Source organism: Zoogloea sp. LCSB751, from assembly GCF_002028455.1.
Lineage (GTDB): Bacteria > Pseudomonadota > Gammaproteobacteria > Burkholderiales > Rhodocyclaceae > Zoogloea.
Genome location: NZ_MWUM01000002.1, coordinates 1 through 57,671, shown reverse-complemented (window position 1 = coordinate 57,671; position 57,671 = coordinate 1). Strand labels below are relative to the sequence as shown.

Below are 57,671 nucleotides of genomic sequence, written 5' to 3'. Positions count from 1 at the left end.
GCCAGGCGCATCAACTGGCCCGCCACCTTGCGCTGCTCAGTCACGTCTTCGAAGACCCAGATACGACCGATGGGCCGGGCCCCCTCCGGGCCGAGCACTACACGTGAAAAATCCGTCACGATCCGACCATCGAGAAAACCGATCTCGTAGGGCTCGCTCGGCTCCCGATTGCTCAACACGTCCGCGATATGCCGCTGATAGCCCGCCGGATCTGCAATCCGTTCCATCACGTGCTGCTGCAGCACCACGTCGCGAACCCCCACGAAGCTCTCCCCCGGCGCCAGGGTCCAGATGTCGTAGAGCGCACGGTTGCAGTACACGACCCGACGGTCCGCATCCATGAACAGGATGCCTACACGGACAACGTCCAGCAGTGCCGACAGACGGGAACGTTCCTCGTTGCTGCGCCGGAGATAATGCTCGGAAAGGGCCTGAGCACGACGTAGTGCGGCCACCGACTCGAGCAGCTTGTACTCGGCCTCCTTGCGGGCCTGGATGTCGTTCAGCGTGGCCCGCAGGCCCAACAGCCGACCGGCATCGTTCCGGATCGGCTGCCAGCGGCCAAGCATCCAGACGGTCGTGCCCCCCTTGGTGACGAGCCGCAATTCAAATTCGGTGGAGGTGCCGCCCGTCAGCGCCTGGACGAGCTGATCGCGGCAATACCTCCGATCCCGGTCATAGACGAGCAAGTCAATGAAATCCCCGGCGAGAACCTCATGGACGCTGTAACCCGTGGCCTTCTCGATCGCCTCATTGATCCAGAACAGGACTCCGTCGGCATCGATCCAGCCCTCAATGCCACGATCGGCCGCCGCTGCCTCCAGGAAATAGCGTGTCCCGCCGTCTAAAGGCGGCACCCGTACGTCCCCATCGCCTCCGGAAGCAGGCCATGCGCCGATCTCCACAACCGGCTTGGCAGACTGCGCAGTTTCCTCGGGTCGCGTCAGGCGCTGACGGCGCAGGAACAGGTAGGCCCCCGCCAGACCGGCCATCGTCGCCAGGCCCGCCGTCAAGGTCACCTCCGGCGACTCCATGCCCGGCGGCAGCGCCGCATGCGCAGGCAAGCCCGTCAGGCCCGGCAGGAGCAACAGCCATTTCCGCGCGGGCCAGCGACCCAGCGCGGAAAAGACGCGAAGCTCGAACCAGGCCATCGGCAGCATCGTCACAAGGCCTTCATGAAAACCTTGGAGCGGCGGCTGACGTCGTACATTTCGAGCTTCTGTCGCGGCAACTCCGCCGGCGGCACCTCACGGAAACCCCGCTCCCGGAACCAATCCGCAGTCCGGGTCGTCAGCACGAACAGACGCTCCACACCGAGTAAGCGCGAACGTACCTCAATGCGACGCAGCAACATTTCGCCCAACCCGGCCCCCCGGTGCTCCGGCACGACAGCCACGCAAGCCATCTCCGCGGCACGTTCGTCCATGAAGGGATACAGGGCCGCGCAGCCCACCAGCACGCCGTCGTACTCGACGACGGTGAAGCGCTCGATTTCCTGCTCCAGCCGTTCGCGGCTGCGCCGCACCAGCGTGCCATCGGCTTCCATCGGCGCAATCACACTACCCAACGCCCCCACGTCCTCGACAGTTGCCTCACGCAAGCGGAACAAGGGATCGCGGGTCAGTACCGTGCCGACCCCCTGGGGCGTGAAGAACTCCAGCAACAGGCCACCGTCCTTGTCCCGGTCGATCAGGTGCGCCCGCCCGACCCCCTGGCGTACCGCCCGGATCGCGCAGGGCAGGTACAGGTCGAGATCCTCGGTCAGCCCCTCGCCGGCGTTGAGCATCGCCTCCGCGTCGTCGGCGGTGATGGCCTCGATGAGCCCCCCCCTTGCATCGAGCAGGCCCGGCGCATCGCACAGGTAGATCAGCTTCTCGGCCTTGAGCGCAACGGCCACCGCTTCAGCGACCGCCTCCATGCTCATGTTGAAGATCTCACCGGCCGGCGACACGCCCAGGGACGACATCAGCACCACGTTCTGCTGATCCAGGTCAGCAGCGATTTCTTCGGCGATCACCTTGCGCACCGCACCGGTGAAGCCGTAATCGACGCCATCGACGACGCCGACCGGCTTGGCTGTGACGAAATTCCCACCGGTCACGCGCATGTAGCTACCGGCCATCGGCGTGTTCGGCAAGCCCTGCGAAAGCTGCGCCTCGACTTCAAGCCGCGTCACGGCCACGGCCGCCTTCACACACTCCAGCGCCGCGGCGTCGGTGACACGCAGCCCCTTGTGATAACGTGAGATCAGACCACGGCGGGTCAACTCGGCCTCGATCTGCGGACGTGCTCCATGCACGAGCACCAGCCGGACCCCCAGGGCCGCCAGCAGATTGCAGTCGTACGCCAGCTTCTCGACCAGGTGGGCACCCGCCACCTCGCCGCCGAAGCCGAGCACGAAAGTCTTGCCGCGGAAGGCATGGATATAGGGCGCCGCCGCACGCACCCAGGCGACAAAACGCTGGGACAACTGCTCGGCACGCTCCGGAACGGTAGCAGGCGAATTCACAGACACTTCCAGACCATCGGGGTTGAGCAACACAACATTTTATTTTGCACTTCTTTCATTTCTGCAATGCGACGTCCAGCTTGTCCACCAGAGTCTGCAGCACTTTTACCCTAGCGTAATATTTATTATCCGCTTCGACCAGAGTCCAACCCGCATTTTCCGTGCTTGTGCGATCGATCATGTCGCACACCGCGGGCTCATAGAGCGGCCACTTCTCACGGTTACGCCAGTCTTCGTCGGTGATCTTGTAGCGCTTGAAAGCCTGTTCCTCGCGGGCCTTGAAACGCCGCAGCTGCTCTTCATCACTGATGGACAGCCAGAACTTGACGACGATCACACCGGCTGACACCAATTGATCCTCGAAATCATTGATCTCCGCATAGGCACGCATCCAGTCCGGCTCGGAGCAAAAGCCCTCGACACGCTCCACCAACACCCGGCCATACCAGGAGCGGTCGAAGATCGCCACCCGCCCGCGCCGCGGCAGATGACGCCAGAAACGCCACAGATAGGGCTGAGCGCGCTCCTCGTCGCTTGGCGCGGCAATCGGCGTGACGTGATACTGGCGCGTGTCCAGCGCCTGGGTGACGCGACGGATCGCTCCGCCCTTGCCCGCCGCATCCATGCCCTCAAAGACCAGCACCAGGCTGCGGCTCGCAAACGCCTCGCTGCGCACGGCCAGGGCCAGCCGCCCCTGCAGTTTCTCAAGCTGCTTGTCGTAGTCCTTCTTATCAAGCGGCTGGTTGAGAACCATCGCATTGAGCAGATTGCGCTCGTCTACCGCCGGAGCCAGCGGCGCCGCGGTCTGGCGGGTGCGAAAACCCCGTGCGACATGCTCACAACGGCGGCGCAGCCCCTCCAGCAAGGTCCGCCCGACCTGCACCGCACGGTATTGCGGATCAGAACCGTCCACGATCACCCATGGCGCGATGCCGGTACTGGTCTGGCGCAGCACGTGCTCGGCCACATCCTTGTAGCGCTCGTATTCCTCATATACCTGCCAATCCGAGTCACGCACCCGCCAGCGGGTGTCCGGATTGGCTTCCAGCGCCTTCAGCCGCTTTTTCTGGGCCTGCTTGGACAGATGGAACCAGAATTTGAGGAGCAACACCCCCTCCGCCGCCAGCATCGCCTCAAAACGGTTGAACTCGGCCAGTTGCTGGTCGAGACGCGCCTTCTTGATGCGCCCGAAGGCCCGATCACCGATGGCCTCGGAATACCAGTTGCCGAACAGCACGCCGATCTTTCCCTTGGGCGGCAAGGCCCGCCAGAAACGCCACAGGAAGGGGCGCTCACGCTCCTCGTCGGTGGGCTTGTCGAAGGTGTGCACCTCGATGTGGCGGGGATCCATCCATTCGTTGAGGAGATTCACCGTCTCACCGCGCCCGGCCCCGTCGATCCCGTTGATCAGGATCACCGCGGCGAAGCCCTTTTGCTCCAGCAATTCAAACTGAACTTCGAGCAGATCGGTGCGCAGCTGAGGCTCAACCGCATCGTAATCGGCCTTCGACAGCCGATGACCCAGTTCAGCGGATTCAAACATCGCTCTCTCCCGGAAAATCGCCCCACAGGGTCTGCAGGGCAGCCAGCGCCGCCAGCCCGGCGGTTTCGGTACGAAATACGCGCGGCCCCAGCGCCAGCGGCGCACAGCCGGCCCGCTCGGCCAGGGCCAGCTCGGTCGGCGACCAACCGCCTTCGGGGCCGATCAGCACATGCAACGGCCCCAAAGGCCGGGGCTTGCGGGCCAGCGCCCCCGCGGCGCCGGGCGCCAGGATCAGCCGGTTACCCTCCACCGCCTGGGCCAGGTATTTGTTGAGAGGAAGGATTTCGGCGATCTGCGGCACCCGGTTGCGGCCGGACTGCTCACAGGCCGACACAGCCACCTGCTGCCAGTGAGCCACCCGTTTGGCGGCCCGCTCGCCGGACAATTTCAGCACCGAGCGCTCGGCCGCCACCGGCTGTACGGCCACCGCGCCGAGCTCGACGGCCTTTTGCACGATCCAGTCCATCTTGTCGCCGCTCGCCAGGGCCTGCACCAGGGTGATCGCCAGCGGCGACTCCCGCTCCACCTCCAGACGCGGGCCGAGGCGAGCCACCGGCTGTTTGCCTAGGGCCTGCAGGGTCGCGGCACATTCGCCACCTCGACCGTCGAAGAGCACGATTTCATCGCCGACCGCCAGCCGCAACACACGCTCGGCGTGATGGGCGACGTCGGCAGGCAGGGGCATGTCGCTCTCGGGAGCGAGCCCGTCAGGGCAGAAGAAGCGCGGATTCATCGTGCTATTATCCGCAAAACCGCGTGTTTAAACGGGATTGAAACAAAATGCCGATCAGTCTCTCCGCGCTCCCGATCATGGCTCAGCCCATCTTCCAGGGCAACCATCCCTCCACCGTCCAGCGGGCCACCCGATGACCAGCGCCCAACGCCTCGAACTTGCCCGCTCCCTGGCCGAACTGGTTCGCCAGATGGCCCGCGAGACCATCCTGCCCCGTTACCTGCGTGCCGTGCGCGAGCACAAGGCCGACGGCAGCGTGCTGACCGAAGCCGATCTGGCCTCCCAGGCCGCGCTCGTCGAACGCTTGCCCCAGCTCATCATGGCTCCCGTTCTCGGCGAGGAGATGACCGCCGAGGAACAAGGTCGCGTGTGGCAAGCCGGCGTGGACGGCCTGTGGGTCATCGACCCCATCGACGGCACCACCAACTTCGCCAACGGCATTCCCTTCTTCGGAGTGGCGGTGGCCTACCTGGTCAATCACAAGACCCAGCTCGGCGTGGTGTACAACCCGGTCACCGACGAAGCCTTCTATGCCGGCCGCGGTGCCGGCGCGTGGCTCAACGATGTGACCCTGCCACTGCGCAGCCCGACCACCCGCCTCAAGGACGCGGTAGCCGGTGTGGACTTCAAGCGCATCAGCCACCACCTCGGCGACGAACTGGCAGTACGTCCCCCGTATTACTCCCAGCGCAACTTCGGCTCCAGCGCCCTCGAATGGTGCTACGTGGCCGCCGGTCGCCTGGACGTCTACCTGCATGGCGGACAGATGTTGTGGGACTACGCGGCCGGCCGCCTGATCCTCGAAGAGGCCGGCGGCTGCTACAGCACCCTCGGCGGCACCCCTCTGACCGCCGGGCCGGCCATCAAGCGCTCGGTGATCGCCGCCGCCAGCCCGGCCCTGTTCGACCAGTGGCGGGTCTGGCTCAACACTCACTCCTGAACCGCCTGCGGGCCTCCCCAAAGGCGGCCCGCTTTTTGCTGCAATACCGCTGGACCAGGCTTCACGCCGGAAGTTGAGCGCTTTTGGCACAGGCCATGCCACCGTGCCCTGTGCCAAAACCATTCACTTTCGAGAGCAACCCATGTCCATGAAGCACCCGATCATCGTGGTGACCGGCTCGTCAGGCGCCGGCACCACCACGGTGAAGCACACCTTCGAAGGCATCTTCTGGCGGGAAAAGGTCAATGCCGCGGTCATCGAGGGCGACAGTTTCCATCGCTATACGCGCGAAGAAATCCGCGATCTGATCATCGACGCGGAAAGCCAGGGGCGACGCGGCATCAGCCACTTCGGCCCGGAAGCCAACCTGCTCGAAGACCTGGAACAACTGTTCCGCACCTATGGCGAATCCGGTGGCGGCAAGCGCCGCTTCTACCTGCACAATGCCGAGGAAGCTGCCCGCCGCGGCCTCAAGCTGGGCAACTTCACTCCGTGGGAGGAACTGCCGCCGGACACCGACTGCCTGTTCTACGAGGGGCTCCACGGCGCGGTGATCACCGACAAGGTCAATACCTGTCGGCACGCCGATCTGCTGATAGGTGTCGTTCCGATCACCAACCTGGAGTGGATACAAAAGATCCACCGGGACACCAAGACCCGCGGCTACTCGCTGGAGGCCGTGCAGGAGACCATCCTGCGCCGCATGCACGACTACGTGCATTACATCGTCCCGCAGTTCTCCCACACCCACATCAACTTCCAGCGCGTACCGATGGTGGATACGTCCAACCCCTTCATTGCCCGCGACATCCCGACCGCCGACGAGTCGATGGTGATCATCCGCTTCCGCGACCCGCGCGGGGTGGACTTCCCCTACCTGCTGCGCATGATCCACGACAGCTTCATGTCCCGCGCCAACACCATCGTGGTGCCGGGCGGCAAGCTCGACCTGGCGATGCAGCTGATCCTCACGCCGCTGATCTGGAAGCTGATGGAACGCCGCCGCCAGTGGGTGTGAGCTGACCGACGGCGGCAGCCGCTCTCAATGCGCAGCCACGGCGATGTTGCGCCCCGACTCCGTCCTCAGATCGTCGCGGAATTCGCCCTCCCAGGCATCGCCGGAAGCCCAGCTCAGGCGCCCATGGCCATGCTTCTTGCCAAGATTCCACGCGCCGTCGTAGCGGTTGCCGTTGGTCCAGGCATAGCGGCCCTGGCCGTGGAAGAGGCCGCGCACGAAATCGCCGGTATAGCGATCACCGGAAGCAAAGACCAGCGTGCCACGCCCCGACGGCTCGCCATCCACCACCGCCCCCTCGTAGCGATTGCCTCCCGGATACTGGATCACGCCCTGCCCTACGGCCCGGTCGTCCGCCCAGTCGCCTTCGTACCACTGACCACCAACCCAGCTGAAACGCCCCCGGCCATGGCGGCGACCATCGACCAGGGTGCCGCTGAAGCGCTCGCCATTGGCCCACTCGACGCTCCCTGTACCGCTCACGACACCGCTCTTCGGATCCATCGTGAAATTGCCCCTGTAGGTGGTATCGCCGGCCACAAAGGTGGCTTGCGCCGGGCCTTCCTTGCGGCTGGTTGCCGCGGCGGGCTCCGTGAGCTTCGCCACCGGCGCCACAGCAGTCGCAGCGACAACACTCGCCGTCACAGCCGGCACAACGGAGGTCTTGACGGCAACCGGCTCGGAAACCGGCACCGGCTTGCGGCTTCCGTACAGGGCCTGCGCATTCGCCGGCAGCGGCGTGCCCCGCTCGCGGGCCAACGCATCCGCATTGCTGCGTGCCAGATTCTGCGGGCTGCCAAGACACTGACCGGCGGCGTCGCGCCAGGCCACCTCGGCCTTCATCGACAACAGGTCCTTCTCGGTCGCGGACAGGCCGCCACTCCCGCCCTTCAGACGCTGGCTCAGATCCGTCGCACCATCCCACAGCGGGCCGCAGAACTCGGCGTTATGGGCATCGGTCTGGGTCTGCTCGACCTTGCGCTGAGCCTGCTGCTGCCGCGTGCCCGGACACTTGTCGACGGCCCCCTCCCAGGCCATCACGGCCTTGCCGTAGAGCATCGCTGCGTCGTCCCAGCGCTTGTCCCGCCACGCCACCTTGGCATAGTCGATGAGCGCGGTAGCGTTCTTCCAGGCCGCGTCACAGGCCGGCCCGGCACTGAGTAGCTCAGCATTGGCGGTGCGCACCTTCACGGTGGCGGCCAGGCTCTTTTCCGCCTTTTCCCGATGGGGCGACTGACACACCGCCACCGCCTCCCGCCACGTCATCTCGGCTTCGGCAAGCAGGCGCTCGACCTCCACCGGATCCCCCTTCTCCGACTTGGCCGCAGCAGCCCGGATATCGAGGTCCAGCGCCTTGTCGAAGCGCGGCAGGCACTCGCCCTGGTGGCTGATGGCCGCCTCGACCAGCTTCAGCTCGGTAGTGGCACGGTCGCCCTGCCGGTTTGCCTGCACGGCAACCGACGGACAGGCTGCCGCGACTTTCAGGAACCCCCCGCTGGCATTACTCAGCAGCGGCTGAGCCTCCTTCCAGCGCCTGGCGGACGACGCCTGACGGCCCTGCTCGAAATGCGCCTCGGCCTCCTGAAGCAGCACCGGACACTCTGCCGCCACGCCGCCCGAGGTGTCGGGCATGCCGGAAGCCTCCGGCAAGGCCTGCTGGGCCCAGGCACACCCGGCCAGTGCCCACAGGCCCACAGCCAGCCCACGACGCTGCAACTTGTTCATCAATTCAATCTCCACCCGATTCCAAAGGCATTCTCAGCATTACATCGATCAAACCGCCGCTCGCCGCCCCACCCGCAGGCAGCACATCGTCGCTGGCCATCTGCAGGGCCAGCTGCCCGCTCTCGTCGGAAGCACTCTGCAAATCGCCGATCTTCAGCGCAAACACATCCAGGGACTCGCCCTTCAACACCGCGGCCAGCATCTCCTCCCGTTGCATCTGGCGGGCCAGGGCCGCATAGCGCTGCAGGCGGTCTTCATCGAACACGAAGGGATTGCTGATCACATTGGCGTCGAGCAGCTTTTGATGCAGCGTCGCGCCAGCCAGCGGGTCACCGCCGAGCTTGCCGATACGGTCGAACACCCAGCGGTCCGCATCGTCGAAAGCCGTCGTCGCCACCCACGACAGGCTGGACACCGACATGCCGACCCGCGCCATGAAGCTGTCCCGCAACACACTGCCGAGCTGGCGCCCCGCTGACTTGGCGATCTCCTCGCCCACTTTCTGCGCGTATTCCTTGCCGGCCTGCTCGGCGATGCTGCGGGCCGCCTCCTGCAGGGCCTGCTTCGCGATGGCTTCGCCCGCCGACTTGGCCGCCGCGGCAGCTGCTGCCTGCGCCGCCTGATCGACCGCCACCTTGGCGGCCTGCGCCGCCGCATTGAGACCGGTGGCCAGCGTGGCGATTTCGAAGAGCGTCGTCACGACCTCCTTGGTGTAGTGATAGGTCTTCATCCGCGCCCCACCCTCCTCGGACAGACCCTGGGTCCACAACACCACCCACAAGGCTTCGTCCGGGCTGATCTGCGGACCGAACACATGGAGCGGATAGATGCTCATCAACCAGTGGTAGTCTTGGTAGGTCGGCGTCACCGGCGGCGCCAGACGCGCATAGCCGCGGCACACCTGCAGAGGCTTGATAGTGACGGTCTTGCCCTGTGCCGTCTTGACCGGAAAGGGCTTGCCGCTGTCGCGCAGCTCGGCCAGCTCGGCCAGCATCTTGTTGGCATCCCGGCGGCTGTAGCCCTTCAGTTCGATCAGCTTGTCACCAACCTGCAAGCCCGAGTCCGGTGCCGCACCGACGATGGTCAGGCGCTCATCCACCTGCAGCGCCCGCACCCAGGCCACGCGGTCGTCCTCCTCCCATTCATAGCTCGTTGCGACGCTGAACGGCAGCTCCCACTGGTGGCTGCAATCTGGATCCTTCAGCGCCGCCGAACGCACGATGGCCGGCCGCAACGCGCGCTCGCCATGACCAAGCAAGCGCAGATTGGCGAGCAGCGTCTCGTTCACCTTGCGGCCATCGTCGACGGTGTACTTGACCGAACTGCATCCGCTCAGGGTCAGCGCCACCCACGACAGGGCAGCCACGGCAAGGAGGCGCAAGGACATCGACGGGACGAATGTAAGTAAATGTTGAGCCCGGATTATGCCGCAGATTTTGCGCGGCCAAGCCTTCCGGCCCATGCGCTCCCCCAATCCGGGCAAGGCTACCCAAGTGCCAGAAAATCAAGGATAATTACGGTCTTTGCGCGCCGCACCCCCGGCCGAAGGTTCTTTCGATGTCTTCTACGCGTAATGTCAAGCTGCCCGTCTTCAACCCCCTGACTGGCGCCATCCGCGCGCTGGCCATGGACGCCGTCCAGAAGGCCAATTCCGGCCACCCGGGCGCCCCGATGGGCATGGCCGAAATCGCCGAGGTGCTGTGGCGTCGCCACCTGCGCCACAACCCGGCGAACCCGAAGTGGGCCGATCGCGACCGCTTCGTGCAGTCCAACGGCCACGGCTCGATGCTGATCTACGCCCTGCTGCACCTGACCGGCTACGACCTGTCCATCGACGACCTCAAGAACTTTCGCCAGCTGCACAGCCGCACCCCGGGCCACCCGGAAGTCGGCTACACCCCCGGCGTCGAAACCACCACCGGCCCCCTTGGCCAGGGCATCACCAACGCAGTCGGCATGGCGCTGGCCGAAAAGATCCTCGCCGCCGACTTCAACCGTCCCGGCCACGAGATCGTCGATCACCACACCTACGTATTCCTCGGCGACGGCTGCCTGATGGAAGGCATCTCCCACGAGGCCTGTTCGCTGGCCGGCACCTGGGGCCTCGGCAAACTGATCGCCTTCTACGACGACAACAACATCTCCATCGACGGCCACGTCGAAGGCTGGTTCACCGACGACACGCCGAAGCGCTTCGAAGCCTACGGCTGGCACGTGGTGCGCGACGTGCAGGGCCACGACCCGGTCGAAATCGAGGCCGCCCTCAAGGCCGCCCAGGCCGAAACCGGCCGCCCCAGCCTGATCTGCTGCAAGACCATCATCGGCGCCGGCGCTCCCAACAAGCAGGACAGCCACGACGTGCACGGCGCCCCGCTGGGCGCCGCCGAGATCGAGGCCGCCCGCGCCTACATCGGCTGGAACCACCCGCCCTTCGAAGTGCCCGCCGACGTCTACGCCGCCTGGGACGCCAAGGAAAAGGGCGCCGCGCTGGAAGGCGAGTGGAACACCCGCTTCGCCGCCTATGCCGACGCCTTCCCCGAACTCGCTTCCGAGTTCACCCGCCGCATGGCCGGCGAGCTGCCTGCCGACTGGGCGGCCCACGTGGACGCGGTGCTGGCCAAGATCGCCGACAAGGGCGAAACCATCGCCACCCGCAAGGCCAGCCAGAACAGCATCGAAGCCTTCGCGCCCAAGCTGCCCGAACTCCTCGGCGGCTCCGCCGACCTGGCCGGCTCCAACCTGACCCTGTGGTCCGGCGCCAAGGGCGTCAGCAAGACCAGCGGCGGCAACTACGTGTACTACGGCGTGCGCGAATTCGGCATGGCCGCCATCGCCAACGGCATCGCCCTGCACGGCGGCCTGGTGCCCTACACCGCCACCTTCCTGATGTTCAGTGAATACGCCCGCAACGCCCTGCGCATGGCGGCGCTGATGAAGGTGCGCCAGATCTTCGTGTTCACCCACGACTCCATCGGCCTTGGCGAAGACGGCCCGACCCACCAGCCGGTCGAGCAGACCGCCACCCTGCGCCTGATTCCCAACATGGACGTGTGGCGCCCCTGTGACACCACCGAGTCGGCGGTGGCCTGGGCATCGGCGATCGAACGCGCCGACGGCCCGAGCGCCCTCGCCTTCTCACGCCAGAACCTGCCCTTCCAGCCGCGCAATGCCGAACAGGTAGCCAACATCCGCCGTGGCGGCTACGTCTTGTCCGATTCGGGCACTGGTTCACAGGCAAACAGTGCGCAAGCCGTTATCATAGCGACCGGTTCGGAAGTGGCGCTGGCCCTGGCCGCCCAGAAGCAGCTCGCCGAAGAAGGCGTCGCCGTTCGGGTGGTTTCCATGCCCAGCACCAATGTCTTCGACCGCCAGGACGCCGCCTACCGTGCTGCCGTGCTGCCCAAGGGCCTGCCGCGGGTCGCCGTCGAAGCGGGTGTCACCGACGGCTGGCGCAAATACGTCGGTCTGGAGGGCGAAGTCATCGGCGTGGACCGCTTCGGCGAATCCGCCCCGGCCGGCGAGCTGTTCAAGTACTTCGGCATCACTGCCGACGCCGTGGTTGCTGCGGTCAGGAAGGTCATCGCCTGACCGGCCGCGCGCCCCAGACAAAACCTGTGGTGCCACAGGGCACCGCAGGTCAGTGAATTTCGGTTTCGTGCATTTACACTAGGGAGAAGAGTCGATGAGCATCAAAGTTGCCATCAATGGTTTCGGTCGTATCGGTCGCTGCACGCTGCGCGCCATTTACGAGCAGGGTCTGCAAAACGAGTTTGACGTGGTCGCCATCAACGCCTCCGGCGATCTGGCCACCAATGCCCACCTGCTCAAGTACGACACCACCCATGGCCGCTTCGCCACCTCCGTGGAAACCGAAGGCGACAACGTCATCATCATCGACGGCAAGAAGATCCCGTTCTACTCCACCAAGGATCCGAAGGGCGTGAACTGGGGCGCCCACGGCGTGGACGTGCTGCTGGAGTGTACCGGCGCCTACACCACCAAGGCCAAGGCCGGCGCGCTCCTCGAGCAGGGCGCCAAGCGCGTGCTGATCTCCGCCCCCGGCGGTGACGATGTGGACACCACCATCGTCATGGGTGTGAACGAAGAGGCCCTGAAGGGCGACATGACCGTCGTCTCCAACGCCTCCTGCACCACCAACTGCCTGGCCCCGGTCGCCAAGATCCTGGCCGACAGCGTCGGCATCAAGCAGGGCCTGATGACCACCATCCACGCCTACACCAACGACCAGGTGACCGTGGACGTCCGCCACAAGGACCTGCGCCGCGCCCGTGCCGCTGCCGCCAACATCATCCCCACCAAAACCGGTGCTGCCAAGGCCGTCGGCCTGGTGCTGCCCCAACTGGTGGGCAAGGTCGACGGCTTCGCGCTGCGCGTCCCGACCATCAACGTGTCCCTGGTTGACCTCACCTTCACCGCCGAGCGCGCCACCACCAAGGAAGAAATCAACGAGCTGCTGACCGCTGCGGCCAACGGCCCGCTGAAGGGCATCCTGGCCGTCAACACCGAGCCGCTGGTGTCCTCCGACTTCAACCACACCACCGTGTCTTCCACCTTCGACGCCACCCAGACCCGCGTCATCAAGGGTGAAGACGGTTCGACCCTGGTCAAGGTGCTGGCTTGGTATGACAACGAGTGGGGCTACTCCTGCCGCATGCTCGACGCGGCCCGTGCCTTCGTCAACGCCAAGTAATTCCGCCGTATCGACGCCCCGCCCTGTGCGGGGCGTTTTCACATCCGACGACACGTAGAACATCATCATGCAAGTCAAGAAACTCACCGATCTCGACGTCAAGGGCAAGAAGGTCTTCATCCGCGCCGACCTCAACGTACCCCAGGACGACGCCGGCAACATCACCGAGGACACCCGCATCCGCGCCTCGATCCCGTCCATCAAGTACGCCCTCGACGGCGGTGCGGCAGTGATGGTCACCTCCCACCTGGGTCGTCCGACCGAGGGCGAACTGAAGGCCGACGACACCCTCGCCCCCGTCGCCGTGCGCCTCGGCCAGCTGCTCGGCAAGCCGGTGCGCCTGATCCAGAACTGGGTGGACGGTGGTTTCGACATCGCCGCCGGCGAGGTCGTGCTGCTCGAGAACTGCCGCTGCAACAAGGGCGAGAAGAAGGACAACGAAGAGCTCGCGCAAAAGATGGCTGCCCTGTGCGACGTCTATGTGAACGACGCCTTCGGCACCGCCCACCGCGCCGAAGCCACCACCCACGGCATCGCCAAGTTCGCCCCCGTGGCCTGCGCCGGCATCCTGATGGGCGCCGAGATCGACGCCCTCGGCAAGGCCCTGCACGCCCCGGCCCGCCCGCTGGTGGCCATCGTCGGTGGCTCCAAGGTGTCCTCCAAGCTGACCATCCTCAAATCCCTGGCCGACAAGGTGGACCAGTTGATCGTCGGTGGTGGCATCGCCAACACCTTCCTGCTGGCTTCCGGCAAGCGCATCGGTGAATCCCTGGCCGAGCCCGAGCTGGTCAAGGAAGCCCAGGCCATCATGGACATCATGAAGGCCCGCGGCGCCGAAGTGCCGCTACCGGAAGACGTCGTCGTCGCCGACGAAGTGTCCGCCATGGCCCGTGCCAACAAGGTCTCCGTCGATGACGTCGGTCCCCACGACCGTATTCTCGACGTTGGCCCGAAGGCCGCCGCCAAGCTGTCCCAGATCATCGCCAATGCGGGCACCGTCGTCTGGAACGGACCGGTCGGCGTCTTCGAACTACCCCAGTTCGCCGGCGGCACCAAGATGCTGGCCTCGGCCATCGCCCACTCCGAAGCCTTCTCCATCGCCGGCGGCGGCGACACCCTGGCAGCCATCGCCAAGTTCCACATCGCCGACGACGTGGGCTACATCTCCACCGGCGGTGGCGCCTTCCTCGAGTTCCTCGAAGGCAGGACCCTGCCGGCCATCGCAGCGCTGGAAGCCCGCTTCAACGACTGAGCGAGCATTCCCCGGCGGACCTGGATGCGGCCCACCCGGGCCGCATTTTCATTTTCTGCTGCAAATGTTTACCGGCCCTCAACGGCACGCTTCAAATTGGGCATTCATTGACGATAATTCATCCAACACCCATTTGCATTGGCACCGGCCTCCCCGAATAGACGAAAGACGCGATTCATGCCCATTCCGGTAAGTGCCCTGCTGGGATCGCCTCGCCGCCTGATGGTGGCCATCGTCATGTTCGTCGCCCTCGATCTGACAGTGCTGCTGATCAACCTGTGGATTGCCGACCAGGTTGCCCGCGATGCAGTGGCCATCAACCTGGCCGGCCGCCAGCGGATGCTTTCGCAGCAGACCACCAAGGCCTTGTTGCTGGCCACCACCGGCAAGGGCAACCCGGATGCCGCACGCCAGGAGTTCAGCGAAGCCTTCGGACTGTTCCGCCGCACACTGGGTGCCTTTGCGGATGGCGGAGAGACCCAGGGTGGCGATGGCACACCCCTGCAGCTGGAGCGGGTTGATGGCGAGGGCGCCCGCGTAGTGGGCGCCGCCCGCCGGCTCATTGCCCCACTGGAGCGCATCGCCTCCCCTGCCCGGCCGCAGATACCCGACGCGGGTGAAATCGCCTTCGCCGCCGACTACATGGTGCGCCACAACCGTGAGATCCTGGACCTGATGAACACCCTCACCTCCGTGCTCGAACAGGAGTCGGTACATCGAACCCAGCAATTGCGCGCCATTCAGACCGGAGCCTTCGTACTCGCCCTCGCCAATTTCCTGCTGATCGTCTTCGGCATGCTCGGTAAATACCGCAGCGTGGAAGCCGACAGCCGCCGCTGGCGGGAGATGGCACGCCACGATCCGTTGACCGGCATCGCCAACCGCAAGGCCTTTGTCGAAGCCGCGGAAGGGATCCTGTCCCGCGCCAACATCGATGCCCAGCCCGGAACGCTGCTGATGCTCGACCTGGACGGCTTCAAGCCGATCAATGACAGCTTCGGCCATCTCGCTGGCGACCAGATCCTGATCAGCCTGGCCGACAGTTTCGAAACCACGGCCCGTGCCACCGACATCGTGGCGCGCGTCGGCGGCGATGAATTCGTCATGTTGTGCCCCACGCTGCATGGGGACAGGGATATCGCACTGTTCTGCGAGCGCATCATCGCCACCGTGGTGGCACTGCCCGGCGGCGACTTCCCCGGCTGCCGGCTCGGCATCAGCATCGGCGTGGCCTGCTACCCCGACAATGGTTACGATCTCAACCATCTGCTGGCTCTTGCCGACCAGGCCATGTACACGGCCAAGGGCGCAGGGGGCAACCGCTGGCACAGCGCCTGAGGGCCACCCGCCCGGATCTTCTCATCCCGCTGTCGCAAACACGACACACTTCTTGGTCGCAAGCTGTTGTTTTTAATAAAGAGCCATCTTGGCACCCAGTTTGCTTGCTCTCTCCGGTACGGAGAGAGCAATGAAACATCAACTGGATTGGTCATCCTATGAGACCGCCGGACAAGGCGATGCCTATGCCGGGATTCCGACCCACGGAGGCGATTTTGCCAAGGCGGTCGCCGTCTGCATCAGCGACCGCCTGTGCCAGCGCAAACCCAAGGGCGTCATGTGCCCCAGCTTCCGCGCCACCGACGATCCGGGCCATTCCCCCGGCGGACGCGTACTGCTGCTGAAGGCCGCCCTCAACGGCGAACTGGGCGAGGCCCCCTTTGCCGACCCGCGCCTGGCCGCTGCGATGGAGCTGTGCGTCGGCTGCAAGGGCTGCAAGCGCGAATGTGCCAACCAGGTAGACATGGCCGCCATCAAGATCGAATACCAGGCCCAGCGCAACCTGGCCCTCGGCACCCCGCGCCGGGACCGGCTATTCGCCGCCCTGCCCCGGCTGCTGGCCCATCGCGGAGTGGTGCGCCAACTGGTACGGCTGCGCAACCGTCTGCCATTTCTGGCGCGTCTCGGCGAGCGCTGGCTGGGCATCTCGGCCCAGCGCGTGCTGCCGGAACCCAGCCCGGAGGCCTACCGTCCGCCAGCCACCGCCGGCTCAGGCGAACGGGAAGTGATCCTCTTCGTGGACACCTTTGCCCGTCACTTCGACCCGGCCATCGCCCACGCCGCCCATGCGGTGCTCAGTGCCGCCGGCTATCGTGTCACCAGCCTGGAACCTCTCTCAGACGCTACCGAGCCCACCCGGCCCCTGTGCTGCGGCCGCACCTACCTGTCCCTCGGTCAGGTGGACGCCGCCCGTGCCGAAGCACGGCGCATGCACGCCGCCCTGCGTCCGGCATTGGAGGCGGGCGTTCCCATCGTCGGGCTGGAGCCATCCTGCATCCTGTCCCTGCGCGACGATCACCTCAAACTGGGCCTGGGGGCCGACGCAGAAAAGCTCGCCAAGCAGGTCTACCTGTTCGAGGAGTTCATCGCCCGCGAGCACGACCGCAAGAACCTGCAACTCACGCTGAAGCCGCTACCGGACGGCAAGACCCTGGTACATGGCCACTGCCACCAGAAGGCGGTCGGCGCGATGAAGTCCCTGCGCAAAGTGCTCCGCCTGATTCCCGACTTCGAGTTCGAATTCATCGAAGCCAGCTGCTGCGGCATGGCCGGTAGTTTCGGCCTCGATGCCGAGCACCGGGACATCTCACTGCAGATGGCGGAACTCGACCTCCTGCCTGCGCTGCGTAACGCCCCCGAGGCCACGGTGCTCGCCAACGGCTTCTCCTGCCGGCACCAGATCCGCGAAGGCGCCGAACGACAGGCGCAGCACGTGGCTGTCCTGCTCGAACGCGCTCTGGCCTGAGAAGATGTTGCTCACCGCGATGCGGGCACTCCCGCTGCTGCGGATCGGCCGCCTCTTCGACGAGGCCGAGGCCGGCCAGCTGTTCCACCGCCTGCTCGCCGAGACGCCCTGGAACGACGGCTACTACCTGGCCGCCGGCCGCCGCTTCGCGCTGCCCCGCCTGCAGGCCTGGCACGCCGATCCCGGCATCGACTATCGCTATGCAGACAACCTGCACAACTCCCACACCTGGACGCCCACACTGCAAGCCTTGCGCGAACGGGTCCAGCACCTTTCCGGCCTGCGCTTCAACGCCGTCCTGCTCAATCTCTATCGCGACGGCCGGGACACCGTGGGCTGGCATGCCGACGACGAACCCGACCTGGGCCCCGCGCCAGCCATCGCCTCCCTGAGCCTGGGCGCCACCCGCAGCTTCTCCGTCCGCCCTCGCCCCCGTGGCGAGGCTGTGCACGTTCCGCTCCCAGCCGGCACGCTGCTGGTCATGGACCCGCCCTTTCAGCAGACCTGGGAGCACGCGGTCCTGGCCGACCCGCTCGTCATCAGCCCGCGCCTCAACCTGACCTTTCGTCAGGTTGGCGCCGCAACATGACATTCGCGCACCAATCGCAAAAGCACGTCAACCTACAACGGTGCAGAAATGTCTCCAGCAGGCGCAAACCCGACAAACAAACAGGGTTATTGCGCACCGTGCTCTGGAAACAATATTTTTAGATTCATGTACTTAACAATGAATCACAGTTCCCCCCATGACATGGAACGAAGATTGCTGATCCTCTGCCATAACGATCATCCGGAGCAACAGCATGTTGGACACGGTCATAGTTGGCGGCGGGTTATGCGGATTGGCGATCGCCAATGGCCTCGCCGCACGCGGCGAAGACGTCGCCCTGTTCGAAGCTCGCACGCGTCTCGGCGGCCGCATCCTGTCCAGTGACGCTGCCACTCCCGGTCTCCCCACCGATCTGGGGCCGACCTGGTTCTGGCCGGATACCCAGCCCCGCATCGCCCGGCTGATCGCCGACCTTGGGCTGAGCCCGTTTCCCCAGGCTGACGGTGAAACCCTGCTGCACCTCAAGGATCCCGGCGCCGGACCGACCACCCTGTCCGCCGGTCCGGTTCATGGCGGCGCCCGGCGGGTGTCGGGCGGCTTCGGCACGCTGATCACCGCCCTTGCCAAGCGCCTGCCCCGACACAGCCTGCATTTCGGCCACGTGCTGATGGCCGTGCGCAACTGCGACGATCATGTGGAACTGCATTTCCTGCGCGGCTATGAACCCGTCACGGTCAGCGCACGCCACGTGGTGCTGGCCGTTCCGCCGCGCCTGCTCGAGGAGCGGGTGGATTTTTCCCCGCCCCTCGCCGCGCCGCTGCGTCAGGTCCTGCGCGACACCCCCACCTGGATGGCGGGCAGCGCGAAGGCGGTGTGCGGTTTCGAGCGCCCCTTCTGGCGCGACGCCGGCCATACCGGCAACGCCTTCGTCACCCACCCTCAGGCCGCACTGGCCGAGGTGTTCGACGCCAGCGACGAGCTGGCCGGACGTGCCGCCCTCGGTGGCTTCGTCGCGCTGCCGCCAGCCCTGCGGGAATCCTTCCGCAGCGGTCTGCCGATGCTCGTGCGCAGCCAGCTCGTCCAGCTGTTCGGCGCCGCCGCCGAGCGCAGCACGCCGTTCATCCAGGACTGGTCATCGGAGGCCTACACCTGCAGCCTCCTCGACCAGACCCCGCCAGACGGTCATCCGGAGTACGGGAACCGGGCCCTGCGCCTGTCCCACTGGAACGACAAGCTCTACTTCGGCGGCTCGGAAACGGCCAGCTACGGTGGCGGCTACATGGAAGGCGCCCTCGAGGCAGCCGGCCGCATCCTCAAGGAACTGGCCCTCGACCGGGCCCTGATGAACTGAAACGCCATGAGCATCGGAACCAACGATCTGTGCGTTGCCCGCTTTGCGGCCTGGGTTGCCAAGCAGCGCAAACAGAGCTTCGAGCGCTACCGGATCACGCTGCATCGCAACCTGTCGGCCCAGCGGCGCCAGCACCTGACCCAGCAGGCCATTCTCGACACGGCGGCAGTGCTCTTCCGCGAGGCGCTGGAAATGCTCTACGAGCTGCCCTTCGACAGCCGTGGAGTCCGCGTGGAGCGAGGCTGGTCGGAACTCACGCTACGCATCCTGGAACCCTTCCAGGGCTTCTGCGAGGCCCTGCTGGACGACGCGCTGCGCTTCAACCGCAGCTCCTGCGCAATCTCCAACTTTGCCGAAGAACACCTGCCCAGCGTGGACTACCAGCTGGAAATGCGCCGGGAACTGGCTGCTGCATGGAAGGATTTCGCGCTGACCGCCAACGACCTGCTGGTCGACACCGGCAGTCACGCAATGGCAAGCGTGGCCGCCTGAACGGCGAGCACCACGCCCGCCACACAGCGTAGCGCTCGGAATCCCGGCCGTCAGAGCCCCAGCTCGCTCCACATCGCATCGACGCGCGCCTTGACCGCCGCGTCCATGACGATCGGCGTCCCCCATTCCCGCTGGGTCTCGCCCGGCCATTTGTTGGTCGCATCCAGGCCCATCTTCGAGCCCAGCCCGGCGACCGGACTGGCGAAATCCAGGTAGTCGATCGGGGTGTTGTCCACCAGCGTGGTGTCCCGCGTCGCATCCATGCGGGTGGTCAGCGCCCAGATCACTTCCTTCCAGTCGCGGATGTTCACATCGTCGTCCACCACGATGATGAACTTGGTGTACATGAACTGACGCAGGAAGCTCCAGATGCCGAACATCACCCGCTTGGCGTGCCCCGGGTACTGCTTCTTGATGCTGACCACCGCCAGCCGGTACGAACAGCCCTCCGGTGGCAGGTAGAAATCGACGATCTCGGTGAACTGCTTCTGCAGCAGCGGCACGAAGACTTCGTTGAGGGCCAGGCCCAGCATCGCCGGCTCGTCGGGCGGCTTGCCGGTATAGGTGCTGTGGTAGATCGGGTCGCGCCGGCTGGTGATGCGCTCGATGGTGAACACCGGGAACTCGGCCTGCTCGTTGTAGTAGCCGGTGTGGTCGCCGTAAGGCCCTTCGAGAGCCGTCTCGCCCGGATGGATCACGCCCTCCAGCACGATCTCGGCGGAGGCCGGCACCTGCAGGTCGGAACCCAGGCATTTCACCAGCTCGGTCTTGGCGCCACGCAGCAGGCCGGCGAACTGGTACTCCGACAGGCTGTCCGGCACCGGCGTCACTGCACCGAGGATGGTCGCCGGATCGCAGCCCAGCACCACTGCCACCGGGAAGGGCTGGCCCGGATTGGCCAGCTGGTGGTCGCGGAAATCCAGCGCGCCGCCGCGGTGGGCCAGCCAGCGCATGATCACCTTGTTGGATCCGAGCACCTGCTGACGATAGATGCCCAGGTTCTGACGGGTCTTGTTGGGGCCGCGGGTGACCACCAGGCCCCAGGTGATCAGCGGCGCCACGTCGCCCGGCCAGCAATGCTGGATCGGCAGCTCGGCGAGGTCCACGTCCTTGCCTTCCTTCACCACCTCCTGGCAGGGTGCCGACGACACCGTCTTCGGCGACATGTTGAGCACCTGGCGGAACACCGGCAGCTTATCCCAGGCGTCCTTCAGGCCTTTAGGCGGCTCCGGCTCCTTCAGGAAGGCCAGCAGCTTGCCGACCTCGCGCAGCGCCCCCTGCCAGTCCTCCCCGCTCACGCCCATGCCCAGCGCCACCCGCTGCGGCGTGCCGAACAGGTTGGCCAGCACCGGCACGCGTTGCCCCTTGGGATTCTCGAAGAGGATCGCCGGCCCGCCGGCGCGCAGCACCCGGTCGCAGATTTCGGTCATTTCCAGGTGCGGATCGACTTCCGCCTTGATCCGCTTGAGCTCGCCGAGGCGTTCCAGTTGGCTGATGAAATCCCGCAGGTCTGTATATCGCATGGAAGGAATGACTGGAAGGGTTGAAATGCGAACGGCCGCTGCTGCGGCCGTTCCTCGCCCGGATGCCGGGTAGTTCAGTCCAGCAAGGCGTTCACCGCCTTGATGTCCTCGTCGCCGAGGGTGCCCGCCGCGGCCTTCAGGCGCAGCTGAGCGAGCAACGTATCGTAGCGGGCCTTGGCCAGCCGCTGCTGGGTGTCGTAAAGCTGGCTCTGGGCATTCAGCACGTCGATGTTGATGCGCACGCCGACGTCGTAGCCGAGCTTGTTGGCGTCGAGGGCCGAGGTAGACGACACCAGTGCCGCCTCATAGGCCTTCACCTGGGCCAAGCCGCTGGTTACGCCGAGGTAGGCCTGACGGGCGCCCTGCGCGGAACTGCGGCGTGCGTTGTCGAGATCGGCGCCGGCCTTGTCGCGCAAAGCCATCGTCTCGCGGACGCGGGAACTGGTCGCCCCGCCCTGGAACAGCGGCACCGCCACCTGCACGCCGATCACCGTCGAATCGATGTCGTAGCGGACCGGCGCAGTCGGCATGAAGGCGGCCGTCGACGACACGGTATTGCCGCGGCTGGCCACCAGGTCCACCGTCGGCAGATGCCCGGCGCGGTTGCGCTCCACCTCACGCCCGGCCAGTTCCACCCCCAGTTGAGCGGCCTGCACGGACAGGTTGCCCCCTTCCGATGCCACCACCCAGGACTGGATGTCACCGGGCTCAGGGCGGCTCAGCGTGACGCCCTTGCGCAGGCTCTTGAGGCCATCGGTGTCCTTGCCGGTCAACACCGACAGCGCGTGGCGCTTGACGGCGAGGTCGCTGTCGGCGGCGATCATCTGCGCCGACGACAGGTCGGCCCGGGACTGGGCCTCATGCACGTCGGTGATGGTGACAGTGCCCACCTCGAAACTCTTCCTGGCCAGTTCGAGCTGCTGGCTGTTGGCCTGATGCAGGGCAGTGGCCGCCGCCAGCACGTCCTGGGCGGTCAGCACATCGAAATAGGCCTGGGCGACGCGCAAGGCGAGATCCTGGCGCACCTGCCGGAACTGCACCTCGGCCAGCGCCACCTGCACCTCACCTTGCTTGAACTGCACCCAGTTCTGCCAGCGGAACAGCGGCTGAGTCAGCTGCACCTGCCAGCCGTGGCTGTTGAAGCCGATGGAAGACCCGGCCGGACGGCGTGGGTCCATGTCGTTCCAGGTCGTGTTGCCGGACAGGCCGATGGATGGCAACAGACCGGCACGGCCCTGCGGCAGCTTTTCCTGCCCGGCGGCCAGCGAGGCCCGGGCCGCGGCCAGCGACGCATCGTAGGCCAGCGCATCGCGATAGACCTGTTCCAGATCCGCTGCCGACGCACCCACCGCCAGCAGCCCCGCCACCATTGCCACCACCAGACGCTTCATGCCGTGCTCCGTCCCTGTTCGACCGCTCAGTACTGGGGCATGCTCGGGTCGACCTGGGCCGCCCACTGGGCAACCCCGCCGGCCAGATTGATCAGGTTGGTGAAGCCCTGGCGTTCCAGGAACATCGCCACCTGCATGCTGCGGCCGCCGTGATGGCAGATCACCACGATCTCCGCATCCGGCTCCAGCTCCTGCATGCGCGCCGGCACACTGGCCATCGGCATCAGCACCGAGCCCGGAATGGCACAGTACTGGAATTCGGAAGGCTCCCGAACGTCGAGCAGGAAAGGCGCCGGCCGGCTTTCGTCCTGCAGCCATTCGGCCAGCTGCGGAGGGGTGATGTGATTCATCAGGGTTGTACTCAGAAGGTGAAGTGGCTCTTCTGCGGCGCATTGCGCAGCGCCGGAACAAGGTTTTCGAACAGCGACTCGGTGCGGAACTGGCTTTCGGACACACGGGTCACCAGGGTAGCGGTCATCAGCGGCGCTTCGCCGACGAAGGCGAACAGGCGGCCGCCAACCTTGACCTGCTCCAGCAGGGAGTCGGCGATCTGCGGTACGCCGCCGGACAGCACGATCAGGTCGTAGGGCGCGCTGCTGGCCCAGCCGCGCACGGCATCGCCTTCCTCGACGATGACGTTCTCGACGCCGTAGCGCTTAAGGTTGTCGTGAGCCATGTTGACCAGCGCCGGCTCGATGTCGACGGTGCGCACCCAGTCGGCCTTGGCGGCGAGCAGCGCAGCGAAGTAGCCGGAACCGGCACCAACTTCGAGCACCTTGTCGGAACGCTTGACCTGGATGGCCTGCAGGATCTTGCCTTCGATCACCGGGACCAGCATGCTGCCGCCATGACCGAGGGGGATCTCGGCTTCCGACAGGGCCAGAGACTTGTACGCTTCCGGCACGAACTCTTCACGGCGAACGCTCATCAGCAGGTCGAGGACGCCGAAGTCCAGAACCTCCCAGGGGCGGACCTGCTGCTCAACCATGTTGAATCGTGCTTGTTCGAAATTCATTGTGTGACTCCCGGATAAATATTAGCACAAGCTAATATTGATGATCTGCATGCCTGAATTGGTTGCGAAAAAACTTTCGGATTTTAGCTCACTTGTGCACTGCGCAGATCATCCGTAGCACGTCCGCCCGCCGGCGGCACGGGCTTCACCCGGTACCACGCGGCGTACAGGGCCGGCACAAACAGCAGAGTCAACAGCGTGGCGACGATCAGCCCCCCCATGATCGCCACCGCCATCGGCCCGAAAAAGGCGCTGCGGGTCAGCGGGATCATGGCCAGCACCGCCGCCGCCGCGGTCAACGCAATGGGCCGCAGGCGGCGCACCGCCGATTCGACGATGGCGTTCCATGCTGGCAACCCCTTGTGCATGTCCTGCTCGATCTGGTCCACCAAGATCACCGAATTGCGCATGATCATGCCGAACAGGGCGATCGTGCCGAGCATCGCGACGAAGCCGAAGGGCTGGTTGAACAGCAGCAGGAACAACACCACGCCGATCAGCCCCAGCGGCGCGGTCAGCACCACCATCGCCGTCCGCGAGAAGCTGTTGAGCTGCACCATCAGGACCGTGAACACCACCGCGAAGAACAGCGGGAAACCGGCATTGACCGAACTCTGCCCCTTGGCGCTCTCCTCCACCGCGCCCCCGGTCTCGATCCGGTAGCCGGCCGGCAGCCGCGCCTTGATCGGTTCGAGCAGCGGCTCCACCTGGGCGGTGACGGTCGGCGCCTGAATGCGGCTGTCGTAGATCTGGCCGCGCACGGTGATGCTCGGCTCCCGGTTGCGACGCCACACCAGGCCCTGTTCAAAGGCATAGCTGACCGTCGCCACCTGGCCCAGCGGCACGGACTTGCCACTGCGGGTCGGGATCGCCAGTTCGGCGACGAGGGACAGCTTGTTGCGCTCGAAGGCATCGCCGCGCAGCACCACGTCGATCGATTCGATGCCTTCGCGGTAACTGGTCGCCGCCAGACCGCGCAGGGACGTATTCAGGAAATTGGCCACATCCTGCGTAGACAGCCCCAGCAGGCGCGCCTTGTGCTGATCCACCTCGACCTTCAACACCTTGGACTGCTCGTCCCAGTCGAGCTGCACGTCGGACAGGCTGGCGTTGCCGCGCATCACCCCGGCGACCTCGGCGGCGTAGTGCCGCACCGTCGCAATGTCCGGACCATCGACGCGGAACTGCACCGGGAAGCCCACCGGCGGGCCGTTTTCGAGCCGCGTGATGTTGGCGCGCAGGTTGGCGAAATCGTGCTTGAAGAGCTCGATCATGCGCTCCCGCAGCGCCTCCCGGGCCGGGATGCTGTCGGTCAGGATCACGAACTGGGCAAAATTGGCGGCCGGCAGCTGCTGGTCCAGCGGCAGGTAGAAGCGCGGGCTGCCAGTACCCACATAGGCCACGTAGTTCTGGATGCCGTCCTCCTTGTCGAGGATGCGCTCCAGCCGCTCCGCCTCGGCCTGGGTCGCACGCAGGCTGGCGCCTTCCGGCAGGCGCAGGTCGATGAGCAGTTCCAGCCGCGTGGAGTTGGGGAAGAACTGCTGCTGCACGAGGCCGAAACCGACGATCGCCACAATGAAGATCCCCAGCGTGGTGCCAATCACCACCCAGCGTTTGGCCACGCACCAATCCACCACGGCACGGAAACGGTTGTAAAAAGGCGTACGGAACACCGCATCCTCGTCCCCTTCCACGTGCGGGTCGCCAAGGCCGATGCGGTCCTTGAAACGCTCGAGGCGCGGGAAGCGGCGCGCGAACCAGCTGGTGTTCTTCGGCGCCCGCGGATCGGGCAGCAGCACGTAGCCCAGGTAGGGCACCACCACCACTGCCGCCAGCCATGAAGCGAGCAGCGCGATCGCATTCACCTGGAAGATCGAGCGGGTGTATTCGCCGGTGGAGGACTGAGCGGTGGCGATCGGCAGGAAACCGGCTACGGTCACCAGCGTGCCGGACAGCATCGGGCCGGCCGTGCTGGTATAGGCGAAGGCCGCAGCCTTGGAGCGCTCCCAGCCCTGCTCCATCTTCACCAGCATCATCTCGACGGCGATGATCGCGTCGTCCACCAACAGGCCCAGCGCGAGGATCAGCGCGCCCAGGGAGATCTTGTGCAGACCCACGTCGAACAGGCGCATGCCGAAGAAGGTCACGCCGAGCACCAGCGGGATCGACAGCGCCACCACCAGGCCCGTACGCAGACCCAACGAGAAGAAGCACACCACCAGCACGATGATCACCGCCTCGGCCAGGGAATGTACGAACTCGCTGACCGAGCGCTGCACCGCCTCCGGCTGGCTGGCCACCTCTTTCAGCTCAAGGCCGACCGGCAACTGGGACTGAATGCGCGCCACGGTGGTTTTCAGGTCGTCGCCCAGCGCAATGATGTCTCCGCCCTTGGCCATCGACACGCCCAGGCCCAGCGCGTCCTGGCCGCGGAAGCGGAAGCGCGGCGCCGGCGGCTCGACGAAGCCCCGCGCGACGGTGGCGATGTCGCCGATACGGAATTCCCGCCCGCCGGCCTGGATGCGCGTCTCGCGGATCGCCTCGACGGTGTCGTAGGCGCCGCTCGGGCGCAGGTAAATGCGCTCGACCCTGGTCTCGAAGTAACCGCCGGGGGCGACCGCGTTCTGGCGCGCCAGCGCGTCGGTCACCGTCTGCACATCCAGCCCGAGGGTGGCGAGCTTGGTATTGGACAGCTCCACGTAGATGCGCTGCTCCTGCTCGCCGATCAGGTCCACCTTGGCCACGTTGGGCACCCGCAGCAGCTCGGCGCGGATCTTGTCGCTCTCGGCCTTCAGGCGGGCGTAGTCGAAGCCGTCGCCGGTCAGTGCGTAGATGTTGCCGAACACGTCACCGAACTCATCGTTGAAATAAGGCCCGCGGATGCCCGCCGGCAGCGTGCCCTTGATGTCGCCGATCTTCTTGCGCACCTGGTAGAAGATGTCCGGCACGTCCTTGGACGGCGTCGAATCCTTGGCGACGAACAGCACCACCGACTCGCCCGGCCGCGAATAGCTGCGCATGTAGTCCACGTTGGGGACTTCCTGCAGCTTCTTCTCGATGCGGTCGGTCAGTTGCTCCTCGGTTTCGCGAGCCGATGCGCCGGGCCACTCGGTGCGCACCACCATCACCTTGAAGGTGAAGGGCGGATCTTCCGACTGGCCGAGCTTTTGATAGGACAGCACGCCGATCAATGCCAGCGCGACGATCAGGTAACGGACCAGCGGCTGGTGGCGCAGGGCCCATTCGGACAGGTTGAAATGCTTCACGCGCCGGCCCCTCCGGCCTTGACGCTCACCGGAGCCGGTGCCGGTGCCGGTGCCGGTGCCGGCTGATTGGGCGCCACCGGTTGCAGCAACTGGCCGGCGACGATCTTGTGCACACCGGCGGCGGCGATGATCTCGCCGGGCTTCACCCCGTCGGCAATCAGCACCCCGTCCTCCCGGTACTGGCGCACCGTCACCGGGCGCAGCACGGGCTTGACCAGCGGCCCTTCGGCCTGCATCACCCACACGGCGCTGCGTCCGTCATGCTCGAAGACCGCCGTCGCCGGCACCAGCAGCGCGCCGGCCGCCGCACTGGCATCCGGCAGCACCACGTTGGCGGTCATACCCAGCTGCACCGCTGGGGTCGGATCGACGATGCTCACCCGCACCGCGTAAGTGCGGGTAGCCGGGTCGGCGCTCGGCGCGATTTCGCGGACCTTGCCGCGCAGTGCCGCATCGGGCTGGGCCCACAGGCGGATCTCCACATCCTTTGCGGCGCGCAGCGCCGACAAACGGCTTTCCGGCACCGCGATCAGCACCTCGCGCTCGCCGTCGCGGGCCAGCTTCATGACGACGGCGGAATCCTTCACGACCTGCCCGACTTCGGCGCTGACCGCGGTGATCACGCCAGCCTGATCGGCCACCAGCGTCGTGTAAGCACTCTGATTGCCCGCCACGGTGGCCTGCGCGCGGGCCTGAGCAACCCGCGCCTCGGCCGACTTGAAGGTGGACTCCTTGGCGTCCAGCACGCTGCGGCTGACGAAGTTCTTGCCGACCAGATCCCGGTAGCGCTCGACCTCGGCCTTGGCGAAAGCGTATTCGTTCTGCGCCGCCGCCAGCTGGGCACGGGCCGCCTCGGCATTGAGGCCGGCATCGCTCGGGTCCAGCCGGGCCAGCACCTGGCCGGGCTTCACCGCCGTCCCCACGTCCACGCGGCGCTCGACGATCTTGCCGGTGATGCGGAAGGCCAGGTCCGACTCGTAGCGCGCCCGCACTTCGCCGGCATACAGCGCACCGACAGCGACCGGCGCCAGGGCCAGCTTGTGGACGACCACCGGACGCGGCGCCTCGGCCACCGGCGCAGGCTTCGAACAGGCGGCCAGCAGCGCCGCGGCAAGGACACTCAGGGCCAGACTACGCATCATCGGGGGGACTCCTCGCGAGGCGCGACCAGCAGGCCGCGGAAGATCATGTCGAAATAAGTGTCGAAATACGTTTCGGAAACCAGGCCCGGAGCCGGACAACCGGCCACGCAGCCGGCCATCGAGTTCTTCCAGACGGACAGCATCAGCAACGGGAAGAACACCAGCTGGCGCAGGGTCGGCACATCCAGCGGGCGGAACACGCCACGCTCGATGCCGATGTCGATGGCCCGCCCGAGCAGCGCCATCCAGCGCACGATGACGGCCTCGTGGTGGTAGCTGGCCACTTCCGGAAAGTTGCGGGCCTCGGCGATGATCAGTTTGGAAATACCGCCCAGATCGGTCATGCCGACCTTCTCCCACCAGCCGAGGAGGATTTCCCTGAGCAGGCGCTCAGGGTCGTCCTTGAGGGTCTCCAGCTTGGCCTCCATCTCGTCGAACAAGGGCACGACCCCTTCCTCGATGACCGCCTTGAACAGCGCTTCCTTGCTGTCGAAATACAGATACAGCGTGCCCTTGGACACCCCCGCGCGGGCCGCCACTTCATCCAGACGCGTCGCCGCGAAGCCCTTTTCGATGAACAGGGACAGTGCGGCAGCGGCGAGTTCGGAGGGGCGGGCTTCCTTGCGGCGTTGACGGCGGATGGGGTCGTTGGGACTCATGGCATCGAATTACTGACTAACCGGTCAGTAATTTAGCCAAAGAGCCCTGCGGAGTAAAGGACAAATGAAAGAAGCTGGACGCGCGCATCAAGCCAGCGGCTTGCGGCCCCTGTCCGAACTATTCCTCGTCGTCGCTCCGGAGCTTCTTGAGCTTGTACCAGAGGGTTCGCTCGCTGATCCCCAGCTGCGCCGCCGCGCGGGTCTTGTTGCCATCGCAACGGCTCAGGGCCGCTTCGATCATGCGCCGTTCGAGAGCCTCGACGACCTCATGCATAGGGCCTTCGGGCAAGGACACGTCAGAGGCACCGACGGCCGGCACGGGCGGCTGCGTATCGAAGACGAAATGCACCTGCCGCAGAGTGCCGCCGCCGGCCAGCACCAGCGCCCGCTCGACCATGTTCTCCAGCTCCCGCACGTTGCCGGGCCAGGCGTAGGTGGCCAGATGCTCGTAAAGCCCCGGCTCCGCCAGCGGCGTGGCACCACTACGCCCGTGCTTGGCGGCAAAGTGGGTGACCAGGCCGGGAATGTCCTCTTTGCGCTCGCGCAGCGGCGGCAGCGCGATGGCGAACACATTGAGGCGATAGAACAGGTCCTCCCGCAACTGCCCGTCGGCAATCGCCTGCCGCGGGTCCCGGTTGGTGGCGGCAATCATGCGCAGGTCGAGGGTGATCGTCCGGTTGGAGCCTAGGCGCTCCAGCGTGCCCTCCTGCAGCACCCGCAACAGCTTGGCCTGCAGGGCCATCGGCATCTCGGTGAGTTCGTCGAGGAACAGGGTGCCGCCGTCGGCCAGTTCGAACTTGCCGACCCGCTCCTTCACCGCGCCGGTGAAGGCCCCCTTCTCGTGGCCGAACAGCTCGCTCTCCAGCATCTCAGCGGGAATCGCCGCGCAATTGATCGGTACGAAGAGCCGCTCGGCCCGCGGCGATGCAGCATGGATCGCCCGCGCGGCGAGTTCCTTGCCGGTGCCGGTCTCGCCGGTGATCATCACCGTCGCCTTGCTCGGCGCCACCTGGCGGATGTGCTGGTAGACGGCTTGCATCGGCGCGCTGGTGCCAACGAAGCCCTCCCAGCCGCGGTTCAGCTCCTCCCGCAAGAAGGCGTTCTGGCGGCTCATGCGGGCCGAGCCGAGGACCCGCTCGATGGCCAGCTCCAGCGCCTCCAGGTCGAAGGGCCGCAGCAGGTAGTCGCTGGCGCCGCGCTTCATCGCATCCACCGCAGACTCCACCGTGCCGTGGGCAGTGATGACGATCACCGGCACCGCCAGCCCCTCCTCGCGCAGGCGCGACAGCAGCGTGATGCCGTCCATGTGCGGCATGCGCATGTCGGTGATGATCAAGTCGAGGGGGTTCTGGCGGGCCAGCTCCAGCGCTTCCAGGCCGTCACCGGCGGAGAAGACCGTGTGCCCCATCTGGCGCAGCATGATCTCCAGCACGCGGCGCATGTGGGGTTCGTCGTCGGCGACGAGGATGTAACTCGGGTTCATGAGCTGTGCGGCCCCGCATGACGGGGCAGGCGAAGGGTGAACAAGGCACCGCCAAGGGGGCTCCGCCCCGCCACGATGGTGCCGCCATGGGCCTGGACGATCTGCTGCACGATGGCGAGGCCGAGGCCCACGCCGCCTTCCCGGCGAAAGAAGAACGCCTCGAAGATCCTCTCACGCTCTTCAGGCACAATACCTGGCCCGTCGTCGCCGATGCCGATCTCCAGCGCATCGCCGAGATCCACGCTGAAAGCCTTGACGGTGCCACCTTCCGGCAGGATCTGCAGCGCGTTGAGGATCAGGTTGAGAAAAACCTGACTCATCTGCTCCGCGTCCAGCTCGGCAACCGGATCCGTCGCATCGAGGACTTCGGCGAAGACCACCTGTTTCTTGGACGCCTGGCCCGCAAGCAGCGCGAAACAGCGGCGGATCAGGCCGTGAACATCGGTCGGCACGAACACCGGCACCCGCGGCCGGGCGCTGTCGAGCATCGTCGAGACCAGCCGGTTGAGCCTCTCGGTCTCGCTGTCGATGAAGCCGGTCATCTCCCGCCCTTCCGGCGACAGGCCCGGCTCCCGCCGCAGCATCTGCGCCGACGAACGGATGATGCCGAGCGGCGTGCGCACCTCGTGGGCGATCACCGAAGCCATCTCGCCGACCATCGCCAGCTTGGAGGCCCGCACCAGGTTGCGCTGGGATTCGTCGATGTGGCCGACCATTTCCACGAAGGCCGTCGACAGTTCGCCGACTTCTCCGGCTCCACCGGGCGGAGCACCGGCCATACGGCCATCGCGCCGGTAACGGCGGGTGAATTCGGTCAGCGCAACGATGGGCCGGGCGATCGCGCCGCTAACCCACGCCGCCAGCAACAGCGTCGCGCCCACCAGCGCACCGAGCAGCAGCAACGCGATCGCCACCATGCGGTGGATCGGCGCCAACGCCTCGTCGAGGGGCTGGATCACCAATGTGCGCCAGCCCAGGCCTTCGAAACCGCCAAAGGCCGCAGCCCGGCCAACGCCGACCGCCACCGTCGCACCATAGGCCGGCGTCGCATCGAGCACGTAAGCACCGGCCGCCGTCGGGATGCGGGCCCATCCGCTCGCCAGCCCGGAGTCTGCCGACAGGCCGTCGCGCAGGCGGCGGGATGCCGCAATCAGGCGACCGCTGCCGTCGATGATGGCCAGCGTACGACCGTCGCCGGCGGCCCGGTCGAGCATCGCATCCACCTGTTGCCAGTCGAACTCCAGGCGCAGTTCGCCAAGGGGCGCATCGTCGAAACGGGACAGGATAGGCGCGCCGATCGACAGGCTGGCCGCCGGTCCCACAGCCCCCAGCGCCGGCAGGCTGAGCGCCAGCGGCGTGCCGGACAGGCTCACTTTCCGGTCAGATCGATCATGCTTGATCACCTGGCCTAAAGCGGCTGGCCGACTACTGGCGACGATCCGCCCGGCTGTGTCCAACGCCGACAGATCCCAATACACCCCGCCGTAGCCTTCCTGCAGGCGGGCGAGGAACACGGACAGGCGGCGATCCACGTCCTGCACCTGCAGATCCTGCATGACCTCCAGGCGACTCCAGATCGCGGCGTTCTGCAGACGCTCGAACAGCACCTTGTCCAGGTCGGCGGCAATCGCCCCCGCCTGGCTGGCCAGGCTTTGCTCGATCTCGGCCTGCAAGGCCTGGCGCGCCTTGACAAACGCCAGGCCGGCCAGAAGTATGGCGGGCGCCAGGGCCACCACGACGAAGGCCTTGAGCAGGGTGCTGCGGATCGTTACCGGTCTGGGCACGTTATCGACGGAGAACCGCATCGGGACATGGACTGCCGAGTATACGAAAAAGCGCGGGCCTGCCTGTACGCCCTGCTGCCGACCCTGCTTCTGCTGAACACCCAGGCCCGGGCCGACGACGGCGATGAAGCCCCGACGCCGATCCGCCTCGGCAACTACGAACTGGGGCGCGGCCTGCCCCTCGGCGACAGCGGCTTCACCGTTGGCGGCTACGCCACCGCGCGCTACGACGACGTTCGCGGCCGCGATCCACGCGTGACGGCCGACCACCTGAGCCTGATGCTGTGGTGGGAAGGCGGCGGGCGGCTCAAGTTCTTCTCGGAGACCGACTTCGAGGAAAGCCTGGCGACCAAGCGCACCGGCCCGGACGAAGAGCGCTTCCTGGCCCTGGAGCGTTTCTACTTCGACTACACCGTCAACGACACCGCCACCGTACGCGTCGGCAAGTTCCTGACCCCGATCGGGCGCTGGAACCCGATCCACGCCGACCCGCTGGTGTGGACCACGTCCCGCCCGATGGTGACCCACGCGGTCTTCCCCGGCTACGCCACCGGCGTGATGCTGCAGGGCACGACCGAAATCGGCGAGCGGGAGATGGACTACTCCGTTTACGTTTCGTCCGGCACCGAACTGCGCCGCAAGCCCGCCGAAGACCCCTTCACCGAAGCCCGCGGCGTGCACTTCAACCTGCCGGTCAGCAGCAAACTGCAGGTCGGCCTGTCCCTCGTCGATTTCGAGCAGGACCAGACCCGGGGCGAGCGCAAGCGCCTGGCCGGCATGGATTTCCTGTGGACCCACAATCGCTGGGAGATCTCCGGCGAAGGCATCTACCGCGGCTCCAGCGCCGGCGCACCGCATACCGAGAAAGGCGGCTTCGTACAGGTGGTGGCGCCACTGCGAGGCCGCCTCTACGCCGTCGGCCGCTTCGAGCAAATGCGCCTGGACGGCACCGACCACCCGGCCCGCAACTGGGTCGCCGGCCTCAACTACCGCTACGACCGGGCCCTGTCCCTGAAGGCCGAGGTCGTCGGTGGCAGCCACTTGCCCGACGGCACGCCGGAAGGCCTGCTGGCCTCCATCAGCGTGCTGTTCTGAGCCCACTGATGTCCTTCGTCCCCATCCTGCGCCGCGGCATCGCAGCATGCCTCGCACCGCTACTTCTCGGTGCCGCCGGCCTGGCCGACGCCGCCGAGTTGTCCGGTATCGCAGTGATCGTCACGCCCGGCTACCCGATCCGCGACGTGGACAAGCACGAGCTGGCACTGATCTTCAAGCGCAAGAAACGCCTGTGGCCGGACGGCCGCCGGATTGCACCAGTCAATCTGCCGGCCGGCCAGAACATCCGGCGAGCCTTCTCCGTCGCCGTGCTCGGCCATACGCCGGAGGAAATGGACGACTACTGGCGGGACCAGTACTTCCATGGCGAACTGCCGCCCTTCGTCGCCAGTTCCGAGGAGGCCGTGATCCGCCTCATCGCCACCACGCCGGGCGCCATCGGCTACGTGCCGGTCTGCCTCGCCGACAAGCGGGTGAATGTGGTGCTGACGATAGACGACGGCCTGCCCTGCCCGCGCTGACGCCTGCAATCCCTGTCTACCTTTTTTGCAGTACTGCAAGTTCTTGCAGTCCTTCCGCAAGGCCCTGACGCCCCCGCAGAAAGCCTATTTTCCTCATCACATCAATTACTTGCCCCCCTTGACGGCACATGGCACCCCTCTTGCACTAGCGACTGCAAAGCCGGCGAAGCCCGTCGGCCCCATCGCCATCGAAGGGAGTCGCCGTGTCGGCACTGCAAATTCCGTTCAGAACCCCGCTTGTCGGCCCGCAACCGGCCGGCACCCAACTATTCCCGCCCTTCGCGCAGGCCGCCAGCGGCCAGCCGGCCCTCACTCAGGACGACGCACAGCGCCTGATCGAACACCGTGGCGACGGCCGGCAGGCCGCCGAAGCGATGATCAGCAGCCGTTTCGCCGCCGCCTACGAAGCGCGTATCGGCCATTTCATGCCGCGCCTGCTCAGCCTGCAGACGCCGTCGGGCCTGCCGGTCGGCGTCTGCGGCCTGCGGGAAGCCGCCGCGCAACCGCTGTTCCTCGAACGCTACCTGGCCCAGCCGATCGAGCAAGCCATTGCCGCAGCCACCGGACAGACCGTGGAGCGCCACAGCATCGTCGAGGTCGGCCAACTGGCCGGACGCGGTGCCGGCACTTTCCGCACCCTGATCCTGCGCGTCACGGAACGCCTGCATGAAGAAGGCCACCGCTGGGTGGTGTTCACCGGCACCACGGCCTTGCGCAACGCCTTCGCCCGCCTCGGCCTGACACCGCGGGAACTCGCCCCGGCCGACCCGGCCTGCCTGTCCGCCGCCGAAAAGGTCGACTGGGGCAGCTATTACCAACACGGCCCGCGGGTGATGTTCGGCGACATCCACGAGGGCTTTGCGGCCATCACCTCACACCGGCACCAGGGCGGCAAAGCATGAGCGGCCCCGGCTCCATCATCGGCGCCCTCACCCACCACGCGGCAACGAGGCCCGAGGCCCCCGCGCTGGAAGGCGCCCAACACAGGCTCGATTACGCCGCGCTCGCCGAAGCCGTGGCGACGCTGGCCGAGATCCTGCAAGCACTGCGCCCACGCGTCGTCGGACTGCTCGCCGACAACGGCCCCGACTGGGCGGTGGCGGACCTGGCCTGCCTTGCCGCCGGCATTCCGCTCGTCCCGCTACCAACCTTCTTCACGCCAGCCCAGCATGCCCACGCAGCCAGCCAGGCGGGCATCGACCTGCTGCTGAGCGACCGTCCGGAAGCCCTGAGCACGCTCGCCCGCCGGGGCGCCCCCCGTCTGTTGTACGGCAGCCTGTACATGCGCCGGCTCGACTCGGCGCCGGTGAGCCTGCCACCCGGTACGCTCAAGATCACCTTCACATCCGGCACCACCGGCACGCCGAAGGGCGTCTGCCTGGGGCGCGAGGCCATCGAAAACGTGGCCGCCAGCCTGCAGCAAGCCAGCGCGGCCCGACCGGACGACCGCCACGTGGCCCTGCTGCCCCTGGCGACGCTGCTGGAGAACATCGGCGGCCTGTATGTCCCGCTGCTGGCTGGCGCAACGACCCGTTTGCTCCCCGGCGAACAGGTCGGCCTGAACGGCAGCGCCGGCGTCGATCCAGCCCGCCTGCTGGCGGCCCTCGGCGCCGCCCGTGCCACCTCGACCATTCTCGTGCCGCAACTGCTGCTGGCCCTCGTCGCGACAATCCGCGCCGGCGCAGCGCACCCGTCCGCGCTGCGCTATGCCGCCGTTGGCGGTGCCCCGGTCTCGCCGCGCCTGCTGGAAGCCGCCACCGCGCTGGGCCTGCCGGTCTTCGAGGGCTACGGTCTGTCGGAATGCGCGTCGGTGGTCGCAGTCAATCGCCCAGGCGACAACCAGCCGGGCTGCGTCGGGCGCCCCCTCGCCCATGTGGCGCTGGCGATCGGCCCCGGCGGAACCATCCACGTCGGCGGCGCCGGCTTCCTTGGCTATCTGGGCGAAGCACCGCGCCACGACGAGTGGATCGATACCGGCGACGTCGGCCACCTGGACGCCGACGGCCGGCTGCACATCACTGGCCGCCGCAAGAGCATGTTCATCACCGCCTTCGGCCGCAACGTGGCGCCGGAATGGGTCGAGCGGGAACTGCTGCTGCAGGCGCCGATCGCCCAGGCCGCGGTGTTCGGCGAGGGCCGCAGCAGCAACGTCGCGGTGATCGTGCCGCGCGGTGCAGCCAGCCAAGCCGACATCGACGCGGCCATCGCCGCCACCAACCGGGATCTGCCCGACTACGCCCGCGTCGGCACGTGGATCCTCGCCACGACGCCCTTCAGCCCCGACAACGGCCAGCTAACCGCCAACGGCCGCCCGCGCCGCGACGCGATCGCTGCCGCATATGCCGACGCCCTGACCGAACCCCGCCCCCTCGACACCCCGAAAGAGCCCCATGGACTGCTTTGCTGAACTGGAACAGGCGACCCGCGACGAACGTGCCCGCCTGCTTTCCGCGCCGATCCTCGCCGATGCCTTTGGCGGACGCGTCGGCCGCGCCCAATACCTGGCATTCCTGACCCAGGCCTACCACCACGTGCGCCACACCGTGCCGCTGCTGATGAGCTGCGGTGGCCGCCTGCCGGCCCGCCTGGAATGGCTGCGCGACGCCACAGCCCACTACATCGAGGAGGAGCTGGGCCACCAGGAGTGGATCCTCAACGACATCGCGGCCGCCGGTGGCGACGCGGAGGCGGTTCGCCACGGGCAGCCTGCCTTCGAGACCGAGCTGATGGTCGCCTACGCCTACGACACCGTACAGCGCGGCAATCCGGTCGGCTTCTTCGGCATGGTCTATGTGCTGGAAAGCACCAGCGTCGCGCTGGCCAACCAGTTGGCCGGCGCCCTCGGACCCGCCCTCGATCTGCCGCCCCGCGCCTTCAGCTACCTGAGCAGCCACGGCAGCCTCGACATCAGCCACATGGAGCATTTCCGCGCGCTGGTGAACCGCCTCGACGATGCGGCCGACAAGGCCGCCCTGATCCACGCCGCCGGCCGTTTCTTCCGCCTGTACGGCGACCTCATCCGCAGCCTTCCCACCGGAGACGCCGCATGAAAGACAAGACCATCCTGATCACCGGCGCCAGCGGCGGCATCGGCCGCGCCCTGGCCCGCAGTTTCGCCAGTGCCGGCGCCCGCGTCGTGCTGCTCGGCCGCCAGTCCAGGCCGCTGATCGAGCTCGTCGCCACCCTGCGCGCCGAAGGCCACGAGGCACGGCTGGTCATCGCCGACCTGCTCACCACGCCGCCGGCGGACGTCGCCTGCAAGGCCATCAACGCCTTCGGCAGCCTCGACGGCGTCATCAACTGCGCCGGCGTGCAGCACTTCGGCCTGAGCGCCGACCAGTCGGCCGCCGCCACCGCCGAGACCTTCGCCGTGAATACCGTCGCACCGATCCAGCTTATCCAGGCCCTGCTGCCGCACCTGCAAGGCCGGTCCGAAGCCCATATCGTCAATGTCGGCTCCATCTTCGGCTCCATCGCCTTCCCGTGCTTCGCCACCTACTCCGCCAGCAAGTTCGCGCTGCGCGGCTACTCGGAGGCACTGCGGCGGGAACTGGCCGGCGGGCCGGTTCAGGTGCATTACGTGGCCCCCCGCTACACCCGCACCGCGATCAACAGCGAAGCCGTCGCCCACATGGCCGACGCGCTCGGCATGCATCAGGACAGTCCCGAGGCCGTCGCCGAGCAAGTCCTCGCCGCCGTGCTGCACAAGGCAGCCGACACCTACCTGGGCTGGCCGGAGAAGCTCTTCGTCCGCCTCAACGCCATTCTCCCGCGCCTGGTGGACCGGGCGCTGATCCGCCAGGGGCGCCAGATGCGCCCCTTCGCCCGCCGCCATCTGGCCGAATCCAACTAGGAGCCCCCCCATGAAGAAACCCCTCGCCGCCCTGTTGCTCAGCCTGTTGTCCGCCACCGCCATGGCCGATGACGGCAAGCTCGAACCTGCCGTCGCCGACATCGCCCACCGCTGGGCCCGTATCAACTACCAGGCGCCGGCCAAGGAGCACGCAAAGGCCTTCAAGGAACTCGCCGAACAGGCCGACAAGCTGGTCGTCGCCGAACCGGGCAAGCCCCAGCCGCTGGTCTGGGAAGCCATCGTGCTGGCCAGCTACGCCAAGGCCAACGGCGGCCTCGGGGCGCTGTCCGCCGCCAAGCAGGCCCGCGACCTGCTGCTGGCCGCCGAGAAGATCGACCCGCAGACCCTCCACGGCTCGGTCTACACCAGCCTCGGCAGCCTGTACGGCAAAGTGCCGGGTTGGCCGATCGGCTTCGGCGACAAGGATCAGGCCCGCAAGTACCTGGAAACGGCGCTGAAGATGAACCCGAAGGGCATCGACGCCCACTACTTCTACGCCGACTACCTGGCCGACAAGGGCGACTACGCCGGCGCCGTCGAGCACCTGCAGCAAGCCCTCGCCGCCCCACCGCGCCCCGGCCGCGAAGATGCGGACGCCGGCCGCCACAAGGACGTGCAAGCCCTGCTCGACGAGATCCGCAGCAAGCACGCCGACAAGCTGGCCGCGAAATGAACACCCCGTCCGAAGCGGCTTCCGCCCCGCCGTGGCGCAGCCGCCTGGTGGATTACGCCCTCTGCGCGCTGACCGCGGCCTGCGGCGTGGCCGGCTACGACTGGCTGTACCGGGAAATCCTGGGCATGTGCTTCTGATGCCGATACGCCGTCAGACGACCTGCGGCCGGCGGCGCAGCAGCGGCAAGGCTCCCAGCAAGGCCAGCGCCGCACACAGGGCACCGGCCAGGAAGGTCGCGCGGGAGCCGAAGACATCCCACAGGCCGCCGGCAATCACGCTGGCGGCCAGCAGCGCAACGCCGCCGACCAGATTGAAGACGCCGAAGGCCGTGCCCCGCAATTCGGCTGGTGCCGCATCGGCTACCAGCGTCGCCAGCAGACCCTGGGTCATGCCCATGTGCAGGCCCCACAGCACCAGCCCCAACACAAAACCGGGCAAGCCATCGACCACGCCCAGCGCCAGATCGGCCAGAACCAGCACGGCCAGGCCCAGCGTCAGCAGCGTGCCCCGGTGGCAGCGGTCAGCCAGCACGCCGATCGGGTAACAGGACAGGAAATACACCACGTTCATCACGACCAGCACGGCCGGCACATAGACCAGCGCCACACCGACCTCCTGCGCGCGCAGCACGAGAAAGGCCTCGCTGAAACGGGCCAGTGTGAACACCGCGGAGAGTGCCACGATGCCCCAGTAGAAGGCCGGTAGTCGCGCCAGTTCGGCCCGCGACAGGGGCATCCGCGGATTGACCGCCTCAGCCGGACGCGGCGCGTCGTGCACGGCCAGCAGGATCACCACAAAAGAGGCGAAGGCCGGGATCACCGCAAACCAGAACACCAGTGGAATGTTGTCGGCGGTCAATCCCATCAGGCCGATCGCCAACAGTGGACCGAGAAAGCCGCCAGCGGTGTCCAGAGACTGGCGCAGGCCAAAAGCCGCCCCGCGCAGCTCCGGCGGCGCCAGATCGGCGATCAGCGCATCCCGCGGTGCACCGCGGATGCCCTTGCCGATGCGATCCACGAAACGGGCCGCCACCACCCAGCCCAGCGTCCCGGCCAGCGGGAAGACCGGCTTGGTGAAGGCCGCCAGGCCATAGCCAAGCGCTGCCAGCAGCTTGCGCCGCCCGAGCCAGTCGGACAACGCCCCCGAAAACACCTTGGTGATTGCCGCGGTCGCCTCTGCAATGCCTTCGATGAAGCCGACGGCGAGCATCGACGCCCCCATCACCGACACCAGGTAGACCGGCAACAGCGCGTGGATCATCTCGGACGAGATGTCCATCAGCATCGACACCAGCCCCAGCGCCCAGATACCGCGCGGAATCCGTCCCGCCACGGCGCCGAATGTCATCGCAGCCTTGTCGCCGCCTCCCATGCGAACCCCCTTTATCCAGTCTGACCGCTAGCACCTTGCCTCATGCCAAGTGCCGACGTCCAGCCTCATAAATCCCGCAGACGGGAAGCTCGGAAAACAACAACAGCATCGCCACCCACCCAGGCATCCAAGCCACCACAACACCCATTTTGAGCATTCAAATTTTCCCACCTTGTGCAGTGATTTCCTTCCTCCGCAAGCCTTCACCCTTTCTGTATATTCCGAACAGTTTTCAATTTGGGCCATGGCGCCACCCGTGCCCGGCCGAGCCCCACCCCGGAAGCATCCACAGTGAACAAGAACGTCTCGATGATCCTGCTGATCGTCACCTGCTTCATCCTGTTCCTGATGGGGAGTCTGGTCGCGTCCCGGGATACCATCTGGCATCAGACCGAAGACCGGGCGACAACCCTCGCCCGCATGATCGAGCAGCACGCCTCCGGCAACATCGACCGGGTCGATGACATGCTGCAGAGCATCGCCGAGCGCATCAGCACGGCCGACCTGGTCAACAACCGCCAACTCCAGGCCGCGCGTCGGGACGAACTGGTCGGCCTGCTCGTCGCCCACCAGCAGCGCACCAATGGGGTGGTGTCCATCTCCCTGACCAATGCGGCCGGCCATGTTTTCGTAAACTCGGTCGGCAGCCCGCCCGGCAGCACCCTGGAAGACCGGGACTACTTTCTGGAATTGAAGAACGGTGCGCGACACCAACCCGTGGTGTCCGGTGCAATCAAGGGGCGGGTCTCGAAAAAATGGGGGATCCAGATCGCACGTCGCCTCGACCTGCCCGACGGCAGCTTCGGCGGCATGGTGGTTGCAAACTTCGGTCTGACGGAAGGCTTCCTCGACTATTACTCAACCCTCGGCCTGTCACCCCGCACGCGCATCAGCCTGGTGGATGGGATCGGCCGCATCATCGTCCGCCAGCCGGCCGTCGAAAACGCCGTCGGGCAAGCACGCACCACCCAGATGGTCGTCAACGCCATCCGCGGCGGCAGCACCGATGGCCTGGAAATCGGCGTATCCCCGATCGACGGCATCGAACGCATGAATGCTTACCGCAAGGCGGTCCGCTATCCGCTCTACGTGGTGGTCGGCATTCCCATCGACGAGGCCTTTGCCGAATGGAACCGGGGCCTGCTGCTGAGCCTGCTGGGCGGCATGGTACTGGTCGTCCTCGGCCTGCTGGTGGCCAGGGCCATGTACCGCCAGAGCCAGGCCGACGCCCTGCTCGCGGAACGCACACGGCAGCTCGAAGACAGCAATCACCGCCTCGCCGAACGCTCCACCGAGCTGGTCGCGGCGCGGGATGCCGCCGAACAGGCCAGCCAGGCCAAGAGCGCCTTCCTGGCCAACATGAGCCACGAAATCCGCACCCCGATGAACGCCATCATCGGCGCCAGCCACCTCCTCAAGACGGGCCATCCGCGGCCCGACCAGCAGGACTGGATCACCCACATCTCCACCGCTGCCACCCATCTGCTGGCCCTCATCAACGACATCCTCGACCTGTCCAAGATCGAGGCCGGCAAGCTCCAGCTGGAAGCCACCAGCTTCCGCACCGCAACGGTGGTCCAGCAGGCGGTCGATATGGTTGCCGCCCGCGCCCGCGCCAAGGGCCTGCGCATCGGCGTGGACGTTGCCGGACTGCCGCCGGTCATGCACGGCGACGCCACGCGTATCGGCCAGATCTTGGTCAACTATCTGGGCAATGCGGTGAAATTCACCGAGCGCGGCCACGTTGCGCTGCGCGGCTTCATCGCCGGGGAAGAACCCGACGGCTGGACGATCCGCTTCGAGGTCAGCGATACCGGCATCGGCCTGGACATCACCCAGCAGGCTCGCCTGTTCGAGGCCTTCGAACAGGCCGACAAGGCCACCACGCGCAAATTCGGCGGCACCGGGCTGGGACTGGCAATCACCCGCCACCTGGCCCGCCTGATGGGCGGCGACGTCGGCGTGGACGCCAGCCCCGGCAATGGCGCCACCTTCTGGGTCACCCTGCACCTCGGGCGCGCCGACGACACGCTGCCCAGCGACATCCCGGGCACACCGGCGACCGACACGGGCATCGCCCCCCGCCTGGCAACCGAATGCGGCGGTTGCCGCATCCTGCTGGCCGAGGACATGGAAGCCAACCAGCAGGTCGCCCTGGCCCTGCTCGCCCAGGCGGGCCTCAGCGCCGATCTGGCCCGCACCGGCAACGAGGCGGTCGCCCTGGCCACCGCCCGGCCCTACGACCTGATCCTGATGGACATGCAGATGCCCGAACTGGACGGCATCGAGGCCACCCGGGCGATCCGCGGTCTGCCCGGCTACGCCCAGGTGCCCATCCTCGCCATGACGGCCAATGCCTTTGCCGAAGACCGCCAGACCTGCCTCAATACCGGCATGAACGACCACATCGCCAAACCGGTCAATCCCGAAGCCCTGTACGCCACCTTGCTGGCCTGGCTGCCTGCCAAGCCACGCCTTGAGGCAGACCAGGCCCGGCCTTCGGCCAGCAGCCCCCAGCCGGCCGCGGCAGCCGACCCGCTGGCCGCCCTGGCGGACATCCCGGCACTCGACATCACCTCAGGCCTACGCAATACCGGCGGCAAGCCGGCCGCCTACCGAACACTGTTGCAAGGCTTCCGGCGCAGCCTGCCCCAGGAACGCATGCAACTGCGGCAGGCGCTCGACGACCGGGACAATACGGCGCTTGCCCGCCGCGCCCACGCCCTCCGGGGCACGGCGGCCACCCTCGGCCTGACCCGCATAGCCGACACCTGCCTGGCGCTCGAGAGTGCCCTTGCCGCCGCCCTGCCCGACACCGTCATGACCGGCCACTGGCAGACGGTCGACGATGCCCTGCTACACTTCGAAACCCACTCGCTGCACCTGGCGGCATGAATGCGGAACCCCCCCGCTATGCCGCCGGCAATGACGGGCACGAGGCAGTTTTTCGCAAATATGCAGCCCTGACTCGGCTAAACTTGACGCCCTGACTGAATGCATATCCGCCGGTAATCCCTTGTCCACTCACAAAGCCATCGCCTTCTCGTTCCTTGATCGTTACGCCAGCCTGGCCATCAACATGGGGGCGTCGATGATCATCGCGCGGCTGCTGACCCCGGGCGAGGTCGGGGTCTTTTCGGTCACGATGGTGCTGCTGGCCTTTCTCGGCACGGTCCGCGACCTGGGGGCAGGGGAATACCTGGTCCAGGAAAAGGAGCTGACCACGGCCCGCGTCCGGGCTGTGTGGGCGGTTCAGCTGGGCCTGGGCCTGACCCTGGCCGCCCTCATCCTGCTTGCCGCGGTTCCGGTCTCCGCCTTTTACGGCGAACCCAAGATGCGCGACATCATGTTCGTCATCGCACTCAACTACGCCATCAATCCCTTCGGCTCGCTGACCTACGCCTATCTCATCCGCGAGATGCGCTTCGACTCGATCGCGCTGATCCGCTTTTCCGGCACGCTGGCCGGCACCATCGTCTCGCTCACGCTGGCCTGGCAGGGCTACGGCGCCATCAGCCTGGCCCTGGGCATGTTCGCGACAACGCTGGTGAGCGCGCTCACCTCCATTTACTTCCGCCCCAAGTCATTTCCCTGGATGCCGGGCACGAGCGAGATCCGCCGCGTACTGTCCTTCGGCGGCAAGCTCACCTCCACGTCCCTGCTGAATACCCTGGACAGCAACATGCCCGAGCTGCTGCTGGGCAAGATGCAGGGCATGGCGGCCGTCGGTTTCTTCTCCCGCGCCAGCGGTCTGGTCGCCATGTTCAGCCGGCTGATCACCGACCCCATCATCAGTGTGGCCATGTCCAGCTTTGCCAAGCAGCGCCGGGAAGAAGGCCAGTTCACCGAGGCATTCCTGAAGGCCAGCTCCTATATCTGCGCACTGGGATGGTCCTTCTGCCTGGTCCTGATCGTGCTCGCCCACCCGGTCGTCCGCGTCCTGTACGGTTCCCAGTGGGATGCCTCGGTGGAACTGACGCGCATTCTGGCCGTCGGCTACTTCTTTGCCGCGCCGGTGGCCCTCGGCTCGGCCGCGCTGACCGCATCCGGCCAGGCTGGGCGCATGCTGACCGCCACCGCCGTCAGCTCCGTCACCACCGTCGTGCTGGCCGCAGGCAGCGCCGCCTTCGGCGTCACCCTGCTGGCCTGGGCAATGACGGCCACCGCCGCCATCAGCGCCACGGTGTGGATTCACGTCATCAAGGGCATCGTCGGCTTTTCCTGGTCCCAGCTTTTCCAGGCCGTCTGGCGCAGCGCGCTGATCGCACTGGCGTCGGCCATCGGCCCTGTGACGGTCATCGCGCTGTTCGGCGCGGCGCCCGAAAGCAGCCTGTCGGCCGTCATCCTGGGTGGCATCGGCGCCGCCGTCGGCTTTATCGTCGCGGCCATCCTGAGCGGCCACCCCCTCCGGAACGAACTCAGCGCGGTAGGGGCCAAGCTCCTCTCACGTCTCAAGCCGGGCCAGACCGGATGAGCACCCGCACCAGCCTGCCCCCAAGCCCATGACGCGACTGACAATTGGCGTCCCTGCCTACAAGAACGCCCTCACCCTGCGCACCTCCGTCGAATCCCTGCTGTCCCAGACCTTCGGGGACTTCAAGCTGGTGATCTCCGACGACAACTCCCCGGACGACACCCGTGACGTCGCCATGCAACTGGCGCGCGAAGACAGCCGCATCGAGTACATCCGCCAGCCGAAGAACCTGAAGTACCAGAATTTCGGTTTCCTGCTACGCCGCGCCGAAACCGAGTTCTTCATGTGGGCCGCCGGCGACGATCGCTGGCATCCGGAATTCGCGCAGCGCTGCATCGCCGAGCTCGAAGCCCGCCCGGACATCGTCCTGGCCACGCCCCGGGTGGAGTTCGAACAGGGCGGCGTTCCGGCAGGCTTGTCCAACGCGACTTTTCCCTTGCTCGATCGCATCGACACCAACATCCGACGCTACCTGCTCGCCCCCGGCGACAACAGCCGCATGTATGGAATCTTTCGCACCGGAGCGGGCCAGCGCTCCTTTCCGGAAAGCTCCTTTCACGCCTACGACTGGGCCTTCTGCGCGGCGATCCTGCGCTTCGGCGGCCATGCGGAAATTCCGGAAGTGCTGATGACGCGCGACCTGACCCCAGCAGCCAACTACCAGAGCCTCGCCCGGGCAGATGGCAGTACGGCTCTGGCACGCTGCTTTCCACTTTACGAAATGAGTCGCTGGCTGCTGGCCGAGGCGGGCATTCCGCGCAGCAACGGTGTCCTGGGCGCACTGGTGGCCCTCAACATCAACAAGCACATCGAGTACACCGATCATTACCACCCCCGCTACACACGCGTCACGCAGCCGCTCCAGGCGTTCTGGCGCCGCTACATCGAATGGCGCCTGCTGAAATGAATCTGCATTCCGACTCGCCCGAGAAGCCCTCCCAACGCGCCCTGTTCGTTGCAACGAGCGTTCCCGAGAACGAACAGCGCAGCGCATCGGGCTTCCACCGCCGGCAGCGCCTGCTCATCGACGCGATCAAGTCGGTGTGCACGGACATCGAGGTCCTGTTGTATGTCCTGCCGGGGCCGGAAGCAACCAGCGAGACGACCCGGCAGAGCATTCAGGAACGCCTCTGCCGACTGTGGGAAGGGCGGTTTACGGTGACCCTGTGCGAGCGGGAAAAATATTCGGAGGGCAGCACCTACTGGCGCCAGTTCTTCGAGCCGGCGCTCAGCTTCTTCAAGCAACCCGACTACGCGACCCAGGCTGGAGAACGCCAGGTCGCCGCCCTGAACGCGTGCCTCGAACGCAAACCGGACTTCATCTTCGTGCATCGGCTGCTCAGCGTCCCGCCGGTTCTGCTGACCCGCGAAGACCTGCCCCCTGTGTTCATGGACATGGACGACGTCGAGCACGTGGCTTTCATCCGCAGCGTCGCCCAACCCCCCATGTGGCCCAGCAAGCGCCTGGAGTACCTGAGGATACCGGCGCTGATGTATGGCGAGCGACAGGCGATCCGGCGCTGCGCGGCAACATTCGTTTGTTCGGAAACGGACCGGTTGAAACTGCAACAGCTGTACTCGACCCGCCGGGTCGTCGCCATTCCCAACGCGATCGCAGCCAAGCAGCAGAGCGATACCCTGACGGACGCCCGGACCCTGCTGCTGCTCGGCGACTACAGCTATGCGCCCAATCATGCCGGTGCCGAGTTCTTCATCGATAAGGTCTGGCCGCGGGTCATCGCCGCCGTTCCCGATGCCCGCATCACCATTGCCGGTCTCCGCTCGGAACTGCTGCGTCACGCATCCGCGCCCCCGCCCGGGATCAACTTCCCCGGCTTCGTGACCGATCTGGATGCCGCCTATGCGGCGGCCCGGATCGTGGTCTGCCCGATCCTTTCCGGTGGTGGAACCCGGGTCAAGATCATGGAGGCCGCCGCCTACGGCAAGCCCATCGTTTCGACCACCATCGGCGCCGAGGGCATCCAGCTCGAGAATGAGCACGAGATCCTGCTGCGCGACAGCCCCGAGCGCTTCGCGGAGGGCTGCATCCAGCTGCTGAGGGATCACGCCGCGGCCGCCACCATGGGCAAACGTGCCGCCCAGGCCATCCAGGCCCGCTACGAAAGGTCCCATGTCGTCGCCAAACTGGCCGATGTGCTGCAAAACCCATCACGTGCATCCCGCTCCGGAAAGCGCCCATGATTTCCATCGTCATTGCTGCCTACAACTGCGAGCCCTACCTCGAACAGGCGATCCGATCGATCCAGGCCCAGCACTACCAGGATCTGGAAGTGCTCATCGTCAATGACGGCTCCACCGACAACACCCGGCAACTGGCCGAGCGGTTGGCGCAGGACGACCCGCGCATCACCGTCATCAATCAGCCCAACTCGGGTGGTCCCGCCCAACCGCGGAATCTCGGCATGGAGCGCTCCCGCGGCGAATACATCTGCTTTCTCGACCCGGATGACTACTGGTACCCGGACAAGCTCGAAAAACAGATCGCACTGATCGAATCACGGCCCGATGTGGACCTCGTCTTCTCGGACATGCACCGGGTCGATGAACACGGTGCCAGCCTGGGCCCAAGCTATCTGGCGCGGGTCAACTACATGGACAGTGCGGTCGATTATCTGGAGCCTATCGCCCCGAACGTCTATATCACCCGCCCGGGCTTTTATCCTTACAGCTCGGTCGGGGTGGTCGGGCCCGTGACCTCGTCCATCGTGCTGAGGCGCCGCGCCCTGGAAGGGCTCGATGAATGGTTTCCCCTCGACCTCGTCGTCGGCGAAGACATCGATCTATGGTTCCGGATCCTGATCAAGGGCAAGGCCGCATTCATCAATGAAGCGCTGCATGCCTACCGGCAACACTCCGCCAGCCTGATGCACGACGATGCGCGGGTGAATATCGGCCTCTCCGCAACGCATACACGCAACTATGCCCGGGTGGAAGGGCAACTGAATCCGGAGCAGAAAAGAAGATACCGCCGGCGGATTGCCGCCTACCTGTTCGACCTGGGTTATCAGCAGTTGCTGGACGGCCATCGTCCCGAAGCACGCCGGCAGTTCCTGCAGTCCTTCGGCTGGAGCCCCCGGGCCAAGGTCGCGCTGGCCTGGTGCAAGACCTTTCTGCCGCGCTTGGCGCGTAACGACGGCGCGACACCGTGACCAAGGCCGGGCCTTAGCCGCCCGGTCCGCGCGCCAATCTTCCCCGGCGCAACCATCCTCGCAACGCATTCGAGAAGCATGAGCCCCCGCACACCCGCCGCCCCGACATCCCATCCAACTCGCAACCGTGTCCTGCGCCTCGCCATGGCCCTCGGCGTGCTGGTGGCGATCTGGCTCCCCCACTATGCCCAGTACCATATCGACCGCAGCCCGGTAAGTACGAACGTCACCGACGCATCGCTGGCGCAACCCGACGCAACCGTACTGAACGAAATCGCCGGCATGCGCTTCGCCATTCGGGTAGACCTGCCTCCCGACAAACTCATCGCCGCCGCCAATGCAGCCGTGGAAGGCACCCTCAAGCTGCCGATCCTGGACAGCGCCGTGCCGCTGAACGGTTTTCCGGAAGACTTGCGAGTCGGCACCTCTACGGCACAGCTCATTCTCGCCAGCCTTGGCCTGGAACGCCTGCTCCTGGACGCCTACGACGCCAGCCAGGATCCGCGCTACAAGCAGCTGGCGCTAAAGCGCGTGGTCGACTTCGCCACCTATGAAGCCCAGCAGCGGACTTCGTCCGACTTCCTGTGGAACGACCATGCCGTTGCCGCCCGCATTTCGGTCCTGGCCCACCTGTGGCGGGTGATTCGCAACGACCCGGCGGTTGCCCCCACGGACAAGCGCGAGATTCTGTCGCTGGTCCAGCGGAGCGGAAGACTCCTCGCTCATCCGCCCCAATTCACCGTTCGAACAAATCATGGAGTCATGCAGAACCTGGCCCTGATGCAGATCGGGGTCGCATTCCCGGCCTTGCCGGAAGCCACAGCGTGGAAGCAGTTGGGCCTGGAACGCCTGCATCTGCAGGCCGGCTTCTACGTATCGCCGGAGGGTTTCGTACTGGAGCACTCCGGCGAATACCACGCTTTCGGAGCCGAATTGCTGGCGCAGGCGGTCAGGCTGTGCGTGCTCAACGGCATGACGCCCCCCGATTGGCTGGTGCGTGATGCGGAACTCAGCGCAAGCCGCCTCGTGCAGCTGATCCGCCCCGACGGCAGCCTGCCCCTCATCGGCAACACCAGCGCCGGCAGTCGCTTTTCGATCCCCGATGCCGCCGATGCAGGCAGGTCGCCGCTGCACGAACATCCGCCATCCACCGCCCCCATTGCCGAAGCGGCACATCTGCTGCCCGTCTCGGGCTACGCCCTGTGGTGGAACCGGGACCGCGACACAGACCTGCTGTCCCAGACCGTCATCAACTGGTCCAAACACGATGGTCATGGCCACAAACACGCAGACGAGGCCGCCGTCCAGCTGTGGGCTGACGGAATCGACTGGCTTACCAGTACCGGTTACTGGCCCTACGACATGTCGAACATGGAGGACACCTACGGCTGGCCGAGCAGCAACGCCCCCCATCGTATCGGCGAAAAGCGCCTGGAAAAGCGCGAGATCGAACTGCTCGGTCACATCTCCGGCGCGCCTCTCAAAGCCGTGGATCTGGAGCGGCGCAATGCCAACGGTGAACGCTATCGGCGCGAGATCGTCCAGCTGGACGCCGCCACCCTGCTCGTACTCGACTTCACAACAGGCAGCGGCACCGGCAGCGAGACAATCTGGACGGTGTCCCATCGGCTGAATGTCGAACCGACGAAAACACCGGGCCAGTTCGTGGCCAGCCTTCCCGGCCAGACAGCGCGCCTCGGCATCAGCCTGGCTACCCCACCTGCGGCAAGCACCACCCTGTTGCGCGGCTCCCACGCCCCCTTTGCCGGCTGGGTCGTGAACGGCAATCGCCCGACCGCCAGCTACGCCCTGCGGGTCCTCGTCCCGTCAGCAGACTCCGTGAGTGGCGCCCTCTTTTCCCTCTACCGATCCAGTGACGCGGAGCGCGTTCAGCTCCGGCTGGTGCCGGGCGCCACGCCGGACAAGTGGCAAGCCAGCGTCAGCATCGGCGAGACGACGCGACAGCTACGGCGCGATGGCGGTCAGCTGTCCATCGACATGCCGCCCGGTGGCGCGCAAACGTACACCTGGTCCGCCGCGCCGGACGTCAGCGCCGAACGCGCCACCCTCAAGGCCGCCTACGCCAAAGCCATTCAGCAATATCCGCCGACGCGCGACCTGTCCACGTTCCGCCTAAAACTGAGCTATCTGGTCGTGGGGCTCGCCCTGTTCATCGAACTGGCCTGGTGGCTCGTCGCCCGCAAGCGCCCGGCGCTCCAGCGTGGCGTACCGCTGGCAGCGACGGGGCTCGCCGTATTCTGGGCTGCTTTTGCCACCTGGGCCGTGGGCTTCTATCTGCACTAAGCACCGAAGCCGATGCCTCAGTGCGCCCGGGCGGGCACCAGGACGGCGGTGCCCGCGACGGCGTCAAAGCCCCGCGGGCCGCACCACACCCGCGGCGGCCCACCCGCCGACACTACCTCCAGGCGTCCCGCGCACGCCCCTTGCGGGAAAGACCAGTGGCCGAGCAGACGACCGCTGGATGCCGCATGCACGTCCAGCCCGTCGTCGGCCAGCACCCAGACCCGGCGCGGCTCTCGCTGAACGGCCAGCGCGATCGCGGCCCCTCGTCCGCGGCGGTAGAGGCTCGCCAGCGGACGCACCGCACTCCCCACCTCGATCAACTGCACCGGGCCCGCGCCAGACGGCGCCAGCAGCACCCAGCGCAAATCGGGAACGACGAGTTCAACCGCCCCTGCCGGCGCTGCCCCGCCAAGAACACAACACAGGGCGAGCACACGGAAGATTGCCTGGAACATGGGAGGACGCCTTTTTCGAAACCGGGGACGCCTGACAATAGAAGACAATTCCGGACACCCCCAGATACACTTCAGGAGCCAATCGGCATCCTGCACCGGTGCATCCCTGTCACCTGGCCCGGTGCGCCAACCGATACACCGGAGCCCCCCGTGCTACAACTTCCCCTGTCCTCCGACAGCCCGACGCCCCTCGTAGACCAGATCGTCAATGGGATCCGTACCCATATCGACGACCGCCTCCTGCGTCCCGGCACCCGCCTGCCGGCAATCCGGCAGTTCGCCGCCCAGCACAGCGTTTCCCGTTTCACCGTCGTCGAGGCCTACGACCGGCTGGTCGCCCTGGGCCACCTGCAATCCCGCCGCGGCTCCGGCTTCTACGTCGCGAACCGGCCCCTGCCGGCTGCCGCGGAGCGCTCCGGCGATGCCATCGAGCGAGCCATCGACGCGGCCTGGCTGATGCGCGAAATAGCGGTGGACATCCCCGGCCGCATCCAGGCCGGTGCGGGCAGCCTGCCCGCCGCCTGGCTCGACGAGGCCGGCGTGCTGCGCGCCCTGCGCGGCCTCGGCCGACGCACGGACGTCCGCCCGGTCAGCTACGGCAGCGCCCAGGGCTACGCGCCGCTACGCGCCCAACTGCAGGTCCGGCTGGCGGAAATCGGCATCGCGGCCCGCCCGGAGCAGATCGTGCTCACCTACGGCGTGCATCAGGCCCTCGACATCGTCTGCCGCTACTTCCTGCGCCCGGGCGACTGCGTGCTGGTGGACGACCCCGGCTACTGGAACCTGTTCGGCAACCTGCGCCTGTACGGGGTGGCGCTGGTCGGCGTCCCGAGGACGCCCGAAGGCCCCGACCCCAGGGCCCTCGAAGCCCTGCTGGCCGAACACCGGCCCAAGCTGTTCTTCACCCACTCGGTGCTGCACAACCCTACGTCCTGCAACCTGTCGGCAGCCAATGCCTTCCGCATTCTGCAACTGGCCGAGAAGCACGACTTCATGGTGGTGGAGGACGACATCTACGGCGACATCGCCCCCGATGCGGCCACCCGCCTGGCCAGCCTCGACCAGCTGTCGCGGGTGATCTACACAGCCAGCTTCTCGAAAACCATTTCCGGCAACCTGCGCGTGGGCTTCATGGCCTGCCATCCCGACCTCGCCCACCTGTTCACCGACGTGAAGATCGTGTCGATGATGTCTTCCGCCGAGATGGCCGAACAGATGGTCCACCAACTGCTGACCGACGGTCATTACCGCAAGCTGCTGGAACGCCTGAAAGGGCGCCTGGCCGACGCCACCGCCAGCACCCTGCGCATGCTCGCACGGGTCGGCCTGAGCCCCGACCCCGAACCCAACGGCGGCCCCTTCGTGTGGGCCCGGGTGCCCGGTCTGGCCGACACCGCGGAGCTGGCCCGCCTGGCGGCACGGAACAACATCCTGCTCGCCCCCGGCAACGTGTTCCGCCCCCAGAACCAGGCATCCGGCTTCCTCCGCTTCAATGTGGGCTTCAGCGCCGACCCGCGGCTGGAGCGCTTTCTCGCCGAAGCCCCACGTCCCGCCACCCCGTCGTGAGGAGTCCGTAACTCAAAATGACTCGTCCCCGGCTGGCACAACGGGTAATCTGAGGTCTCCACCCGGGCGTGACGGAGGAGTCCCATGCGTGCAGACCGGTCATTTCCCTGGCATTCCAGACTGCTCGGCCTGCTGCTGGCGCTGGGCATTCACGCCGCCTGGGCCGACGACCTGAAGGACATCCTCCAGCGCGGCGAGCTGCGCCACCTGGGGGTGCCTTACGCCAATTTCGTCACTGGCAGCGGCGACGGCCTCGACGTGGAACTGATGCAACAGTTTGCCCACCACCTGGGCGTGCGCTACGTCCCGGTGGAGACCACCTGGGAAGACGCCATCGGCGACCTGACCGGCAAGGAGATCCGCTACGCGCCGACACTCCGCCAGGTGGGAACCCGTCCGGTACGCGGCGACGTGATCGCCAACGGCATGACCATCCTCGAGCCGCGCCGGAAATTCGTGGACTTCTCCGACCCCACTTTCCCGTCCGCCGTGTGGCTGCTCGCCCGTCCGGACTCGAAGGCCACGCCGATCAGGCCGAGCGGCAGCCTGGAACAGGACATTCAGGCCACCAAGGCCATGCTGAAGCTGGGCACCACCTTCGTCATGGACAATTCCTGCCTCGACCCGACGCTCTACGATCTCGAAGGCAAGGGCTTCCGCCTCAAGCGTTTCACCAACAGCACCAATCTCAACGACCTCGTGCCGGCCATGCTCAAACGGGAAAGCGACATGACCCTGCTCGACGTTCCCGACGTACTCACCGCCCTCGAACGCTGGCCGGGCCAAATCAAGGTGATCGGCCCCGTGTCAGGCGAACAGCGCATGGCCGCCGCCTTCCGCAAGGATTCGCCGGCGCTGCGGGAAGCCTTCAACCACTTCCTTGCCCACATCAAGCAGAACGGCACCTACATGCAGCTCGTCGACAAGTACTTCCGTTCCGCGCCCCGCTACCTGCCCATCTTCTTCCGGGACATTCCCCGGCGGGATTGAGCCCACGCCATGCCCCCGGCCGGAATCCTGCTCCGCAGATACAGGAAGAGCGCCATCGCCTTCCTGCTCTTCCTCGCCTATGCCATCGCCCTGTTCGCCCACAACATCAGCGTGCAGCACCGGCTCCGGGACAATCTGCTGGACGCCGCCCAGCTCGAACTCGACAAGCAGGCCGGAGCCCTCTCCTATTATTTCGCCGAGCGGCACAACGATCTGACCGACCTGGCGGCATCGGAGGCGGTCGCCAGCTACTTTGGCGGCACCGACCTGGGCATGACCGAGGCGTACGGGCTGGGCGTCCATGTGCAGGCCATCGAGGACAAATTCGCCCACCTCATCGCTCAGAAACGCGTCGGCGACACACCGATCTACACGCACATCGCCCTCGTCGACGACAACGGCAACCCCGTCACCCAGGCCGGTTCGCGCAACCGGGACGTTGGCGCGGACTTCGCCGCGCTCGCCCAGCCCCTCGGTCAAACTGCCGGCGTCATCCTTCTGGATGCCGATCAGTTACGCTTCTCCAGCCCGGTGCTGCACAAGGGACGTCTGCGCGGCCACGTGGTGGCCCACGGCCCGGTGCTCGCGCTGGCCGGCCGCAAAAGCTGGCCCGATAGCAGCCGCCCGGAAGCGATCGTGGTCTCGGCGACCGGCACCCCCCTATCCACCAGCGGCGACATGCTCTTTGCGCAGCCGGAGATCGCCAACCTGCTGGCCGGCATGCACTCCGGCACGATCGCCCTCCCCACCGACCTGCCCGGCGGAGATCAACGACCGATCGCGGCGCTCAAGCGGGACATCGAAGGTTCACCTCTGGCCCTCGCCACCCTCATCACCAAGCACGAACTGGACGCCCGTTCGATCCCATCCCTCTTCATGGTGGCGGTCGGCGCAGTTCCCTTCATCGTGCTCTACATCGTGATGCTGGAAATGCGCGAGCGCCGGCAGGTGGAACGGAGCCACGAGAAAGCCCGTCGCGAAGCCGAACGCCTGGCCCAGTTGCGCAGCGAATTCCTGGCCAACATGAGCCATGAGATCCGCACCCCGCTGAATGCCGTTCTCGGCCTGGCCCAGCTCGGCCGGCACGCCTCCCGCGGACGCCAGGCCGAACAGCAGTTCGCGCGCATCGGCGAGGCCGGCCGCCACCTGCTCGGCATCATCAACGACATCCTCGACTACGCCAAGATCGAAGCCGGCAAGCTCGAGGTCGAACGCATCGCCATCGAGCCGGGCCAGGTCATCGACAACGCGCTCACCCTGACCGCCACGCATGCCTACGCCAAAGGCCTGGATGTCCTGGTCGGGGAGTTCGGGCTGCCGGCCCGCTGCGAGGGAGATCCCTTGCGCCTGTCCCAGATCCTCGTCAACCTGCTCGGCAACGCCATCAAGTTCACGGAAAAAGGCCGTGTCATGGTCGACACCCGCGTCATCGGCGACGAATGGTGCCTGCGCATCGCCGACACGGGCATTGGCATGACCCGGGAACAGCGTGAGCGCCTGTTCTCCCCCTTTGAGCAGGCCGACGGCTCCACCACGCGACGCTTCGGCGGCACCGGGCTCGGCCTGTCGATCAGCGCCCGGCTCGCTGCCGCGATGGGCGGGCACATCGACGTCAGCAGCATCCCCGGTGCAGGCAGCGTGTTCGAAGTCCGCCTTCCCCTGCGGAATGCCGTCTTCTCCCCGCCGTGCCACACAGAGGCAACCGTCTTGCTGGCAGGCCTGGACGACGACGAGGCGGAGCTGATGATCACCAACCTGGACGATCTGGGCATGCGCGCCCGTGTCATCGCAACGCCACCCGACACGCCTCCGGCAAACACCCTGGTGCTGGTCGACCTGGGCCTGGCCGAGAAGTCCGACATCTGGCAGCGCTGGCTTGAAGCCCCTCATCCCGACACGCTCCGTACGGCCCTGACGGGTCGCCCCGATGACATCCAGCGGCTTTCCCAGGAGGACGCACCCTACGCGCAGCTGGCCATTGTCGAACGCCCCCTGAGGGCACGCCATCTCGCCGTCCGCCTGCGCGAAGCCCCGCAGTCTGCACTACAGGAGCCCCCCACGTCCGAGGCCCGTCTGAGCGGACTACGCATCCTGGCCGTGGACGACAACGACATCAACCGGATGGTACTGGGCGGCCAGCTCGGGCAGGAAGGCGCCCAGGTGACCTGCGTGGGCAGCGCCTCCGAAGCCCTGAAGACACTGTACGAAGCACCGGCCGGTCATTTCAGTCTGGTTCTCACCGACATCCAGATGCCACAGATGGATGGATACGAACTGTCCCGTCGCATCCTTCAGCACAATCCCGGCCTGCCGATCCTGGGGCTCACCGCCCATGCGGGCACGGAAGCCCAGGAGCACTGCCTGGCCGCCGGCATGCGCGCCCACGTGGCCAAGCCGGTCGAGACCGACGCCCTCGTCGCCCTGATCCTGCGCTACTGCAGCAGGCCCGCGCTCCGTGAAGAAGCCGCATCGCAGGGGGGCCCCGAGAACGGCAACAGCACCACGTCGACACCGCCGATGCTCATCGACTGGCGCGCACTCGAAACGCAATTCAGGGGAAAACGGGAATTCGTGACCGGCCTCGCCGCCAAGGCCCTGCCCAAGTACCGGGCGGCTACGGCGCGCTTGCGGGAACTGGCCGGGGGTGCAGGAGAGCTGACCGAACTGTCTTTCATCGCCCACAGCATCAAGGGTTCGGCCGGCACCCTCAAGGCCGGGGAATTGGAGGCCCTCGCCGCGGCGACCGATCAAGCCGCCCGGGCCGGCCAGCGCCGGCCCAGCCGCGAGCTGGCCGGGCAGCTCGCGAACCTGCTGGATGCGCTGATCGATGAACTCGAAAGGCGCACCCAGGCCTGATCAGCGCGATTCCTTGATGAGCCGGCCACGCACCGACTGGATCGGCCGTGCGTTCATCGGATAGAGACGCGAGAAGATCGCGATCTGCTCGGCCGCCACCGGCTGGGGCTGCTTCATGACCATCCACAGCACGCCCTCGCTGCACGGCGGCGTGGTCAGGGAACCCATGTAGGTGTAATAGCTGCGGTTATCCGGCAGGAACTGGTTCAGATCGATGCTGACGCCCTCCGGCGAATAATCGACGTTCTTTTCCAGCGGCAGGTTGTTCCACAGGGTCTGGATCAACGAATGCGCCTGACCGCGCTCGAGCAGCACGGCCACCACCGCCAGCCGGCCATCCAGGTCCTTGTGCACCAGATGCACCACCATGTCGAAGCCGCGCCCATTGACGCGCTCCTCCGACGGCCGGTGGAAATGGAACTGGACCAGGTCGTAGACCCGCCCCATCACCGACATCGTGTTGCCCTGCCCCAGGTTCACCTGGATCGTGTGGCCGTTATCGACGATGCGGAAATTGGACAGGCGATAGTCGAAGCGGATCGGTTCCAGATCCACCTTGATGCCCTCGCGGATATCGATCGGCGACTGCCGCTCGCCACTGCCGCACAGCTGCCACTCGGGCTTCAGGGAACCCCAGTTCGGTGGGCCGTTGTCACCCTCGTAGCTCCAGTGGATCTCGTGGTGGGCCAGCGCGACAGGACGCGGCGACTGGGCATACTGCACCGGAGCCCGCACGACCCGCGGCCGCGGGCGCGGCGCCGGAATATAGACCGGCACCCGCTGCACTTCGGGCGGAGCAGCCTCGGCCCGTGCCGGCCGCTCTGCCATCTCGGCCTTGGGCGGGGGCGCCGGCTTGTCGATGAAATTCTTCTTGATCGGCAGCGCCGCCTCTTCCGCGCGCTCCCCCTTGCCTTCCGCCACCTGAGTCGTGACGGGCTTGTCGGCGCCCTTGGCCGGCCGGTAGTCCGCCGAACGCAATTCCGGCTTCCCGGCCTGAGCCGCCTGGGCCGCCTTGGACGCGCTCTTGGCGAGCTGGGAAATGTCGGCCACCCCGCCGGCCGGCTTGCAGACGTCGCGCCACAGCCGCTCGTCCACGCTGCCCGGCGCCACTGGCATGTCCTTCTCGACCTTGACCTTCTCGTCCTTGATGACCATCGCGTCGGCATCGAGATAGACGCGCTTCACGGTGGCGAAGGTCTGATTACGACAGTCGTAGCGGTTCAGCGCCTTCACCGACACATACCCCGCGGCGGCAGCCTCTGCCTCAGACAGCACGATCCGTCCCCATGCAACCTTGGTGCCCGGGTCGGACTGCAGGATGCTGGCGCGGTCGAGTTCGATGGTCCGCTTCTTGTCGGACGCAACGGTCTGCCAGTCGGCAGCCATCGCAGCGTTGATGCCGGCAAAAGCCAGCAGGACTAACAGGGGTCGCATGCGTGGGCGCATGGTTGCGTCTCCGGGAAATATGCGTGGCCATCAGGTGGCCGATTGCTAGCTATTTCGGCCGCAGCACCCCAAACCTTTAGGCATGGCGCCATTCCCGTCGAATTTCGCCCCCTGCAGCCCACTGCCCCCAACGCTGCGGTATCGACAAAAAATCCCGCCAAATCTTGCGTTTACCTGGGGCTTCCAGTACTTTGCCGGCACAAACGTTAGGGGTGCCGCAGCGCTTGATCGCCCGGCTGAGAATTACCCTCCGAACCTGATCCGGGTCGTGCCGGCGTAGGGAAACGTGGCTCCTGCCGCCTTTCCCTTTTCCGGCGGCCCTCCCCCAAAGGAGCCTCCATGAACGCCACCGACAAATTCCTCGCCTCGTCCGCCCACGTGGACGAAGCGGCCGTAGCGCCGCTGCCCAATTCCCGCAAGATCCACGTCGAAGGCTCCCGCCCGGACATCCAGGTGCCGATGCGCGAGATCACCCAGGCCGATACGCCCACGGGTTTTGGTGGGGAAAAGAACCCGCCGATCTTCGTCTACGACTGTTCCGGCCCCTACACCGACCCTAGCGCGAAGATCGACATCCGCTCCGGCCTGCCGGCCCTGCGCCAGGGCTGGATCGAAGAGCGCGGTGACACCGAGGTCCTCCCCGACCTGAGCAGTGAGTTCGGCCGTGCCCGCGCCGCCGACCCCAAGCTTGACGAGCTGCGCTTCCCCGGCCTGCACCGCAAGCCCCGCCGCGCGCTGCCGGGCAAGAACGTCTCCCAGATGCACTACGCCCGCCAAGGCATCATCACCCCCGAGATGGAGTTCGTCGCGATCCGCGAGAACGTCAACCGCGCCGCCTACCTCGAGAGCCTGCGCGCCACCGGGCCGATGGGCGAGAAGATGGCCGCCCTGCTCGGCCGCCAGCACAAGGGCCAGGACTTCGGTGCTGCCATCCCCGGCGAGATCACCCCCGAGTTCGTGCGTTCCGAAGTCGCCCGCGGCCGCGCCATCATCCCCAACAACATCAACCATCCCGAGTCCGAGCCGATGATCATCGGCCGCAACTTCCT

The 57,671-nt window shown here is 66.4% G+C and carries 46 protein-coding genes and 1 riboswitch (1 of these 47 running past the window's edge); of the genes, 28 read left to right on the top strand and 18 right to left on the bottom strand.

Annotated features, from left to right (window positions below):
- The 4 genes in view from B4920_RS03160 to B4920_RS03145 are tightly spaced (at most 55 nt apart) and all read right to left on the bottom strand, a layout consistent with a single transcriptional unit that may run on beyond the window.
- Positions 1-1,160 carry the 5' portion of a GGDEF domain-containing protein gene (locus tag B4920_RS03160; RefSeq protein ID WP_079433166.1) on the bottom strand. 529 nt of this gene lie to the left of the window's left edge, so 1,160 of the gene's 1,689 nt are visible here — the first part of the coding sequence; the start codon lies at positions 1,158-1,160; its stop codon lies off the left edge, out of view.
- A gap of 2 nt (positions 1,161-1,162) precedes the next feature.
- Positions 1,163-2,509, bottom strand: a complete 1,347-nt coding sequence (gene argA, locus B4920_RS03155) for an amino-acid N-acetyltransferase (RefSeq protein ID WP_173862634.1) — start codon at positions 2,507-2,509, stop codon at positions 1,163-1,165.
- Positions 2,510-2,564: 55 nt separating this feature from the next.
- Positions 2,565-4,052 carry a polyphosphate:AMP phosphotransferase gene (gene pap / locus B4920_RS03150; protein WP_079433165.1) on the bottom strand — a complete coding sequence of 496 codons (1,488 nt, stop codon included), beginning with the start codon at positions 4,050-4,052 and terminating at the stop codon, positions 2,565-2,567.
- Positions 4,045-4,785, bottom strand: a complete 741-nt coding sequence (locus tag B4920_RS03145; protein WP_079433164.1) for a 16S rRNA (uracil(1498)-N(3))-methyltransferase — start codon at positions 4,783-4,785, stop codon at positions 4,045-4,047. Before B4920_RS03145 ends, pap begins: the two co-directional genes overlap by 8 nt.
- A gap of 133 nt (positions 4,786-4,918) precedes the next feature.
- Here B4920_RS03145 and B4920_RS03140 point away from each other — a divergent pair, with 133 nt between their 5' ends.
- Both B4920_RS03140 and B4920_RS03135 read left to right on the top strand, forming a co-directional pair.
- Positions 4,919-5,725 (top strand): inositol monophosphatase family protein, encoded by an 807-nt coding sequence (locus B4920_RS03140; protein ID WP_079433163.1) that lies wholly within the window; start codon positions 4,919-4,921, stop codon positions 5,723-5,725.
- Between the two features lie 142 nt (positions 5,726-5,867).
- On the top strand, positions 5,868-6,743 hold the full coding sequence (locus B4920_RS03135) for a phosphoribulokinase (RefSeq protein WP_079433162.1): 876 nt from the start codon (positions 5,868-5,870) through the stop codon (positions 6,741-6,743).
- A gap of 24 nt (positions 6,744-6,767) precedes the next feature.
- Here B4920_RS03135 and B4920_RS03130 read toward each other — a convergent pair whose 3' ends face one another.
- Together B4920_RS03130 and B4920_RS03125 are read right to left on the bottom strand one after the other, a co-directional pair.
- Positions 6,768-8,465, bottom strand: a complete 1,698-nt coding sequence (locus tag B4920_RS03130) for an MORN repeat-containing protein (RefSeq protein ID WP_079433161.1) — start codon at positions 8,463-8,465, stop codon at positions 6,768-6,770.
- Positions 8,466-8,469: 4 nt separating this feature from the next.
- The gene (locus B4920_RS03125; protein WP_079433160.1) at positions 8,470-9,852 is read right to left on the bottom strand and encodes a hypothetical protein; all 1,383 of its coding nucleotides are present in this window, start codon (positions 9,850-9,852) and stop codon (positions 8,470-8,472) included.
- A 170-nt stretch (positions 9,853-10,022) separates the two neighbouring features.
- On the opposite strand from B4920_RS03125, the gene tkt reads away from it, so the two are divergent.
- The 8 genes from tkt (at position 10,023) to B4920_RS29845 (ending at position 19,624) form a co-directional block, all read left to right on the top strand.
- On the top strand, positions 10,023-12,053 hold the full coding sequence (gene tkt, locus B4920_RS03120) for a transketolase (RefSeq protein ID WP_079433159.1): 2,031 nt from the start codon (positions 10,023-10,025) through the stop codon (positions 12,051-12,053).
- A 94-nt stretch (positions 12,054-12,147) separates the two neighbouring features.
- Positions 12,148-13,176, top strand: a complete 1,029-nt coding sequence (gap, locus tag B4920_RS03115; protein WP_079433158.1) for a type I glyceraldehyde-3-phosphate dehydrogenase — start codon at positions 12,148-12,150, stop codon at positions 13,174-13,176.
- A 67-nt stretch (positions 13,177-13,243) separates the two neighbouring features.
- Positions 13,244-14,428, top strand: a complete 1,185-nt coding sequence (locus B4920_RS03110) for a phosphoglycerate kinase (protein ID WP_079433157.1) — start codon at positions 13,244-13,246, stop codon at positions 14,426-14,428.
- A 177-nt stretch (positions 14,429-14,605) separates the two neighbouring features.
- Entirely contained in the window at positions 14,606-15,766 is a 1,161-nt protein-coding gene (locus tag B4920_RS03105) for a diguanylate cyclase (RefSeq protein ID WP_079433156.1), read from the top strand.
- A 130-nt stretch (positions 15,767-15,896) separates the two neighbouring features.
- A complete protein-coding gene (locus B4920_RS03100) occupies positions 15,897-17,231 on the top strand; it encodes a (Fe-S)-binding protein (protein WP_079433155.1) in 1,335 nt (444 codons plus the stop codon).
- Between the two features lie 4 nt (positions 17,232-17,235).
- On the top strand, positions 17,236-17,820 hold the full coding sequence (locus B4920_RS03095) for an alpha-ketoglutarate-dependent dioxygenase AlkB (protein WP_254050821.1): 585 nt from the start codon (positions 17,236-17,238) through the stop codon (positions 17,818-17,820).
- A 214-nt stretch (positions 17,821-18,034) separates the two neighbouring features.
- On the top strand, positions 18,035-19,132 hold the full coding sequence (locus B4920_RS03090; RefSeq protein ID WP_216819730.1) for an FAD-dependent oxidoreductase: 1,098 nt from the start codon (positions 18,035-18,037) through the stop codon (positions 19,130-19,132).
- A 6-nt stretch (positions 19,133-19,138) separates the two neighbouring features.
- Positions 19,139-19,624, top strand: a complete 486-nt coding sequence (locus B4920_RS29845; protein ID WP_216819729.1) for a hypothetical protein — start codon at positions 19,139-19,141, stop codon at positions 19,622-19,624.
- Positions 19,625-19,674: 50 nt separating this feature from the next.
- Here B4920_RS29845 and ubiD read toward each other — a convergent pair whose 3' ends face one another.
- The 9 genes from ubiD to B4920_RS03045 all read right to left on the bottom strand — a co-directional run bounded on the left by ubiD (position 19,675) and on the right by B4920_RS03045 (position 31,908).
- Positions 19,675-21,147: a 4-hydroxy-3-polyprenylbenzoate decarboxylase gene (ubiD, locus tag B4920_RS03085; protein WP_079433154.1), complete on the bottom strand. Its 1,473-nt coding sequence runs from the start codon at positions 21,145-21,147 to the stop codon at positions 19,675-19,677.
- Positions 21,148-21,221: 74 nt separating this feature from the next.
- Positions 21,222-22,538, bottom strand: coding sequence for a TolC family outer membrane protein (locus B4920_RS03080; protein ID WP_079433153.1), 1,317 nt, complete (start codon positions 22,536-22,538; stop codon positions 21,222-21,224).
- A gap of 26 nt (positions 22,539-22,564) precedes the next feature.
- Entirely contained in the window at positions 22,565-22,888 is a 324-nt protein-coding gene (locus tag B4920_RS03075; RefSeq protein WP_079433152.1) for a rhodanese-like domain-containing protein, read from the bottom strand.
- Positions 22,889-22,899: 11 nt separating this feature from the next.
- Positions 22,900-23,553: a protein-L-isoaspartate O-methyltransferase gene (locus tag B4920_RS03070; protein ID WP_079433151.1), complete on the bottom strand. Its 654-nt coding sequence runs from the start codon at positions 23,551-23,553 to the stop codon at positions 22,900-22,902.
- An 83-nt stretch (positions 23,554-23,636) separates the two neighbouring features.
- On the bottom strand, positions 23,637-26,819 hold the full coding sequence (locus B4920_RS03065) for an efflux RND transporter permease subunit (protein ID WP_079433150.1): 3,183 nt from the start codon (positions 26,817-26,819) through the stop codon (positions 23,637-23,639).
- Entirely contained in the window at positions 26,816-27,961 is a 1,146-nt protein-coding gene (locus B4920_RS03060; protein WP_254050820.1) for an efflux RND transporter periplasmic adaptor subunit, read from the bottom strand. Before B4920_RS03060 ends, B4920_RS03065 begins: the two co-directional genes overlap by 4 nt.
- The gene (locus B4920_RS03055; RefSeq protein ID WP_079433149.1) at positions 27,958-28,620 is read right to left on the bottom strand and encodes a TetR/AcrR family transcriptional regulator; all 663 of its coding nucleotides are present in this window, start codon (positions 28,618-28,620) and stop codon (positions 27,958-27,960) included. The genes B4920_RS03060 and B4920_RS03055 overlap by 4 nt, the downstream gene beginning before the upstream one ends.
- A gap of 118 nt (positions 28,621-28,738) precedes the next feature.
- Entirely contained in the window at positions 28,739-30,103 is a 1,365-nt protein-coding gene (locus B4920_RS03050; RefSeq protein ID WP_079433148.1) for a sigma-54 dependent transcriptional regulator, read from the bottom strand.
- Positions 30,100-31,908, bottom strand: a complete 1,809-nt coding sequence (locus B4920_RS03045) for an ATP-binding protein (protein ID WP_079433147.1) — start codon at positions 31,906-31,908, stop codon at positions 30,100-30,102. Before B4920_RS03045 ends, B4920_RS03050 begins: the two co-directional genes overlap by 4 nt.
- A 6-nt stretch (positions 31,909-31,914) precedes the next feature.
- Here B4920_RS03045 and B4920_RS03040 point away from each other — a divergent pair, with 6 nt between their 5' ends.
- The 8 genes from B4920_RS03040 (at position 31,915) to B4920_RS29420 (ending at position 38,127) form a co-directional block, all read left to right on the top strand.
- Positions 31,915-32,982: a hypothetical protein gene (locus tag B4920_RS03040; RefSeq protein ID WP_079433146.1), complete on the top strand. Its 1,068-nt coding sequence runs from the start codon at positions 31,915-31,917 to the stop codon at positions 32,980-32,982.
- 8 nt (positions 32,983-32,990) lie between these two features.
- Positions 32,991-33,464, top strand: coding sequence for a hypothetical protein (locus tag B4920_RS03035; RefSeq protein WP_216819728.1), 474 nt, complete (start codon positions 32,991-32,993; stop codon positions 33,462-33,464).
- Between the two features lie 203 nt (positions 33,465-33,667).
- Entirely contained in the window at positions 33,668-34,366 is a 699-nt protein-coding gene (locus B4920_RS03030) for a thermostable hemolysin (RefSeq protein WP_079433145.1), read from the top strand.
- Entirely contained in the window at positions 34,363-35,871 is a 1,509-nt protein-coding gene (locus B4920_RS03025) for an AMP-binding protein (RefSeq protein WP_079433144.1), read from the top strand. The genes B4920_RS03030 and B4920_RS03025 overlap by 4 nt, the downstream gene beginning before the upstream one ends.
- The gene (locus tag B4920_RS03020) at positions 35,855-36,514 is read left to right on the top strand and encodes a TenA family transcriptional regulator (RefSeq protein WP_079433143.1); all 660 of its coding nucleotides are present in this window, start codon (positions 35,855-35,857) and stop codon (positions 36,512-36,514) included. Before B4920_RS03025 ends, B4920_RS03020 begins: the two co-directional genes overlap by 17 nt.
- Positions 36,511-37,317, top strand: coding sequence for an SDR family oxidoreductase (locus B4920_RS03015; protein WP_079433142.1), 807 nt, complete (start codon positions 36,511-36,513; stop codon positions 37,315-37,317). The genes B4920_RS03020 and B4920_RS03015 overlap by 4 nt, the downstream gene beginning before the upstream one ends.
- Before the next feature lie 10 nt (positions 37,318-37,327).
- Entirely contained in the window at positions 37,328-37,990 is a 663-nt protein-coding gene (locus B4920_RS03010; RefSeq protein ID WP_079433141.1) for a lipopolysaccharide assembly protein LapB, read from the top strand.
- The gene (locus tag B4920_RS29420) at positions 37,987-38,127 is read left to right on the top strand and encodes a hypothetical protein (protein ID WP_161493228.1); all 141 of its coding nucleotides are present in this window, start codon (positions 37,987-37,989) and stop codon (positions 38,125-38,127) included. Before B4920_RS03010 ends, B4920_RS29420 begins: the two co-directional genes overlap by 4 nt.
- Before the next feature lie 13 nt (positions 38,128-38,140).
- On the opposite strand, the gene B4920_RS03005 is transcribed toward B4920_RS29420, so the two are convergent.
- Positions 38,141-39,337, bottom strand: a complete 1,197-nt coding sequence (locus B4920_RS03005; protein ID WP_254050819.1) for an MFS transporter — start codon at positions 39,335-39,337, stop codon at positions 38,141-38,143.
- Between the two features lie 315 nt (positions 39,338-39,652).
- Between B4920_RS03005 and B4920_RS03000 the strand changes: the two genes are divergently transcribed.
- From B4920_RS03000 to B4920_RS02975, 6 genes are all read left to right on the top strand, one after another.
- The gene (locus tag B4920_RS03000) at positions 39,653-42,256 is read left to right on the top strand and encodes a hybrid sensor histidine kinase/response regulator (protein WP_079433139.1); all 2,604 of its coding nucleotides are present in this window, start codon (positions 39,653-39,655) and stop codon (positions 42,254-42,256) included.
- Between the two features lie 121 nt (positions 42,257-42,377).
- Positions 42,378-43,835 (top strand): lipopolysaccharide biosynthesis protein, encoded by a 1,458-nt coding sequence (locus B4920_RS02995; RefSeq protein WP_079433138.1) that lies wholly within the window; start codon positions 42,378-42,380, stop codon positions 43,833-43,835.
- 28 nt (positions 43,836-43,863) lie between these two features.
- Complete coding sequence (locus tag B4920_RS02990; protein WP_079433137.1) at positions 43,864-44,742, top strand: glycosyltransferase family 2 protein; 879 nt, start codon at positions 43,864-43,866, stop codon at positions 44,740-44,742.
- On the top strand, positions 44,739-46,037 hold the full coding sequence (locus B4920_RS02985) for a glycosyltransferase family 4 protein (RefSeq protein ID WP_161493227.1): 1,299 nt from the start codon (positions 44,739-44,741) through the stop codon (positions 46,035-46,037). Before B4920_RS02990 ends, B4920_RS02985 begins: the two co-directional genes overlap by 4 nt.
- Positions 46,034-47,005 carry a glycosyltransferase family 2 protein gene (locus B4920_RS02980; protein WP_079433135.1) on the top strand — a complete coding sequence of 324 codons (972 nt, stop codon included), beginning with the start codon at positions 46,034-46,036 and terminating at the stop codon, positions 47,003-47,005. The genes B4920_RS02985 and B4920_RS02980 overlap by 4 nt, the downstream gene beginning before the upstream one ends.
- A gap of 78 nt (positions 47,006-47,083) precedes the next feature.
- Complete coding sequence (locus tag B4920_RS02975) at positions 47,084-49,309, top strand: heparinase II/III family protein (RefSeq protein ID WP_079433134.1); 2,226 nt, start codon at positions 47,084-47,086, stop codon at positions 49,307-49,309.
- 17 nt (positions 49,310-49,326) lie between these two features.
- On the opposite strand, the gene B4920_RS28385 is transcribed toward B4920_RS02975, so the two are convergent.
- On the bottom strand, positions 49,327-49,764 hold the full coding sequence (locus B4920_RS28385; protein WP_088179366.1) for a hypothetical protein: 438 nt from the start codon (positions 49,762-49,764) through the stop codon (positions 49,327-49,329).
- Positions 49,765-49,914: 150 nt separating this feature from the next.
- Between B4920_RS28385 and B4920_RS02970 the strand changes: the two genes are divergently transcribed.
- From B4920_RS02970 to B4920_RS02960, 3 genes are all read left to right on the top strand, one after another.
- A complete protein-coding gene (locus B4920_RS02970) occupies positions 49,915-51,330 on the top strand; it encodes a PLP-dependent aminotransferase family protein (protein ID WP_088179365.1) in 1,416 nt (471 codons plus the stop codon).
- 84 nt (positions 51,331-51,414) lie between these two features.
- A complete protein-coding gene (locus tag B4920_RS02965) occupies positions 51,415-52,320 on the top strand; it encodes a transporter substrate-binding domain-containing protein (protein WP_079433132.1) in 906 nt (301 codons plus the stop codon).
- Positions 52,321-52,329: 9 nt separating this feature from the next.
- Positions 52,330-55,176 (top strand): ATP-binding protein, encoded by a 2,847-nt coding sequence (locus B4920_RS02960; protein ID WP_079433131.1) that lies wholly within the window; start codon positions 52,330-52,332, stop codon positions 55,174-55,176.
- Here B4920_RS02960 and B4920_RS02955 read toward each other — a convergent pair whose 3' ends face one another.
- Positions 55,177-56,622 carry a carbonic anhydrase gene (locus B4920_RS02955; RefSeq protein ID WP_079433130.1) on the bottom strand — a complete coding sequence of 482 codons (1,446 nt, stop codon included), beginning with the start codon at positions 56,620-56,622 and terminating at the stop codon, positions 55,177-55,179.
- 198 nt (positions 56,623-56,820) lie between these two features.
- A riboswitch (TPP riboswitch) is annotated at positions 56,821-56,922 on the top strand.
- 39 nt (positions 56,923-56,961) lie between these two features.
- On the opposite strand from B4920_RS02955, the gene B4920_RS02950 reads away from it, so the two are divergent.
- Positions 56,962-57,671: phosphomethylpyrimidine synthase ThiC (locus B4920_RS02950; protein WP_173862633.1), on the top strand; the 710-nt coding region annotated here is incomplete at its 3' end.

Excerpts from the sequence above, each read along its gene's own strand:
- B4920_RS03080 (WP_079433153.1), bottom strand. The coding sequence starts at position 22,538 with ATGAAGCGTCTGGTGGTGGCAATGGTGGCGGGGCTGCTGGCGGTGGGT.
- B4920_RS03145 (WP_079433164.1), bottom strand. The coding sequence starts at position 4,785 with ATGAATCCGCGCTTCTTCTGCCCTGACGGGCTCGCTCCCGAGAGCGAC.
- B4920_RS02980 (WP_079433135.1), top strand. The coding sequence starts at position 46,034 with ATGATTTCCATCGTCATTGCTGCCTACAACTGCGAGCCCTACCTCGAA.
- B4920_RS03070 (WP_079433151.1), bottom strand. The coding sequence starts at position 23,553 with ATGAATTTCGAACAAGCACGATTCAACATGGTTGAGCAGCAGGTCCGC.
- B4920_RS03045 (WP_079433147.1), bottom strand. The coding sequence starts at position 31,908 with ATGCGGTTCTCCGTCGATAACGTGCCCAGACCGGTAACGATCCGCAGC.
- B4920_RS02965 (WP_079433132.1), top strand. The coding sequence starts at position 51,415 with ATGCGTGCAGACCGGTCATTTCCCTGGCATTCCAGACTGCTCGGCCTG.
- B4920_RS02960 (WP_079433131.1), top strand. The coding sequence starts at position 52,330 with ATGCCCCCGGCCGGAATCCTGCTCCGCAGATACAGGAAGAGCGCCATC.
- B4920_RS03110 (WP_079433157.1), top strand. The coding sequence starts at position 13,244 with ATGCAAGTCAAGAAACTCACCGATCTCGACGTCAAGGGCAAGAAGGTC.
- B4920_RS02975 (WP_079433134.1), top strand. The coding sequence starts at position 47,084 with ATGAGCCCCCGCACACCCGCCGCCCCGACATCCCATCCAACTCGCAAC.
- B4920_RS03105 (WP_079433156.1), top strand. The coding sequence starts at position 14,606 with ATGCCCATTCCGGTAAGTGCCCTGCTGGGATCGCCTCGCCGCCTGATG.
- B4920_RS03050 (WP_079433148.1), bottom strand. The coding sequence starts at position 30,103 with ATGAACCCGAGTTACATCCTCGTCGCCGACGACGAACCCCACATGCGC.
- B4920_RS03140 (WP_079433163.1), top strand. The coding sequence starts at position 4,919 with ATGACCAGCGCCCAACGCCTCGAACTTGCCCGCTCCCTGGCCGAACTG.
- B4920_RS03125 (WP_079433160.1), bottom strand. The coding sequence starts at position 9,852 with ATGTCCTTGCGCCTCCTTGCCGTGGCTGCCCTGTCGTGGGTGGCGCTG.
- B4920_RS03095 (WP_254050821.1), top strand. The coding sequence starts at position 17,236 with ATGTTGCTCACCGCGATGCGGGCACTCCCGCTGCTGCGGATCGGCCGC.
- B4920_RS03010 (WP_079433141.1), top strand. The coding sequence starts at position 37,328 with ATGAAGAAACCCCTCGCCGCCCTGTTGCTCAGCCTGTTGTCCGCCACC.
- B4920_RS29420 (WP_161493228.1), top strand. The coding sequence starts at position 37,987 with ATGAACACCCCGTCCGAAGCGGCTTCCGCCCCGCCGTGGCGCAGCCGC.
- B4920_RS02985 (WP_161493227.1), top strand. The coding sequence starts at position 44,739 with ATGAATCTGCATTCCGACTCGCCCGAGAAGCCCTCCCAACGCGCCCTG.
- pap (WP_079433165.1), bottom strand. The coding sequence starts at position 4,052 with ATGTTTGAATCCGCTGAACTGGGTCATCGGCTGTCGAAGGCCGATTAC.
- tkt (WP_079433159.1), top strand. The coding sequence starts at position 10,023 with ATGTCTTCTACGCGTAATGTCAAGCTGCCCGTCTTCAACCCCCTGACT.
- B4920_RS02990 (WP_079433137.1), top strand. The coding sequence starts at position 43,864 with ATGACGCGACTGACAATTGGCGTCCCTGCCTACAAGAACGCCCTCACC.
- B4920_RS03135 (WP_079433162.1), top strand. The coding sequence starts at position 5,868 with ATGTCCATGAAGCACCCGATCATCGTGGTGACCGGCTCGTCAGGCGCC.
- B4920_RS03130 (WP_079433161.1), bottom strand. The coding sequence starts at position 8,465 with ATGAACAAGTTGCAGCGTCGTGGGCTGGCTGTGGGCCTGTGGGCACTG.
- B4920_RS03100 (WP_079433155.1), top strand. The coding sequence starts at position 15,897 with ATGAAACATCAACTGGATTGGTCATCCTATGAGACCGCCGGACAAGGC.
- B4920_RS03015 (WP_079433142.1), top strand. The coding sequence starts at position 36,511 with ATGAAAGACAAGACCATCCTGATCACCGGCGCCAGCGGCGGCATCGGC.
- B4920_RS03090 (WP_216819730.1), top strand. The coding sequence starts at position 18,035 with ATGTTGGACACGGTCATAGTTGGCGGCGGGTTATGCGGATTGGCGATC.
- B4920_RS28385 (WP_088179366.1), bottom strand. The coding sequence starts at position 49,764 with ATGTTCCAGGCAATCTTCCGTGTGCTCGCCCTGTGTTGTGTTCTTGGC.
- B4920_RS03005 (WP_254050819.1), bottom strand. The coding sequence starts at position 39,337 with ATGACATTCGGCGCCGTGGCGGGACGGATTCCGCGCGGTATCTGGGCG.
- B4920_RS03040 (WP_079433146.1), top strand. The coding sequence starts at position 31,915 with ATGGACTGCCGAGTATACGAAAAAGCGCGGGCCTGCCTGTACGCCCTG.
- B4920_RS29845 (WP_216819729.1), top strand. The coding sequence starts at position 19,139 with ATGAGCATCGGAACCAACGATCTGTGCGTTGCCCGCTTTGCGGCCTGG.
- B4920_RS03075 (WP_079433152.1), bottom strand. The coding sequence starts at position 22,888 with ATGAATCACATCACCCCTCCGCAGCTGGCCGAATGGCTGCAGGACGAA.
- B4920_RS03035 (WP_216819728.1), top strand. The coding sequence starts at position 32,991 with ATGTCCTTCGTCCCCATCCTGCGCCGCGGCATCGCAGCATGCCTCGCA.
- B4920_RS03025 (WP_079433144.1), top strand. The coding sequence starts at position 34,363 with ATGAGCGGCCCCGGCTCCATCATCGGCGCCCTCACCCACCACGCGGCA.
- B4920_RS03020 (WP_079433143.1), top strand. The coding sequence starts at position 35,855 with ATGGACTGCTTTGCTGAACTGGAACAGGCGACCCGCGACGAACGTGCC.
- B4920_RS03055 (WP_079433149.1), bottom strand. The coding sequence starts at position 28,620 with ATGAGTCCCAACGACCCCATCCGCCGTCAACGCCGCAAGGAAGCCCGC.
- ubiD (WP_079433154.1), bottom strand. The coding sequence starts at position 21,147 with ATGCGATATACAGACCTGCGGGATTTCATCAGCCAACTGGAACGCCTC.
- B4920_RS02955 (WP_079433130.1), bottom strand. The coding sequence starts at position 56,622 with ATGCGCCCACGCATGCGACCCCTGTTAGTCCTGCTGGCTTTTGCCGGC.
- gap (WP_079433158.1), top strand. The coding sequence starts at position 12,148 with ATGAGCATCAAAGTTGCCATCAATGGTTTCGGTCGTATCGGTCGCTGC.
- B4920_RS03060 (WP_254050820.1), bottom strand. The coding sequence starts at position 27,961 with ATGATGCGTAGTCTGGCCCTGAGTGTCCTTGCCGCGGCGCTGCTGGCC.